Source organism: Nitrosomonas sp. JL21 (assembly GCF_009833095.1).
Lineage (GTDB): Bacteria > Pseudomonadota > Gammaproteobacteria > Burkholderiales > Nitrosomonadaceae > Nitrosomonas.
Window position 1 is genome coordinate 1 of sequence record NZ_QRCB01000060.1, and the last position, 41,587, is coordinate 41,587.

32 protein-coding genes and 1 other RNA gene are annotated in these 41,587 nt (G+C 49.3%); 8 read left to right on the forward strand and 25 right to left on the reverse strand.

Translation table 11 applies throughout. From position 1 onward, the window contains the following. The 6 genes from ABF87_RS14045 to tadA all read right to left on the reverse strand — a co-directional run. Positions 1–1,897 (reverse strand): glycoside hydrolase (locus ABF87_RS14045; RefSeq protein WP_160829748.1); only part of this gene is annotated, 1,897 nt, incomplete at its 3' end. Between the two features lie 158 nt (positions 1,898–2,055). After that, entirely contained in the window at positions 2,056–3,135 is a 1,080-nt protein-coding gene (prfA, locus tag ABF87_RS14050) for a peptide chain release factor 1 (RefSeq protein WP_160829749.1), read from the reverse strand. After that, a complete protein-coding gene (gene hemA / locus ABF87_RS14055) occupies positions 3,132–4,388 on the reverse strand; it encodes a glutamyl-tRNA reductase (RefSeq protein ID WP_160829750.1) in 1,257 nt (418 codons plus the stop codon). The genes prfA and hemA overlap by 4 nt, the downstream gene beginning before the upstream one ends. A gap of 127 nt (positions 4,389–4,515) precedes the next feature. Beyond that, positions 4,516–4,977, reverse strand: a complete 462-nt coding sequence (locus ABF87_RS14060) for a CreA family protein (protein ID WP_160829775.1) — start codon at positions 4,975–4,977, stop codon at positions 4,516–4,518. A gap of 108 nt (positions 4,978–5,085) precedes the next feature. Then, a complete protein-coding gene (locus ABF87_RS14065; protein WP_160829751.1) occupies positions 5,086–5,565 on the reverse strand; it encodes a L,D-transpeptidase in 480 nt (159 codons plus the stop codon). After that, positions 5,549–6,043 (reverse strand): tRNA adenosine(34) deaminase TadA, encoded by a 495-nt coding sequence (gene tadA / locus ABF87_RS14070; RefSeq protein WP_160829752.1) that lies wholly within the window; start codon positions 6,041–6,043, stop codon positions 5,549–5,551. The genes ABF87_RS14065 and tadA overlap by 17 nt, the downstream gene beginning before the upstream one ends. 155 nt (positions 6,044–6,198) lie before the next feature. Between tadA and prmB the strand changes: the two genes are divergently transcribed. Further along, positions 6,199–7,095, forward strand: a complete 897-nt coding sequence (gene prmB, locus ABF87_RS14075) for a 50S ribosomal protein L3 N(5)-glutamine methyltransferase (protein ID WP_160829753.1) — start codon at positions 6,199–6,201, stop codon at positions 7,093–7,095. Between the two features lie 141 nt (positions 7,096–7,236). Here prmB and rluB read toward each other — a convergent pair whose 3' ends face one another. Beyond that, positions 7,237–8,058 carry a 23S rRNA pseudouridine(2605) synthase RluB gene (gene rluB, locus ABF87_RS14080; protein WP_160829754.1) on the reverse strand — a complete coding sequence of 274 codons (822 nt, stop codon included), beginning with the start codon at positions 8,056–8,058 and terminating at the stop codon, positions 7,237–7,239. A 239-nt stretch (positions 8,059–8,297) separates the two neighbouring features. Between rluB and ABF87_RS14085 the strand changes: the two genes are divergently transcribed. Continuing rightward, positions 8,298–9,296, forward strand: a complete 999-nt coding sequence (locus ABF87_RS14085) for an alpha/beta fold hydrolase (RefSeq protein ID WP_160829755.1) — start codon at positions 8,298–8,300, stop codon at positions 9,294–9,296. Between the two features lie 6 nt (positions 9,297–9,302). Here ABF87_RS14085 and yegQ read toward each other — a convergent pair whose 3' ends face one another. Then, positions 9,303–10,670, reverse strand: coding sequence for a tRNA 5-hydroxyuridine modification protein YegQ (gene yegQ / locus ABF87_RS14090; protein WP_160829756.1), 1,368 nt, complete (start codon positions 10,668–10,670; stop codon positions 9,303–9,305). 195 nt (positions 10,671–10,865) lie between these two features. Between yegQ and dnaE the strand changes: the two genes are divergently transcribed. Both dnaE and ABF87_RS14100 read left to right on the forward strand, forming a co-directional pair. After that, the gene (gene dnaE, locus ABF87_RS14095; protein WP_160829757.1) at positions 10,866–14,387 is read left to right on the forward strand and encodes a DNA polymerase III subunit alpha; all 3,522 of its coding nucleotides are present in this window, start codon (positions 10,866–10,868) and stop codon (positions 14,385–14,387) included. A gap of 376 nt (positions 14,388–14,763) precedes the next feature. Further along, on the forward strand, positions 14,764–15,615 hold the full coding sequence (locus tag ABF87_RS14100; RefSeq protein ID WP_160829758.1) for a sulfotransferase family 2 domain-containing protein: 852 nt from the start codon (positions 14,764–14,766) through the stop codon (positions 15,613–15,615). Between the two features lie 84 nt (positions 15,616–15,699). Here the strand turns inward: ABF87_RS14100 and ABF87_RS14105 are convergent, their stop codons facing one another. After that, on the reverse strand, positions 15,700–16,344 hold the full coding sequence (locus ABF87_RS14105) for a potassium channel family protein (RefSeq protein ID WP_160829759.1): 645 nt from the start codon (positions 16,342–16,344) through the stop codon (positions 15,700–15,702). Positions 16,345–16,790: 446 nt separating this feature from the next. Between ABF87_RS14105 and ABF87_RS14110 the strand changes: the two genes are divergently transcribed. Beyond that, on the forward strand, positions 16,791–17,513 hold the full coding sequence (locus ABF87_RS14110; protein WP_160829760.1) for a septal ring lytic transglycosylase RlpA family protein: 723 nt from the start codon (positions 16,791–16,793) through the stop codon (positions 17,511–17,513). A gap of 55 nt (positions 17,514–17,568) precedes the next feature. Here the strand turns inward: ABF87_RS14110 and odhB are convergent, their stop codons facing one another. From odhB to ABF87_RS14135, 5 genes are all read right to left on the reverse strand, one after another. Further along, a complete protein-coding gene (gene odhB / locus ABF87_RS14115; RefSeq protein WP_160829761.1) occupies positions 17,569–18,819 on the reverse strand; it encodes a 2-oxoglutarate dehydrogenase complex dihydrolipoyllysine-residue succinyltransferase in 1,251 nt (416 codons plus the stop codon). An 11-nt stretch (positions 18,820–18,830) separates the two neighbouring features. Then, a complete protein-coding gene (locus ABF87_RS14120; protein ID WP_160829762.1) occupies positions 18,831–21,671 on the reverse strand; it encodes a 2-oxoglutarate dehydrogenase E1 component in 2,841 nt (946 codons plus the stop codon). 34 nt (positions 21,672–21,705) lie between these two features. Next, positions 21,706–23,007, reverse strand: a complete 1,302-nt coding sequence (gene gltA, locus ABF87_RS14125; protein WP_160829763.1) for a citrate synthase — start codon at positions 23,005–23,007, stop codon at positions 21,706–21,708. A gap of 81 nt (positions 23,008–23,088) precedes the next feature. Next, entirely contained in the window at positions 23,089–23,322 is a 234-nt protein-coding gene (locus ABF87_RS14130) for a succinate dehydrogenase assembly factor 2 (RefSeq protein ID WP_160829764.1), read from the reverse strand. Next, a complete protein-coding gene (locus ABF87_RS14135; protein ID WP_160829765.1) occupies positions 23,319–24,014 on the reverse strand; it encodes a succinate dehydrogenase iron-sulfur subunit in 696 nt (231 codons plus the stop codon). The genes ABF87_RS14130 and ABF87_RS14135 overlap by 4 nt, the downstream gene beginning before the upstream one ends. A 270-nt stretch (positions 24,015–24,284) precedes the next feature. Between ABF87_RS14135 and trbK the strand changes: the two genes are divergently transcribed. Continuing rightward, the gene (trbK, locus tag ABF87_RS14140) at positions 24,285–24,509 is read left to right on the forward strand and encodes an entry exclusion lipoprotein TrbK (protein ID WP_240143703.1); all 225 of its coding nucleotides are present in this window, start codon (positions 24,285–24,287) and stop codon (positions 24,507–24,509) included. 194 nt (positions 24,510–24,703) lie between these two features. Here the strand turns inward: trbK and ABF87_RS14145 are convergent, their stop codons facing one another. From ABF87_RS14145 to ABF87_RS14175, 7 genes are all read right to left on the reverse strand, one after another. After that, positions 24,704–25,423, reverse strand: coding sequence for a DUF2971 domain-containing protein (locus tag ABF87_RS14145; protein ID WP_160829766.1), 720 nt, complete (start codon positions 25,421–25,423; stop codon positions 24,704–24,706). After that, positions 25,420–26,592: a class I SAM-dependent methyltransferase gene (locus ABF87_RS14150; RefSeq protein ID WP_160829767.1), complete on the reverse strand. Its 1,173-nt coding sequence runs from the start codon at positions 26,590–26,592 to the stop codon at positions 25,420–25,422. The genes ABF87_RS14145 and ABF87_RS14150 overlap by 4 nt, the downstream gene beginning before the upstream one ends. Positions 26,593–26,741: 149 nt before the next feature. Beyond that, positions 26,742–28,157 (reverse strand): threonine synthase, encoded by a 1,416-nt coding sequence (gene thrC, locus ABF87_RS14155; protein ID WP_160829777.1) that lies wholly within the window; start codon positions 28,155–28,157, stop codon positions 26,742–26,744. Positions 28,158–28,244: 87 nt separating this feature from the next. Further along, entirely contained in the window at positions 28,245–29,558 is a 1,314-nt protein-coding gene (locus ABF87_RS14160) for a homoserine dehydrogenase (protein WP_160829768.1), read from the reverse strand. Between the two features lie 93 nt (positions 29,559–29,651). Beyond that, on the reverse strand, positions 29,652–30,878 hold the full coding sequence (locus ABF87_RS14165) for a pyridoxal phosphate-dependent aminotransferase (protein WP_160829769.1): 1,227 nt from the start codon (positions 30,876–30,878) through the stop codon (positions 29,652–29,654). Between the two features lie 564 nt (positions 30,879–31,442). Further along, the gene (locus tag ABF87_RS14170) at positions 31,443–32,912 is read right to left on the reverse strand and encodes an endo alpha-1,4 polygalactosaminidase (protein ID WP_160829770.1); all 1,470 of its coding nucleotides are present in this window, start codon (positions 32,910–32,912) and stop codon (positions 31,443–31,445) included. A 263-nt stretch (positions 32,913–33,175) separates the two neighbouring features. Beyond that, positions 33,176–35,686 (reverse strand): ATP-binding protein, encoded by a 2,511-nt coding sequence (locus ABF87_RS14175; RefSeq protein WP_345789924.1) that lies wholly within the window; start codon positions 35,684–35,686, stop codon positions 33,176–33,178. Between the two features lie 354 nt (positions 35,687–36,040). On the opposite strand from ABF87_RS14175, the gene ABF87_RS14180 reads away from it, so the two are divergent. Continuing rightward, entirely contained in the window at positions 36,041–36,748 is a 708-nt protein-coding gene (locus tag ABF87_RS14180; RefSeq protein ID WP_160829771.1) for a LamG domain-containing protein, read from the forward strand. A gap of 114 nt (positions 36,749–36,862) precedes the next feature. On the opposite strand, the gene ABF87_RS14185 is transcribed toward ABF87_RS14180, so the two are convergent. From ABF87_RS14185 to ABF87_RS14705, 4 genes are all read right to left on the reverse strand, one after another. Beyond that, a complete protein-coding gene (locus ABF87_RS14185) occupies positions 36,863–37,186 on the reverse strand; it encodes a YbaB/EbfC family nucleoid-associated protein (protein ID WP_160829772.1) in 324 nt (107 codons plus the stop codon). A 14-nt stretch (positions 37,187–37,200) separates the two neighbouring features. Beyond that, positions 37,201–38,796, reverse strand: coding sequence for a DNA polymerase III subunit gamma/tau (gene dnaX / locus ABF87_RS14190; protein WP_160829773.1), 1,596 nt, complete (start codon positions 38,794–38,796; stop codon positions 37,201–37,203). A 78-nt stretch (positions 38,797–38,874) separates the two neighbouring features. Further along, positions 38,875–38,973, reverse strand: an RNA gene (gene ffs, locus ABF87_RS14195) — signal recognition particle sRNA small type. A 333-nt stretch (positions 38,974–39,306) separates the two neighbouring features. Next, positions 39,307–39,480, reverse strand: coding sequence for a hypothetical protein (locus ABF87_RS14705; RefSeq protein WP_164503252.1), 174 nt, complete (start codon positions 39,478–39,480; stop codon positions 39,307–39,309). A gap of 479 nt (positions 39,481–39,959) precedes the next feature. On the opposite strand from ABF87_RS14705, the gene ABF87_RS14200 reads away from it, so the two are divergent. Then, complete coding sequence (locus tag ABF87_RS14200; RefSeq protein ID WP_160829774.1) at positions 39,960–41,510, forward strand: HDOD domain-containing protein; 1,551 nt, start codon at positions 39,960–39,962, stop codon at positions 41,508–41,510. Positions 41,511–41,587: the final 77 nt, after the last annotated feature.

The following is a 41,587-nucleotide window of genomic DNA, read 5'->3' on the forward strand; positions in this document are numbered from 1 at the left end:
GCAGTAATTTGGCGCGGATGACAGCGCCGACTTCTTCATGCCAGATATCCGGCGAATTGATGTTGAATGAATAATTCCAGCTCAGCACATCACTGAAATTCTGCGTGATGGTATTGCTGATATCGATGCGGTTCGAGCCCCGCAGTAACGTAATAAAGGTAGTATGCCGCAATGGATCTTCAGAGACTGACTTGAGTGTCACACTGACGGCTCCTATATTCTCAATCATCACAATTCCCTGCCGTCCTCCGAGATCATTGAGAGTTTTCCCATCAATTGCACGCACGAATTCCCGATCACCGCGCTTCTTGTCAAGAAGGCTCGTGATGGCGCCAGTGTTTGACACGGTGATGCGGTAGAAATCGTTTTCCAAGGTATTGTCGTCGACGGTCGCGGCATGTGCAAAGACTGCACCCGCACCATTTCGGATTTCAAATACTTTATAACCGACCGGCGGCACGTCCTTGGCAAGAATCCTCAGATGAAGCACTCCATTCACGGTGACATATTGCGACGGCACTTCTTCACCAATGGAAATATCGACCACGTGCACAGCGTTTTCAGTGGCAATAGGAAAGTCGGCGTAATCGGTGCGCGCCCAGCTCAGGCTATTGAATACATAGAACCGCGGGTTGACGCCTTTTTTGGCGATCATACCGCCAAGCTGATTGCTGGCATCGTCGTACAATGTATCGACGTAGGAAGTAATTTCGCCTTCGATCTTGCGCTGCCATTCTGCCCGCGCACCACGTGCGACCTGGCCATCGGCAGTCCAATTGTGTTCATAATACAGGCCGAAATTGAGCATGGCCTTATTGCGCGCCTCGCTGCGGCTGTCCATGAACGTCGGATCCTGCAGCGCAACCAGCGTCGCCATCGCATCTGCGCTGCGTAGCTTTTCGACAGCACGTTTGATGCGTGCGGAGACTTCGGACATCGATGCGGAATAGAGTTCCCATTCATTGCCATAGCTGGCTGCAAAAGTTTCCAGATCGGCGCCATGATGGGTTTCAAAATCCTTGAAAAAATCCAATTGATTGGATACGACAATCTTGCGTTTTGAAGTGGTCAGGTCTTTGGCGGTAGTCACAAATACATTATCAGTAGTGAGTAGATCATCTTCGCCTTTTCCGAAAACGCCAATCACTGGGAAAGGATAGAGCGACTTGAACTTCGCATCATTGTCGATAAAATCGACGGCTGCATAAGCATCGCGTCCTTCGGCATAACTCCCAATCGCCGCATCTTCGTTATTGTTGATCAATTGATAGGAATACCATTTCATCAGAACACGGCTGCCATCTGGACCACCCATGTAATAAATTTCACGGTCGCGGTTGCTCAGGTGCGGAACATGCGACGCGCAATTACACACCCCTTTCCATGAATATTTAGCACCTGATCCCGCCCACAACGAAGACAGGCCGTACGGCAGGGTCTGATTTTCCATCGCGATCGCAATCGGAAAATCGACATCATACGCGCGCTGTATCTGGCCGGGATAATACATGCCGCGCAGCACCGCTTCTGCCGGCGTGCCGCCATTGGACAGCACCAGCGCATTCAACGGCATGCTGAAATGACCGCTCTTGATCCGATTGATCAATCGTTGAAATTGAGCCGAGGTACGGTTCTTCTGATAAACCCACATCCAGAAGCTGCCATCCGCATTCCAACGGGCTTGATGATGCGAGGGATCGTTCCCGCTGGCATCCATCTGGTCGAGGTAATAATCGATCATTGTCAAAAAAGCATTTTCATACCCGGCTTCATCGGCGGTCCACATGTAGTCAGTATGATCATCCGGGGCGAGATAAATCCGCTTCTGAGCGACAGCTGTTTGCGCATTGGTCAATAGAAATAGAAAAATCCAGCTTATGAAAAGCAAAAGCTTCATGATAGATTCCAGAGATCGAGCAGGTGAATGTACGGCATTTATCAGGAATGATAATGTCACCGAGGGGGCAGCGCTAAGAGGTTTACTTCCCAATCACCAGAATTCGCTCAGGGATTGGCGCTAGGAGGCATAAGATGCCACAAAGGGGGAATGATTGATTATTCCGCCACCGAAGCTGCCAATAGCTCAGCCTGATGTTCGGCCATCAATGCCGAGCAAAGTTCATCGATATCGCCATCCATAATCTGATCCATTTTATAGAGCGTGAGATTGATACGATGATCAGTTACCCGGCCTTGCGGGAAATTATAAGTACGAATGCGTTCTGAACGCTCGCCCGTGCCAACCAGTGATTTGCGCGTAGCAGCCTGTTCAGCGTGATGCGCGCGCATTTGCTTGTCATGGATACGCGCCGCCAGAACACTGAGCGCCTGCGCTTTATTCTTATGCTGGGAGCGTCCATCCTGGCATTCCACGACGATACCGGTTGGCAAATGCGTCACCCGCACAGCCGAGTCGGTTTTATTGATATGCTGACCACCCGCGCCGGAGGCACGGAAAGTATCGATTCGCAGCTCGGCAGGGTTCAGAATGACTTCGCTCACTTCATCGGCTTCCGGCATCACCGCGACCGTACACGTTGAAGTATGGACACGTCCTTGTGTTTCGGTCACAGGAACCCGTTGAACGCGATGACCTCCGGACTCGAATTTAAGGCGTGAATAGGCGCCCTGCCCGATAATTTTCGCAATGATCTCTTTATAGCCGCCGATATCCGACAAGCTTTGTGAAATAATTTCGACTTGCCAACCGCGTCGTTCCGCATAGCGCGAATACATCCGGAATAAATTGCCGGCAAACAGCGCAGATTCATCTCCACCTGTTCCAGCACGGATTTCCAGAAAAATATTACGCTCGTCATTCGGATCTTTCGGAAGCAATTGCTTTTGGATTTCTGATTCGATCTTGAGCAGTCTTTCCTTGCCTGCTTGAATCTCGGTTTCGGCGAAAGCGCGCATTTCGAGATCGGCATGCATTTCACGTGCAGTTTGTATATCTTGCTCACTTTGTTGGTAAGCACGATACAGTTCGACGATGGGAATGATTTCGGCATGTTCGCGCGTGAGCTTGCGGTAATTATCGAGATCAGAAGTTGCCGATTCGCTGCTCAAAAAATGGTTTAATTCTTCGAGACGCACACTCAAACGAGTGAGCCTATCCGTGATGTTTTTGTTCATTGTGGGCGGTGCAATTGATAAAGTCGATTGATTAACTCGACTAATTCCTCGCGTTCATCAACTGCTGCCTGATTCAATGTGCTGGACGGCATATGCAAGAATTTATTGGTGAGGCCGTTGCTCAGTGCTTCGATGACTTTTTGCGGATCCTCACCCTTTTCCAGCAATTTACTCGCTCGCGCGAGTTCGTGACGACGGTAGCGTTCTCCTTGATCGCGCAGTGCGCGTATGGTGGGAACCATCTCGCGAGTCGCCAGCCAGCGCATGAAATCGATGACATTGGAATCTATGATGGTTTCCGCCTGAGCTACCGCATTCTGGCGGGAGTCTAATCCTTCTTTTACAATTTCTGCCAAATCGTCGACATAATAGAGAAAAACGTCATCCAATTCGGCCACTTCGGATTCAACGTCGCGCGGTACTGCCAAATCGACGATGAAAATCGGCCGGTGCTTGCGGATTTTGATGGCACGTTCAACCATGCCTTTACCCAAGATTGGCAACGGACTGGCCGTGCAGGTCACGACAATATCATGCATTGCCAGTTGCTCGGGCAGATCACTCAAGGTAATCGCCTGGGCATTGCTAAACCGTTTAGCGAGGGCCTCAGCACGTTCGGTGGTACGGTTGGCAACGGTGATCTTTTTCGGATTACGGGCAGCAAAATGATTCGCGCATAACTCGATCATTTCTCCGGCACCGATGAACAATACTCGCTGTTCCCCGATATCGCCAAAAATCCGCTCAGCCAAGCGCGCAGCCGCAGCGGCCATCGAAACCGAACTGGCGCCAATTTCGGTCGAGGTGCGGACTTCTTTGGCGACGTAGAAGGTGCGTTGAAACAGCTTATGTAATAGTAAACCCAATGTGCCTGCATGTTCTGCTGATTTTACGGCACTTTTCAATTGTCCGAGTATCTGCGGTTCCCCCAACACCATGGAATCCAATCCGCTGGCGACGCGAAAAGCGTGCTTAACGGCTTTTTCGCGCGGCAATTTGTACAAATAGGGATCAAGCTGGCGCGTCGGCAGATGATGAAAATCCGCTAACCACGTCATGGCGTCTTCAGGACGATCAGTACAGCAATAAATTTCCGTGCGGTTGCAAGTCGACACAATGGCAGCTTCTTTGATTGGATTTCGTCCTACCAAGTCATGCAAAGCATGTTCCATCGTATTTTCAGGAAATGTAACCTGCTCACGCACGTCCAGAGGCGCAGTATTATGATTGATGCCGAAAGCGAATAACTGCATGAAAAATAATGCCAATCAATATGAAAATACAAGCAACGGTGATACTCAATAGTCGGCTATTATAGTATTAGCTTTTATTAAATGCCATCAGTCGAAAAATTTATTTTTTATTTTTCCAATCAACTTATTAATGCCACGGTGTCACTGGAATGATAGAGATGCTGTTTTTGGGCGAACCTTCGATGATTCTGTCGCTATAGGACAGATAAATCAGTACATTGCGTTTCGCATCATAAAATCGAACCACTTGTAAGGACTTGAACAGCAATGATGTGCTCTTCTTGAAGACTTCCTCGCCGTCTTCCTTGCCATTCTTGACTTTCTCCGGCAAGGCAATGGGGCCGATCTGACGACAGGCAATGGAAGCATCCGAGGTATCTTCAGCCACGCCAACCGCGCCGCTCACTCCACCTTTTTTTGCACGGCTCAAATAACACGTCGCACCTGGAATATCGGGATCATCAAAAGCTTCAATCACGATTTTGTCATTGGCTCCGACTAATTTGAATACCGTTGAAACACTGCCGATGGTTTCCGCCAATACCGCAGTCGGCAGCAATGCAACTAAAAAGTACATCACGCTGATCATGAGGCGGTTAAATTTCACTGGATATCTCATGGATTTTCTCCTGTTGAAAAAATGATTAAATGCATTTTGACATGAATATTACCTAATTTCCTACCTATCAGGAATGAATTAAGCATTAATATCCACCGATGTTCCTACATTGACCGAATCAAAAAGCTCTATGAGGTCGTTATTTCGCATTCTAATACATCCGATTGATCCCGGTTTGCCCATTTCTACGCTATCAGGGCTGCCGTGGATATAAATATAACGGCGCATGGTATCGACCCGACCCAGACGATTAAATCCGGGTTCACAACCCGATAACCATAGAATCCGGGTCAATATCCAATCTCGTTGAGGATATTTCCGACCGAGTTCAGGGCTATAAATTTCACCCGTCGGCCGGCGTTTGATAAAAACGGTGTTGACCACTCGACCGCTACCGATTTTTGCTCGAATGACATGTTTACCCAGCGGCGTACGAAAGCTGCCATACTCTTGGCCCGTGCCTTTCCTCGCAGAAGAAATCAAGAATTCTTTCTTAAGCCAGCCTCGGTCATCAATTAATTCAAGTTTCTGATTAGAAATATTAATATTTATTTTCATTATGTCGAAGCCCGGAGTTTTTGCGTCTTTGCGCAAAAAATTGTTTTAACAATGCACTCGACTCTGGTGCTAGAATACCTCCCGACACTTGCAAGTGATGATTGAGTCGTATTTCTGCGGGTAGATCGATAACACTACCGCACGCTCCTGTCTTAGGATCAGAAGCCGCATACACCAGCCGTTTGACACGTGCATGAAAAATAGCTCCCACGCACATGGCACAAGGCTCCAAGGTGACATACAAAGTGCAATCCAGCAAACGATAGTTTGACAAGTTAGCACCCGCATTCCGCATAGCCATCACTTCTGCATGCGCAGTCGGATCGGCGGTTGTAATTGAGGAATTATAACCACGCCCCACCACTCTGCCATTTTGCACGATGACGGCACCGACCGGCACTTCATCGCGATGTTGTGCTTGATGCGCCAACTCCAATGCAATGTGCATAAAATTGATATCATCATGATTCAGCGTCATTTTTTATTGCACTCTGGCGAATAGCTCACGGAAGTAGATCAATTTTTGAAGAATATTTCTCGACAAGATTAATGTGACAGCCAACGTCTTAGCAAGCGATTTTTCAATCAGCCAGTCAGCGCTTTTTTAACATCAAAGCTTTTAATTACCAGACCATGATTACTCAAAACCCTTCTCAATTACAAACCATACGCGATCTGTTCCGTTTCGCAGTCAGCCAGTTCAATAAAGCCGGCATTCATTTCGGCCATGGCTCATCGAATGCCTATGACGAAGCCGCCTATCTTATTCTGAAAACCCTGCACTTGCCGTTGGATCAACTGGAACCTTTTCTGGATGCGCGAGTGGTCAAGGAAGAACGCGAACAATTATTGACCATCATCGAACGCCGCGTCACCGAGCGTATTCCCGCTGCCTATCTGACTCATGAAGCTTGGCTTGGCGATTATAGTTTTTATGTGGACGAGCGCGTCATCGTTCCCCGTTCCTTCATCGCAGAGTTATTACAAACCCAATTGTCCCCATGGATTACCGCTCCCGACAATATCGCGTCGGCGCTAGATCTCTGCACGGGCTCCGGATGCCTCGCGATTCTGATGGCACACAGTTTTGAGAATGCCGATATCGATGCCGTCGACATCTCCAATCCAGCACTCGCCGTGGCGCATAAGAATGTGCAGGATTATGGCCTCACCGACAGAATCCGTCTGGTCGAGTCCGATCTGTTTTCAAATTTGTTAGGAAAACAGTATGACCTGATCATCAGCAATCCACCTTATGTCAATGCCGAATCCATGGCGCAATTACCCAAAGAATATTGCCACGAGCCTCAGAATGCGCTCGCGAGCGGCTTGGATGGCTTGGACGCGACACATCAGATTTTGCAGCATGCGGCTCAGCATCTGACCTACTCAGGCGTGCTGGTGGTAGAGATTGGCCATAATCGCAATGTGCTCGAGCAAGTCTATCCGCATTTACCCTTCACTTGGCTCGAAACGAGTGCAGGCGATGGATTTGTCTTTTTACTGCGACGCGATCAGTTGCTGTCGTGATCACTATATCTCGGCTGAATTATGCACCGATCGCTCGCCTTCAAAAGCGAACAATTGGGATACAAAAAACCAATCCCTATGACGTAAATCTCGTGAATCATTGATGCACTGCCTAAGTTAACCCGCGTATCAGCAGGCTCCTCACCGCGCGATCAAACTGAGCAAGCGGCGAACTTCCTTGTCATTCAATTCCAGCCATTGTCCGCGTTTGATCCGCGGCGGCAGATTGATCGGACCGAAACGCACGCGCATCAAGCGGCTGACCGTCAGCCCGATCGCCTCAAACATGCGCCGCACTTCCCGGTTCTTACCTTCTTTCAGGATCACGCGATACCACTGATTGACGCCCTCACCGCCCTGCTCAGCCAAATAGGAAAACGCCGCCGTTCCGTCTTCCAACTCAATGCCGGTCGTCAATTGGGTCATCTGCTCAGCAGTCAATTTGCCTAATAACCGCACGGCATATTCACGTTCCATTTCAAAGCGCGGATGCATGAGCTGGTTTGCCAATGCACCATCGGTGGTAAACACCAGCAGACCACTGGTATTGATATCCAAGCGTCCAATCGCAATCCATTTCGATGATCGCAAATGCGGTAATTTATCGAATACCGATGCGCGGTCTTGCGGATCATGCCGGCTGACGATTTCACCTTCAGGTTTATGGTACAGCAATACCTTGGGCAAGCTCTCCTTCAGGTTCGACCGCACAATGCGTTTCCCGATGCGCACCACATCATCGGTTCCTACGCGATCGCCCACGACAGCAATTTCGCCGTTCACGCTTACCCCGCCTGCAGCAATCAAAGCTTCCATTTCGCGCCGGGAACCCAAGCCTTTCTGCGCCAGGAATTTTTGTAATTTGATAGTGTCCGTTGGAGCGGTTGCTGCAGGTATACGTTGTGGAACGGCTTTGGGTTGACGATCAGAGGCTTTATTTTTTGCCGGTTTGATGATTTTCATAGCCTTCTTGATATGCATCTTACAATTGAATGACACTCGTCCTTGACACTGATCGGACAAAGCACTGGAAATCGATTTTAAATCATTTGGAGATTTCTCTTTGCATTTATCTTGCGCAAACCCATAGCGGCAGAGAAATCCGTTCCATCCCGAAACCATTAGGTAATCTGAGTCACTCCAGGCATAATCGCTTACCTCTTACTGCTGAGGAATCCACACTCATTATTAACGAACTCATCATGCCTGCATCTTCAATTCCACGTCACACCGCACCCTATGTCGCACCCGCTTGGCTCCCCGGCGGAAATCTGCAAACGCTCTATCCGTATTTTTACAAACCCGCGCCCCGTTTCGATTACCGTCGTGAGCGATGGGAGCTCGATGATGGTGATTTTGTCGATGTCGACTGGACTCATGGATCTTTGGATGCACCATTAGTGATTTTTTTTCATGGTTTGGAAGGTGGGTCGTCGAGTCATTATATCTTGAGCATCATCAACGACCTGAGCCATTATCGATGGCGCAGCGCCGTGATTCATTTCCGTGGCTGCTCCGGCCTGCCTAACCGCTTGTCGCGCGCCTATCATGCCGGAGATTCTGCTGAAATCGACTGGATGCTGCAGCGCATCCGCAGCCAAGCCCAATCCCATACGAAACCGCAACCGATCTATGTCATTGGTGTTTCCCTTGGAGGCAATGCCTTATTGAAATGGCTGGGAGAAAAAGGTAGGGATGCTCAAAAATTGATCTCCGGCGCAGCCGCTATTTCCGTGCCCCTTGATTTAGCAGCAGCCGGCGCAGCACTGGATGTGGGCTTCAATCAAGTATACACGCGGCATTTCCTCAATACCCTCAAAGTCAAAGCACTCGACAAGCTCGAGCAATTCCCCGACTTATTCGATGCCTCGGCGCTGAAGAAATGCACATCCATTTACGACTTTGATAACCTGGTGACCGCGCCGCTGCATGGTTTTCGCGGTACCGATGATTATTGGCACCAGTCCAGCAGCAAGCAATGGCTGGAACACATTCAAGTCCCGACGCTAGTGATCAATGCGCAGAATGACCCTTTCATGCCTGCTTCGGTATTACCCACGTCCGAACAAGTATCGCCCGCGGTTACGTTGGAGTTTCCGGCAGAAGGCGGCCACGCCGGTTTCTTGCAAGGACCTTTTCCGGGAAAACTGAGCTGGTTGCCGAAACGGATCCTCAGCTTCTTTCACTATCAATGCATGTGATTTCGCTTAAAAGAAACGAGCGATAAATGCATTTTCAACCTGTCTGTCCAGCGGTATTTTCACGCGGTGGCCGCTGCCGGGTGCGAGCGACACTGCTTGTCCTCTGGCATCCAGCATTTGAGACAACTCGATCGTGTAATTTCCGGTCGGGTGTATGATCTCCAAGCGATCGCCCACCTGAAACCGGTTCTTGACCAGGATTTCAGCCATACCATTGGCAGCATCGAAGCCAGTCACATCACCGACATATTGACTCCGATTGGATTCGGAATGCCCGCGCAGATAGTTCTGCGTCTCCTGCGTGCTATGGCGTTGATAAAAACCACTGGTATAGCCGCGATTGGCCAATCCCTCCAATTCACTCAGCAGCGCTGGATCGAAAGGTCTATGTGCTACCGCATCATCGATGGCCTGGCGGTAAACTTGAGCGGTGCGGGCGACATAATACATGGACTTGGTGCGCCCTTCGATTTTCAAAGAATCAATACCGAGCTTGACCAACCGCTCCACATGCTCAACTGCGCGCAGATCCTTCGAGTTCATGATATATGTGCCATGCTCATCTTCCATGATCGGCATCAATTGCCCCGGACGCTCTTTTTCTTCGATCAGATAGACCTGGTCTGCTGCAGGATGGCGAGCAACCGTGCCACAACCGCTTGACAGGTTGGATTCATTGGATTGTTTCATCGCTTCACCAAAATTGAAATCAATCGTCTTGATTTCCTGAATATCGCCGCTGGGGTTTTCCTCAGCAGATTTCACGCTGTAATCCCAGCGGCATGAATTGGTACACGTGCCCTGATTAGGATCGCGATGATTGAAATATCCCGATAATAAACACCGACCGGAGTATGCAATGCACAGTGCCCCATGCACGAACACTTCCAGTTCCATGTCCGGACACTGATCGCGAATTTCGGCAACCTCATCCAAAGATAATTCGCGCGACAGAATCACGCGCGTCAGACCGATCTTCTGCCAGAACTTCACGCCCATGTAATTCACAGTATTCGCTTGCACCGACAGGTGAATGGGAATATCGGGCCATTTTTCCCGCACCATCATGATCAAGCCAGGGTCTGCCATGATCAGAGCATCCGGTTGCATCTCGATGACCGGCGCCATATCCTGCAAATAGGTCTTGATTTTGGCGTTATGCGGCATCAGATTGCTCGCCACGAATAATTTTTTCCCCAAGGCATGCGCTTCGGAAATCCCTGTTTTGAGCTGCTCCAACGCAAACTCATTGTTACGCGCTCGCAAGGAGTAACGCGGCTGTCCCGCATACACCGCATCAGCGCCGAAAGCATAGGCGCAACGCATTTTTTCTAACGAGCCTGCAGGAAGTAAAAGTTCTGGAGGTTTCAACATAATGTAAAATAAAGTCCGAGGTGATCAATAATGAGCGATGGATATGGATCAGCTTCTGTATCCACGCGCTCAGCTTGGGAAATTCAGGAAAACGACTGCATTGCGTTTTTTTTGAGCTTCCCTGGAAGTAAGGTTTTCTACTGGCATTTCATTCCACTGAACAAACAGGTTATTCCAGCATTGAATTGTAACACTATGACCACTGGCCCTGCTTTTATTCACTTACGCTTGCATAGCGAATTCTCCATCCTGGACAGCACCATCCGCATTCCGGATGTGATTGCAAAAGCTGTGGCTGATCAGATGCCGGCGCTGGCGCTGACCGACCTATCCAACCTGTTCGGTCTGGTCAAATTTTATCAGTCTGCTTATAAAAAAGGTATTAAACCGATACTGGGCTGCGATGTGTGGATCACCAATGAAACCGACCGCAGCAAACCCGGCCGATTGCTACTGCTGTGCCAAAATCATGGGGGTTATCTGCGTCTATCACGGTTGCTGTCACGGGCTTACCGGGAAAATCAATACCAAGGCAGAGCCGAAATCCGGTCGGCATGGCTGGAACCCGATGAATCAGGCACTGACGGGTTGATTGCATTATCCGGCGCCCGCTTTGGCGACATCGGCTTATCCATTGCTCTGGGCAACATACGCCAGGCCGAGACCCAGGCGCAACAATGGACGCGAATGTTTCCAGATCGTTTCTACATTGAAATTCAGCGTGATGGCCATGCCAACGACGCGATGCTGGTGCAACAGTCGCTGTTGCTGGCACGGCAATTCGATTTGCCGGTCGTGGCCACCCAGGCGGTGCAGTTCTTGAATGCCGAAGACTACCGCGCGCACGAAGCGCGCGTGTGCATCGCTGAAGGCTACATTTTGGAAGATAAGCGCCGTCCCAAAGAATTCACTGCACAACAATTTTTCAAGACACAGGCTGAAATTACTCAACTGTTTGCGGACATTCCCAGCGCGCTCGCGAATACGCTGGAAATCGCCAAACGTTGCAATCTAACGCTGGAGCTGGGCGTGAATCGGCTGCCGGTATTTCCGACCCCGAACAATGAAAGCCTTGATCTATATTTACGCAGCCAGGCTGAAACCGGTCTGCAAATCCGCATGGAAAGTTTGTTCCCAGATGCCGAGTTGCGTAACGGTAAATTGCCGCAATACCTGGCTCGCTTGGATTTTGAAGTCAATACCATCATTCAGATGGGATTTGCCGGTTATTTCCTGATCGTGGCCGACTTCATCAACTGGGCCAAGCACAACAACGTTCCGGTCGGGCCCGGGCGCGGCTCCGGAGCTGGCTCATTAGTGGCCTATTCGCTGGGCATCACTGACCTCGATCCATTGCGCTATGATTTGCTGTTTGAGCGTTTTCTCAATCCCGAGCGCGTCTCGATGCCCGATTTCGATATCGATTTTTGCCAGGATCGGCGCGAATTAGTGATCGAATACGTCAAGCAGCGCTATGGCACCGGCAAAGTATCTCAAATCGCCACGTTTGGCACCATGGCCGCCAAAGCTGTCATCCGCGATATCGGCCGGGTATTGGATTTACCGTACAACTTTGTCGACCAGCTCGCCAAATTGGTGCCGTTTGAGATCGGCATGACACTGAAAAAAGCCCGCCAACTGGAACCCCAGCTTAATTTGCGCGCCGAGGCCGAAGAAGATGTCCACAATCTGCTGGAACTGGCCGAAAGCCTGGAGGGTATCACACGCAATATTGGCATGCATGCCGGCGGCGTGCTGATCGCCTCGAGCGAAATCACCGACTTTTGTCCCATTTATTGCACCGAATCGGGCGATTCGGTCGTCAGCCAACTGGATAAGGACGACGTCGAAAAAATTGGATTGGTCAAATTCGATTTTCTGGGATTACGCACCCTCACCACGCTGGATCGCGCCGTCAGTTATATACGCCAGTTGCATGCAAGCACCAGTTCTTTCGCCGAGCCAAAAACCGATCAGTCAGCCTCGCTTTTTTCGCTGACCACCTTGCCACTGGAAGACGAACTGACTTATGCGCTGATGCGAAAAGGCAACGCAGTCGGTATTTTCCAGTTTGAATCGCGCGGCATGGTCGATTTATTGCAGAAGGCAAAACCGGATCGGTTCGAGGACATCATCGCATTGGTCGCGTTATACCGTCCGGGGCCAATGGATTTGATTCCCGAGTTCATTGATCGCAAGCATGGCAGGAAAACCATCGAATATCTCGATCCCCGGCTTGAATCGATACTCGGGCCGACCTACGGCATCATGATTTATCAGGAACAGGTCATGCAGATCGCGCAGGTGATCGGTGGTTACAGCCTGGGCAGCGCCGATCTGCTGCGCCGCGCGATGGGCAAGAAAAAAGTCGAGGAAATGGCGCAGCAACGCGATATTTTCGTGGCGGGCGCAGTCGGCAACGGTTTGAGCGAAGATAAGGCAACCGAATTGTTCGGCCTGATGGAGAAATTCGCCGGCTATGGTTTCAATAAATCGCATGCCGCCGCGTATGCGCTGATCGCATTCCAGACCGCCTATCTGAAGGCGCACTATCCAGCAGAGTTCATGGCTGCTTGCTTGTCTGCGGATATGGATGACACCGATAAAGTGCATATCTTCGTCGAAGACAGTCTCGCCAATGGATTGACCATCCTGCCTCCGGACATCAACCAATCCGAATACCGCTTCATCCCGATCGACAGCAAAACCATCCGCTTTGGTCTCGGTGCAGTGAAAGGCACCGGTGAATCGGCGATCGGCTCGATCATTGCAGTACGCGAACAAAGCGGTGCATTCACTGATTTGTTTGATTTCTGCCATCGCGTCGACCGCAGAATTGCGAATCGCCGCGTGATGGAATCATTGATTCGCGTCGGCGCGTTCGATACCCTCAATCCGAACCGCGCCAGCCTGATGGCGTCAGTCGGCCTGGCGATCGAAGCAGCCGAACAGAAGAGTGAAGCCGTCAGTCAAACGGCCCTTTTTGCTGAATCATCCGAGCAATCCCCTTTGCATACGCAACTCCTATCCACAGAAGCCTGGTCTGAGCGGGAAAAATTGCATCAGGAAAAAATCAGCCTGGGCTATTATTTCAGCGGCCATCCTTTCAATACCTACGCTCATGAACTGAAACGCTTCATCCGCACCCGCTTGGATCGGCTGATGCCTCAGCGCGAGCCTCAACTGCTGGCCGGCATCATCCATTCAATCCGCGTGCAAATGACCCGCCGCGGCAGAATGTGCGTGATCAATCTGGATGATGGCAAAGCGCGCGTCGAAGTCGTGGTCTTCAGTGAAGTGTTCGATGCACATCGCGCCTGGTTGAAGGAAGATCAGTTGTTGATCGTCGAAGCCAAAGTGGGCATGCGCGGATATGGCGGCGATGACGGCGATGAGCTGCGCATCACCGCCGAGCAGCTGTACGACTTGGCGGGCATCCGTTCGCGTTTTGCCAAACAAATCAGAATTCATTGCAATCCGTCGACACTCAGCCAGGTATCCAGCCTGAAAGCATTGCTGGCTCCTTTTTCCAGTCAGGCGCAATCATCCGCTATCGCGACCAGCGGGTCCTCATGTCCGGTTGCCATCGTGTATCGCACGGATTGCGCCAGCGGCGAACTCGAATTGGGCAACGACTGGCGAGTGAATTTGCACGAGGATTTACTCCAATCGTTGACAACACATTTCAAGACAGGCAATGTTGAAATTGTTTATTGAATGAAAAAAATGAAAGAAATTGCTCTTTTTTTATTTCTTTCTCAGTCATTAGGAAAACTACAACCTTCTGATTCACAATGACTTCCCACTTCCAGTACTATTATTGACGAAACGATGTGAATTCTTTGAATGCGCAATCGTCAAAATAAATGAAGTACAAAGCGCTGGACAATGATGTTTAAAGAATAATCGGTTGAGATTGCCTTGCACGGCGTAGGATTACCGTCCCTAACCCTCATCAAAATTAATTGCACCCCACGATTAACAAGACATGTTTTATTTGCATCAGTACAGTAACGATAACGAGGACTATGTGCTCCACATTGACAAATGTCACCAGTCTATAAGCGGGTGGATTGTCGGAAAGTGCTGTTCAGTGAAGGAATTAATTGTTCGTTATCAATATGTAGAAGAAAAAATCCCCTTGAATCAAGAGCGTTTTGACGTTGTAGAGTCACTGCGATATCTTGACGTCAATCCATGTTGCGGATTTTCATTTACACCGCAAAGGAAAGAAAGTCTTACGCTCTGCCTCCAGCGTAACCACTCGGTGATAGAAATCGCAAGCATCGCTTATTTTAAGGAAAAAACGGACAATCGCCCCATCATTTTTATTCATATTCCAAAAACGGCAGGTACATCGTTTAGAAATGCCGCCAATGAAATAGAACTTCGAACGCTCTATGATTATGGCGAAAACAACCCCGAAACCTCCGACATCATCAAAAACTCCATTTATGCAAATGATAGACACTTATTATTTGATTATGTCATGACGAATGAAATACAGTTTTTGGGCGGACATGAGATATCCGATTATTCTGCTATGTTCAATGAGATTGGACTTTTTTGCACTTTCTTCAGGGAGCCGATCCAGAGGGTAATCTCTGAATATCAGCATGTTGTCAAACATTATGACTATCCACATTCGCTGGAGATTTTTTGCACCGACCCAGCTTTTTGCAACCGCCAAACACGACTCGTCAATCATCTGGATCTTGAATCATTCTTTTTTTTCGGACTTACGGAAGATTACAAGGCATCGTTATCATTGTTCAATACATCAACAGGCCTAATCTTTCCCTATATCGAAACAAATTTGGGGCGTGAAAAATGTGAAGACGAATGGTCTATTGATACAGATATCATTGACTTGATCAGATCACACAACCAGGAGGATTTGTTGTTGTACGAAAAAGCCAAAGAAATATTTTATAACCGAATTTGAGCAAATAGTGGTTCAGATTTCTTTAATAATAAGTCAGCTATCCATCTGTGGTCTACAACAATTTCATCAATACCCATCTACAAACTACACTTTTCTCTGCATCGTCAGCAAACGTGAAATCAATATCGCCAGGTAGAGCACGCCGGTAGTTTGCTCGATCATCACGATCGAACGCGCAGAATCCGAGACGGGTGTTATTTCGCCAAAACCCACGCTGGTCAAGCACGTGAAGCTGAAATACAGTAAATCCCACCACGACGTCGTATTGTCCGGATTATTGGGGCTATTGATATAGAAACTGCCAGGCTGTACATGTTCGACCAATGCATAGCAATAGCCGAACACGAAACCAGCCAACACATACAGCGCCGCTGCCGCGAATAGCTCGTCGAAAGTCATGACATTGTCATGCAACATGTAGCGCAGCAAGCAAACCACCACGAAACCATGAAACATGATTTGCGCGAGCATGTGTGCTGCGATCAGTTCTGCATGATCAAATAACGCCACCGCGGCATACAGCACCATCGCCGGAACGGCAAATGCGTAGCCCAGCCAAGGCTGATACCAAGCTTTGCGCGACGCCCGCAACGCCAGAAACAGAATCACCCAATCGTACAACGCCAGAAAAGCCCGTCCTCCGGCGGACTGATCGGCGGCGGGATAGATCGCAATCAGGGTTACCAACGCCAACAGCAACCAGAAATTGGGAAATGACGTTATTCGCATGACAAATCGGTACTAAACATGGCTTTCATGGAAATCATTGGCTGAAAATTCAGTGTACAGCAATTTTGATTTCATCAACCTGCGAAGGCAAATTTCTGAGAGAATAAACTGTAGGAATTTTGGAAGAAAGCCCAAGAAAACGCGAAATAACCAGAAAAGAAAACTTAGTCGAAGTGCAAGCAATAGCGTAGGATTTGACTGCAATATCTGTCGAAAATGATCAGCCTTACATGGATCACTCATCGGCATCTCATGGTGTGTCACTCTGATCGCATAACCAGCATGCGATCACCGCCTCAAAGCTTTCTCATCGACTGGCATCGCCAAGTCATTCATTGATGGTCGTGGCCGATTATTTTAAAGCGGGTTCTCGCTTGAGCATTTTCCTGAATATCCGAATTGCTGATTTTGACTCTATAACCACAACTGGGAATCTAATTAAAATAATGAACCATTCCTTAATTTTTTGCGCCTGCCTCATAGTGATAAGCGGTTGCGCTGCAATAGAGCAACCCCATGACACTAGCGGCAAAACACCGCCAACCCTGGAATCGGCGGACAACCCCACTCCAGCAGAACCAATTCCGATTGTTAAATCCGCACCGTCAAGCGCATCCATTCAGAAAGCAAAGCCGCTAGGGTCCCCACCGAGTCTTTCTCAGACTGCTGACAATTCAACACCCGATCCATCCTGGCCCACTGAAACAGGTTATGCAACATATTACGCCGCTGAGATGGAAGGCCGGTTGACTGCCAGCGGAGAACCCTACGACGCCGGGCAATTGACCGCCGCGCATAAAACCATACCGATCGGCAGCCTGGTTCGCATCACTAACCCTAAAACGAAGCGGCAAGTCGTGGTGCGCATCAATGACCGATGGGGAGGCGGCGGCGACCGCATCATCAATCTATCGAAACATGCGGCTGAACAACTTGAATTCGGCAAATCCGGACTGGTTTTCGTGCACGTCGACGTAGAATCCGTTCCCGCTAAAAGCGTCACGGCATCAACCGGCCCGCGGCCTGCGCCCCTGCCCGAGCGGATCGAGGAGACTGAATCGGTGAACCACTCAAAGCTGAGCATTTGCCAGAATGAAGCGGATATTCTCGGACTTACGGGAGAATTCTTTCGCAATCACGTCGCGGGGTGTTTAGCGCGCGGAAAATGAGTTTTCAAAGCAGCAACGCAGCCATCCAAGACGGGATTTACTATTGATTGCCTTGTCACGCTTCCAACAGTGGACTCATCGGATATTCCAGCGCTTCTTTCATTGCCACCAATGATAACACCGCTTCGCGGCCGTCGATGATGCGATGGTCGTAAGACAGCGCCAGATAATTCATCGGACGGATCACGATTTGCCCGTTTTCAACGACCGGGCGTTCCTTGGTTGCATGAATGCCCAGGATGGCGCTCTGCGGCGGATTAATGATCGGTGTCGATAACATGGAACCGAACACGCCGCCGTTGGTAATCGAAAACGTGCCGCCGCTGAGTTCTTCAAGGGTTAGTTTGCCATCCTGCGCGCGCTTGGCAAAATCGGCTATTTGCAACTCGATTTCGGCCAAGGTCAACCGGTCGGCATCACGAATGACCGGCACCACGAGTCCTCGCGGGCTTCCGACTGCAATGCCGATATCGTAGTAGTCGTGGTAAACGATCTCGTTTCCTTCTACCGATGCGTTAACAATTGGGTATTTCTTCAGCGCAGCGATGACCGCTTTAACAAAGAACGACATGAAACCGAGCTTGACGCCGTATTCTTTCTCGAATTCAACTTTATAGCGCGTGCGCAAATCGATGACGGCCTGCATATTGACTTCGTTGAACGTCGTCAGAATGGCAGCGGTCGACTGGGATTCAACCAGGCGTTCAGCAATTCGCTGCCGCAGCCGGGACATTGCAATCCGGCGATCGACACGCGTTCCTTTTGCTTGGAAGTCGGGTGCTGCCGCAGGCTCATCGGCAGGCGCTGCTGCAGCGACCGACGATTTATTGGCGATGTACGTCTGCACATCTTCCTTGGTAATGCGGCCACCCAGTCCTGTGCCTTTGATCGCGCTGGTCTCCATGGTTTTCAGATTATTTTCTTCGACTAACTTGCGCGCGGCCGGCATCAGCATCGGAATCGCTGCATCGGAAGCCTCGGCCTTGGCGGTTACCGTGCTTTTAGGTTCATCGGCCGGTTTCTCCGGCGCAGAAGGTTTTTTAGCCTGATCATCCGGTTTCGGTGATGCATTGGTTTCGATCATCGCAATTACCTCTCCACTGACCACCGTGGCGCCGTCTTTTTTCAGAATTTCAGCCAGCACGCCCGCGCTCGGGGCAGGTAATTCGAGGACAACCTTATCGGTTTCGATATCGATCAAATTTTCCGACCGTTCGACAGAATCTCCCGGCTTCTTGTGCCAGGTTACCAGCGTAGCCTCAGCTACGGATTCCGATAACATGGGAACTTTGACTTCAACACGCATGAGTGCCCCCTTTAAATTTTTTCTCTGAAAGCTGCCACAATTAATTCATTCTGCGTAAATTTATGGCGGGCCGTATAGCCCACTGCGGGTGACGCGGATGATGCCCGCAACGCATACCCCAGAATCTGATCGCGCCGCATGTGGCGCAGTAAATAATGCTGAATGCGGTGCCATGCGCCTTGGTTACCGGGTTCTTCCTGGCACCAGATCACTTCCTTGGCGTTCTCATAGCGATCGATCTCGGCTTGAAATTCGTCGTGCGGAAATGGATACAGTTGTTCCAGGCGTATGATCGCCATATTCATGATCTGCTGCTCTTTGCGGTAGGCCATCAGTTCGTAATAGATTTTGCCGCTGCATGCGATGATGCGCCTGACTTTGCTCGGATCCAGATTCTCAGCCTCCGGAATTACCGGTTGAAAATATCCCTGCGACAAATCCCGCAGACTGGATACCGATTCCTTGTGCCGCAGCATGCTTTTCGGACTCATGATGATCAACGGCTTGCGTATCTGGCGGATCATCTGTCGGCGCAATAAATGAAACATCTGAGCAGGCGTCGAAGGCACGCACACTTGAATATTGTAATCCGCGCACAACTGCAGATAACGCTCGAGACGGGCTGAGGAATGTTCCGGGCCTTGACCCTCATAGCCATGCGGCAGCATCATCACCAGGCCGCACAAGCGGCCCCACTTGGCTTCTCCGGAGGCAATGAACTGGTCGATCACGACTTGCGCGCCATTGGCAAAATCTCCGAACTGCGCTTCCCAAACCACCAATTCATTCGGTTGCGTGGTTGCGTAGCCGTATTCGAACCCGAGCACAGCTTCTTCCGACAGCATCGAATCAATGACGACGAAATCCGGCTGTTCAGGATAGATATGCCGCAACGGTACGTACAGGCGCTCATTTTCATCGGCCGCCACTTGGTCATGCAATACCGCATGGCGATGAAAGAAAGTCCCGCGCCCTGAATCCTGGCCGGATAATCTCACCGGATATCCTTCCTTCAACAACGATGCATAGGCGAGATTCTCAGCCATCCCCCAATCCAGAGCCAGTTCGCCGTTACCCATCAAGCGTCGGTCGGAAATGATTTTTTCAACCCGGGGATGGAGCTTGAAACCCTCGGGAATATCGGTCAAGCGGGCAGCCAATTGTTTCAGCGTCTGGATGGCAACACCCGTTTTGACAGGCTTGTTCCATTTGATCGGTTTGAGGAACGGCTCCCAATTGATGGCATACGGAGATTTGAATTCGTAGCAAATATTCTTGTTGGGATTGACGCCTTCGTCCATTGCCTCACGATAGGCATGCACTAAATCATCCGCATCCTTTGGGGTTATCACACCTTCTGCAACCAGTTGATCGACATAGCATCGGCGCGTGCCCGGATGGCGATTGATGATCTGATACATTTTCGGTTGCGTGACCATCGGCTCGTCCTGTTCGTTATGGCCAAGTTTTCGAAAACAAACCATATCGATTACCACATCCTTATGGAACCGCATGCGCAAATCAAACGCCAGCTCTGCCACCATGACGACAGCTTCGGGATCGTCGCCATTGACGTGAAATATCGGCGCTTCGATCATTTTGGCGACATCGGTGCAATACAACGTCGAGCGGCTATCGCGTGGATCCGACGTGGTAAACCCGATCTGATTGTTGATGATGATATGCACCGTTCCACCGGTACCGTAACCACGAGTTTGCGATAAATTCAATGTTTCCATCACCACGCCCTGCCCGGCAAAGGCCGCATCGCCATGGATCAAGACCGGCAAGACTTTGTCGCCGAGTTTGTCGTTGAGCAAATGCTGACGGGCGCGAACCGATCCTTCCACCACTGGATTGACGATCTCCAGGTGCGACGGATTGAATGCCAACGCCAGGCGCACGACGCCATCGGGAGTTTTGATGGCAGAAGAAAAACCCTGATGATATTTGACATCCCCCGAGGGGAGATCCTGCGGTTGTTTTTCTTCGAACTCGCGAAACAGATCCGAGGGCATTTTTCCGAGCGTATTCACCAACACGTTGAGCCGGGCGCGATGCGCCATGCCCATCACGATTTGTTGCACTCCGGCTTTGCCAGCCTTTTGAATCAAGCAGTCGAGCAATGGAATCAGGCTTTCGTTTCCTTCGCCGGAAAAACGCTTCTGCCCGACATAGCGCGTATGCAGATATTTCTCCAACCCTTCTGCGGCATTCAACCGCTCCAGGATATGCCGCTTATAGTCTGCAGAATAATTCGGGTTCGATCGCTGGCCTTCCAAACGCGCCTGGATCCAGCGTTTCTGCTCAACCGATGAAATATACATATATTCAGCGCCGACCGATCCGCAATAGGTTTCGCGCAGAATCTGCAAAATTTCACGCAACGTCGCATGCTCCGGCCCGACCAGTGAGCCGGTGTGAAACACCTTTTCCATGTCCGCCTCGGTAAACCCAAAACGGGCCGGATCTAATTCCGGCACGTCAAGCTGCTGCTTGATGCGCAGAGGATCAAGCTTGGCCTGGCTCAATCCCAGGTAGCGGTACATGTTGATCAATTGCAAAACAGCCACCTGCTGGCGGTCATCCGAGCCGCCGGCAGTTACGTCAGGAATCGCACCTTGGCCTTCGGTCACAAGCGGCTTTGCAGATGTGGCGATCGCAGCAGGACTGACTACAGGCCGAGGTTGAATATGAACGATGCTATCCGGCTGCTTGGCCAATTGATCGAAGTATTCGCGCCATGCGAGCTCGACCGAGTTTGGATTATGCAGATATTCGTCATACACCGCTTCGATAAACGAAGCATTCGAACCAAATAGATGAGAATCACCCAGCAACTGCTTGTTCATACCATGGCGGCCTTAAAAAGAATAGAAAGAGGAACTATTTTCTGGAATAGGAAGCCGGAACATCTCGAACGGTTGTTCCGGTATACAGTTGCCGTGGCCGTCCGATCTTGTATGCTGGATCTGAGACCATTTCATTCCATTGCGCAACCCATCCGACTGTTCGGGCCATCGCGAAAATGGCGGTAAACATTTTGGTAGGTATGCCGAGCGCGCGCTGCACGATGCCCGAATAAAAATCGACGTTCGGATACAGTTTCCGGGAAATGAAATAATCGTCTTCCAGCGCAATCTTTTCGAGCTGCAAGGCCAATTTGAATAAGCGATCGTTCTGCAGACCCAGTTCGTTGAGCACTTCATGACAGGTTTCGCGCATCAATTTGGCCCGCGGATCAAAGTTTTTATAGACCCGATGACCAAAACCCATCAGCCGGTAATTGCTGTCCTTGTCCTTGGCGCGCTTGATGTATTCATCGATGCGTGACACGTCGCCGATTTCTTCGAGCATGTTGAGGCACGCTTCATTGGCGCCGCCGTGCGCCGGTCCCCACAGGCATGAAATGCCCGAAGACACACAGGCAAACGGATTGGCACCGCTGGATCCCACCAGCCGCACCGTCGAAGTGGACGCATTCTGCTCATGATCGGCATGCAGAATCAGGATACGATCCAGCGCCCGCACGATGACCGGATTGGCCACATATTCTTCAGTTGGCACCGCAAACATCATATTCAGAAAATTTTCGGCATAACTGAGCCGGTTCTGCGGGTAGATGAATGGCTGTCCGATATTGTACTTATACGCCATCGCTGCGATGGTCGGCAATTTGGCAACCAAACGATAAGCGGATTGTTCACGATCCTCCGGATCGGTGATGTCTAGGGCTTCATGATAAAACGCCGACAATGCGCCCACGACGCCGACCATGACCGCCATTGGATGCGCATCCCGTCTGAAACCGCTATAAAACCTGACCAATTGCTCATGCAGCATCGAATGGCTTTTGATCGCCTGGTCAAAATGGGTTTTCTGTTCGGGAGTCGGCAACTCGCCTTTCATCAGCAAATGGCACACATCAATGAAATCACAATGCGTGGCCAATTGCTCGATCGGATAGCCGCGATACAGCAGCACGCCTTTGTCACCATCGATGAAGGTGATCTTGGAACTGTTGCTGGCGGTCGATAGATACCCCGGGTCGTACGTAAATAAGCCACTTTTTGCATGCAGAGCGCGAATATCCACGACATCGGGCCCCATCGTCCCGGATAGGATGGGTAACTCGATCGGAGCACTGCCATCGTTGAGATTTAAAGTCGCCATGCGTTGTTGCGTCATAATACTTCTCCACTTATTACGTACGATTGTTGAGTATGCACGATCAGAAAGCTTCGGAATCGCCGGAATACCAGCAAAAAGCTAACTCTTTTGCAGTAATGTCAAAACGTGTTGCATGTTTTCGTCGTTGGTAACTTGCCGCTTTGCGATCAATTCCCACAGGTCATTGTCCGGCAAGTCTAGCAGGCGCTCAAATTGCGCCAATCCTTGATCATCCAATTGAGCGTAGTACCGATCCATGAAACGCTGCAAAATGATATCCAGCTCCAGCAAGCCGCGCCGGCAACGCCAGCGCGCGCGCTCGAATTCCTTCATACCATTCTTTTTACCATCATATCCTTGATTTTGCCAATGGCGCTGGTAGGGTTGAGACCCTTGGGACAGACATCGGCGCAATTCATGATGGAATGACAGCGGAACAGCCGGTAAGGATCTTCCAGATTGTCCAATCGCTCGGCCGTAGCCTGATCGCGGCTATCGGCGAGAAAACGGTAGGCTTGCAATAATCCCGCCGGCCCGACGAACTTATCCGGATTCCACCAAAAGGACGGACACGCTGTCGAACAGCAGGCGCATAGTATGCATTCGTACGCCCCATCCAGTGCCGCTCGTTCTTCCGGTGATTGTAACCGTTCAGTCTCCGGCGGGGGATCGTTATTGATCAAATACGGTTTTATCGAGTGATATTGCTGAAAAAACTGCGTCATGTCGACGATCAGATCACGAATAACCGGCAATCCCGGCAATGGGCGTATTTCTATGGGTTCCGTGAGGCTCTTGATCGGCGTGATGCATGCCAATCCATTGCGGCCATTGATATTCATCGCATCCGAACCGCATACGCCCTCGCGGCAGGATCTGCGCAGGCTCAAACTGTCATCGATCGATTTGATGCGCAGTAACGCATCCAGCAGCATTTTGTCGGTAGCTGCCAATTGAACGTCATAGTCCTGCATGTACGGCTTTTCATGTTTATCGGGATCATAGCGGTAAATCGAAAACTTCATTGGCTGGCTCCAAATGGTTTGAAAATACTGCTTAACGTCGACAAAGATATCGATGAAGGTAACAAAGTATACAGATTCAAAGCGAGATTAGCATATATCAGCCGGTTTTTTCCATGCGTATCCACACATATATTCACCATCACCGAACGGTAGAATGGCAAAAACACTGTTGAATGACATAGATTGTAAGAAATCGGGTAAAATTTACCTATTGGTTCGTGTGGCTGAGCCAACGTCAAGCACTCGCGAAACGGGTATCATCATCAAGCCATGGTCAATATTTATAAAGGAAAATTTCAGATGAATCTCAAATATAGCGCGGTAGGTATCGTTATGCTCAGCAGTGTTTTGATCGGTTGTGATTCGGTTCCGGAAGCGGATGCGGTTAACTGTGCGGGCAGAGGCATGGAAAAAGCCTTGACAGCGTTTAAAAACGATGAAGCCAAACGGCAGGAATTTATCAATAAATGCGAAGAAATAAACAAGGCTAACTAGATAGAGCATTACTGAACACCCCGATTCAACCCTGAGAATCCAGCTTGATTTTTGGGGTTGAAGCGTTCTACTCCAGAGCATCAACTCCATAAACCCGCACGATACTCTAATTCACTGTATGTGATCTTGCAGCGATGACATCCTGAATCAGAGAACTGTTTAACAAAACATCAGAATTTCCATAAATTGAACGGTCAAACGCGAAAGCAGCATGCAGTGAAAGAGCGTTCCCCGCTCACCGGATAGGATTCTCTAGCAACGATTTGAAACGATGATCTTTCCAGCCGGGTATCCTGAACCTGCAAAGTATCGACCGCCAGCAATTCACTCGCGATATCGGCCGGGCTCAAATCACATCGCGCGCCGCGAATCAAACCGACCAGTCTCAATGCATCCACGCCATACGGTTCCAGACGCAACGATTCGAAATATACTTTCTTGCCTTTCGAATCGATCTGACAGAAATGATCGCTCAAGCGGCACATCATTCGTATCTCTTTCTCATAGTTCCAGCTTGAGAATTTTGTCGATATTAATTGATTCAACTCGAATCCTTGAAAACTGCCGCGCTGGATAGCAGCATCGACATCCAATGTAAAGCGTTCGGGTTGATAACTGATACGAATCGCCGTGTCATCGGGAATTTCAAAAACCAAAGCAACTCCACGATGATGATCGGCATAATGACTCCACAATACCGGATCATCATAGCGTTCAGAAAAACAAACGATGCCATACTGCTCGTTCACCTCATTTTTGAATTCTTCCAGCTTGATTTGGGTATTGTTATCCGTACAATCCGCTGCAAAAAATTCAAATGGATCATTCAATTCATTGAGACGGGCAATTTTCAATCGGCGATCACGCAGCGCTCGCAATCCAAATTCAGCAGCTAAAAAATGGTAAACGATCATGAGCCGGTATATTGCAGAACATACACATCCTGCGATTGTGCGATCTGAAACAGTGTATTGTGCTGAGGATCATTGCCGTTTGGAAAATAACCTCTGATTTCGAAGCCCGTAAACAAATCACGAACAAAATCATGGCGATGAAAACTGCGGTAACGGTTTCCTCCTTCCACGCTGGCTTGCCCTTCTTCGACATAGCCAGCACGCATGAAAACATGAAAATGTTCGTCCTTTTGATCAAAGGTATTTCGCACATATAGTTCGCCGTGCAGCGTCACCAGCAAATATCCCCCTCTGCGCAGAATGCGTTTGAACTCCTGAATCCAGAGTTTTTGCGTCTCCAGTGACAGATGAGTAAAGACTGAAATCAAATAGATCATGTCGAATTGCTGATCGGGGTAAGGCAAAGGCGGATTCAAGCTGCTCATGCGGCAATCGATAGCTTGTGATACGTGCTGTTGCGCCCACTCGATCAATTGCGGATTCAAGTCGCAGCCGTGGAGTTGAATGTGCGGCTTGATAATGTGCCAGCCGACCAGCAAACGTCCTGAACCGCAACCAAAATCGAGTAAATATCTTATCTGATCGACATCGATGCCGGATTTTTGTAAATACGATTGCATCGTCAGCACAGCGGGAATGATGCCATTCTGATACTCGTCGGTTTGCGTATGTCCTTGCGTCAGGAACACCAATTCTGCGCTGGGTACCGGAATTTCCTGCAATTGCCGTTGGTACTCGGTTAGCTTGGACGCAAGCTGCCGCACGCTGTCGATATCGTAAATCAAGAAAGGTACGCGTGTGCCATCGGCGTAGATTACATCGAGGTGAATGTTATGGATGTCGCGCGATGGCACCGGCAATTTGAAATGAAAGCCGCAGGTCTGTGCGGCAGGAATGAAAGGTACGTGTATACCGATATCCGGACGCGGCATGTTGACCGGAAAATTTCCGACAACAGCTTCATCTGCTGTCACTGCCAGTTCAGTGATGACTTTCTCGCCAAAATAAAAAACCCAGCCGGTCATCCAATTTTCACCGTGGAGATCGAATAAGTGATATTTTGGCGATTCCAACCGATAAACCAACGGCGAGAAAGATCCCGTAAATATCTTTTCGGGAACATTTTTAGCGGAGAAAAGGGATTTAAATCGGTTGATCAAAGATGCCATGGACATTGATTCTTGGATTGAGAATTTCGAAGTAATTGATTGGTAGAGAATCAGAGATCTGTGTCGGAGAATTGATTCAGAAAACGTCCGAAAGCCACAGGTATCGTTTAAGACTCAATACTACAGATTTGCTTGATTCGCCTGCCCCATTAACCGGCGTTGCATTGCTCATCAATATACATTTTGACCGCCTCAGCATCCGCATCCTTGACCACGAAACGCTGCGGCAGATCTTCCAGATGCTCGAAACCTGCCGGGCGCTCGGGTTCACGGCCGATGGCCTCCTGTATGCTTTCAGCGAATTTCACCGGCAAGGCGGTTTCGAGGCAAATCAACGGAACACCTGTTTCACGATGCGCCTGACCGACCTTGAGGCCATCGGCGGTGTGTGTATCCACCAGCACATGATAGCGCTGATGGAGGTCTCGAATGGTGGCGATGCGCGCGGCGTGATTGCTGCTGCCTGAGATGAAGCCATAATCCTGGATTTTGGTGAATAGCGGCGTTTTAGATAAATCGAAAGCATTGCCTTGGTCGACTCCTGACCAAAGTTTCTTCACCTGCTGCGCATTCCGACCAGTCAGGTCGAAAATAAAGCGCTCGAAATTGGACGCTTTCGAGATATCCATCGACGGACTGCTAGTATGCCGAGTCTCGGCAGTAGTGCGCGGACGATACACGCCGGTGCGGAAGAATTCATCCAGCACATCATTTTCATTGGTCGCGAGAATCAGATGCTTGATCGGCAATCCCATCATACGCGCAACATGACCGGCGCAGATATTGCCAAAATTGCCGGATGGCACAGCAAACGACACCTGTTCATCGTTGCTTCTGGTTGCCGCGAAATAGCCTTTGAAGTAATACACCACCTGCGCGACGATACGTGCCCAGTTGATCGAATTAACGGTACCGATGCGATACGCTTGCTTGAAAGCATGATCGTTGCTGACCGCCTTGACGATATCCTGGCAATCGTCGAACACGCCGCGAATGGCGATGTTGAAAATATTCTTGTCCTGCAGCGAAAACATTTGCGCGGTCTGAAAACGGCTCATCTTGCCCAGCGGCGACAGCATGAACACGCGGATACCGCGCTTGCCGCGCATGGCGTATTCCGCGCTGGAGCCGGTATCACCCGAAGTCGCGCCGAGTATGTTCAATTCATCGCCGGTTTTGTCCAGTTGATATTGGAATAGATTACCCAGCAACTGCATCGCAATATCCTTGAATGCCAAAGTCGGGCCGTTCGACAATCCCAGGATATGCAATCCAGGTTCCAATGTTTTCAGCGGCGTGATGTCCGGCGAGCCGAATACTTCGGCAGTGTAGGTCTGATTGATGATATGGCGCAGATCGTCTGCCGGAATGTCATCGATGAAGCGCGATAGGATTTCGAATGCCAGTGCAGGATAGCTCAATGCCCGCCAAGCGGTAAGCTCCGCAGCAGTGATTTTGGGATAAACTTCCGGTATCGCCAATCCGCCGTCTGGCGACAAGCCGCTCAGCAGGATTTCCGAAAACGGTTTGGGCGGCATGCCGCCACGGGTAGAAATATAGCGCATGGTGGGTTTCAGTAAATTGTCAAACAACGCAAGATCGGGTCTGCGGCAAACGCCTTCTCCGCAATCGGCGCTGCTATGATCCGTCATTTAGTTATTCAGTTCCTCGATGCGCAGCCGAAAGACTTCTCCAGCCACAACCGGCAATGCTTCGATGCGAGCAATGGCCGCATTGATATTTTTCTCGACCGTCTTATGCGTCAGCATAATGATACTGACTTGCTCGGACTCATCGCTCGCTTCCTTCTGAATCATGGCACTGATGGAAATAGCACAATCCGCGACAATGCGCGTAATGTCCGCCATCACACCGGGTTGGTCAACGACTTGCAGACGCAGATAATACGACGTTTCCACCTCCTCCATCGGTATAACCGGCGTATCCGACAGCAGATCCGGTTGAAACGACAAAGTCGGCACACGATGCATCGGGTCGGCAGTCTGCATGCGCGTGACATCGACCAAATCAGCAATGACCGCACTGGCGGTGGGCTCTGCCCCGGCACCGGCGCCATAATATAACGTTGCCCCAACGGCATCGCCCTTGACGACAACTGCATTCATTACGCCTTCGACATTGGCAATCAGGCGCCGCACCGGAATCAGCGTCGGATGCACGCGCAGTTCGATGCCTTTTTCAACGCGTTTCGTGATGCCCAGCAATTTGATGCGGTAACCAAGCTCTTCGGCATAGCGAATATCTTCACCGGTCAGTTTGGTGATGCCTTCGGTATACACTTTGCTGAACTGCACCGGAATGCCAAAGGCGATTGCCGACATCAGTGTGATCTTGTGCGCCGCATCGATGCCTTCAATATCGTAGGTGGGATCGGCTTCGGCATAACCCAGTTTTTGCGCTTGTTGCAGCACTTCGGCGAACGATAGACCCTTTTCTCGCATCTCGGACAAAATAAAGTTTGCTGTGCCGTTGATGATGCCAGCGATCCAGGTGATGCGATTCGCGGTCAATCCTTCCCGTAGCGCCTTGATGATCGGAATACCGCCAGCCACCGCCGCTTCGAACGCAACGATTGCACCTTTGGCGCGCGCCACCGCAAAAATTTCGGTGCCATGATTGGCCAGCAACGCTTTGTTCGCAGTAACCACATGCTTGCCGTGCGCAATCGCTTCAAGGATCAGATCCTTGGCGATCGTTTGACCGCCGATCAACTCGACTACGATGTCGATATCAGGGTGAGTCGTAATGTCGTGCGCGTTGTCGGTGACGATGACGCCTGGATCAGCCAATTTCCGCGCCTTGTCCAGATCCTTGTCGGCGATCATCGTGATGACGATATCGCGGCCGGCGCGGCGCGCGATTTCCTCATGATTGCGTTTCAGAACAGTGTATGTGCCACCGCCAACGGTGCCAATGCCAATTAAGCCGATATGAATGGGTTTCATAATATTCAATAAAAGAATGGACGGGACAAGCTACCGGATTATAGGAGCCGGGACAGAATAAATAAATAGAGAAGTCCAGAGCCGACGTTGCGATCAAGTGCCATGGCGTTTACGGTAGCGCTGAAGAAAGTGACCAATGCGCCCGATGGCTTCGGTCAGATCATCGACATTCGGCAGAAATACGACACGAAAGTGATCCGGATGTTTCCAGTTGAAACCGCTGCCTTGCACCAGCAGCACCTTTTCTTCGAGCAGCAGATCCAGCACAAATTTCTGGTCATTCTCGATCGGATAAATCTCCGGATCCAGGCGAGGAAACAGATATAACGCGGATTGCGGTTTGAAGCAGCTCACGCCCGGAATATCCGTCAGTAGCTTCCACGCGACGTCGCGCTGACGCATCAGCCGACCGGTTGGCAGCGTCAGATCATAAATACTCTGGTAACCGCCGAGAGCGGTTTGGATGCCAAACTGCGATGGCACATTGGCGCACAACCGCATCGATGCCAGCATGTTCAGGCCAGCAATATAATCGCGCGCGTGAACTTTTTCGCCGGATACCACCGCCCAGCCCGAGCGGAAACCGGCGGCACGATAATTTTTGGATAGACCGTTGAACGTGATGAACAGCACATCATCCGCCAATGATGCAATCGACGTATGAGTGGCATGCTCGTATAAGATTTTGTCGTAAATCTCATCGGCATAGATGATCAATTGGTGCTGGCGCGCAATTTCGATCAGTTCCAGCAATGTTTCCTGCGGATATAATGCGCCGGTTGGATTATTCGGGTTGATGATCACGATTGCACGCGTCCGCGGCGTGATACTGGCGCGGATATGATCCAGATCGGGCAACCAGCCAGTGGTTTCATCACAGATGTAATGCCGGGCTTTACCTCCTGATAGCACCACCGCCGCAGTCCACAACGGATAATCGGGCATCGGAATCAGCACCTCATCGCCATTATCCAGCAATGCCTGCATGGTCAGCACGACCAGCTCGGACACGCCATTGCCGATGAAGATATCGTCCAACTGCACATTCTTGATCTGCTTTTCCTGCGTGTAGTGCATGATCGCCTTGCGCGCCGCGAACAACCCTTTGGAATCGCAATACCCTGATGCATCCGATAAATTACGGATGACATCCTGCAGGATCTCTTCCGGCACATCGAAACCGAATGTCGCCGGATTGCCGATATTCAGCTTGATGATGTGGTGGCCCTCTTCCTCCATTTGCTTGGCGCGTTCCATCACCGGACCGCGAATGTCATAACACACATTGTTCAGCTTGCTGGATTTCAGGATTGGACGCATGTTCACAGAATCATTAGAAATGAGTGTTTAGATAAACTTCGCAAACAGAGTGAAACCGTCGAGGCGCTCTGCAAAGTAACGCATTATATACGTAATCTCGTTGATTTCGTTATCAAGCATACAGGGAAAACCAGCGTATTTTGCCTGATAAATTTCTGAACGAGGTATCAAACAGGTTTTTTTAGAGCTTTCGTCGGCATTACTGAATATCGCAGCATATCTGAATGACTACTCGCAGTCATAACGAATGCTTCAATACATTGAGACAAGAAATCTCCAATCAACAATCACTTAAACGATCAGGTTGGGGATGAACGGAGAGATAAGTCGGCATTTTCATGTCAGCGACTCAGCGATTGATGATCAATTAAAATGAAATTACCGACAGATCGAAAAACTCATCAGTAACTATATAGTTTCATTTTTAATACGTAATCAATAGCACTTTACAGTGCAACCACCGGTTTACTTATCTTCACCGGTGGTTGACTGTATCCTACCTCCCTTTAGGAAAACGCAGGGAAACTCTGAAAATTTTGGCCTTTCGAAAGCTTCCCGAGATCATTAATTGCACGACACCCGATACGAGTTCAGGTCAACTTTTTTATACAGCGTGGAAAATTGAAGGCTATTTGCTCGGGCGCAGACATTATTGCTTGCGCTATAAGCCTTATATTCAACCTCGAAAACAGGCTTACCGGCTTCGATGAACATGTCGTAGCCGTATTGCCCATCGGTATTCGGATCGGTTCTCGTGCACTCTTTGTATGCAAAGCACTCCTCCACGACAGCGAAGTCAACATAATTCAACACGGCTGGTATCTGCTCCACGTTGGATTTGAGCGCCATCGTCAAGCCCAGATCATGAGCCGAATTCGCCAAGTAAACGATGAATGCAACTTCATCCTCAAACGTGATGTTCAGCCCCGTTTTGTTGGCAGTTTGCCAGCCATCGACATTGTCGAATTCAATGGCATCAAAACCTTTATCCTTGCACATCTGCATTTTTCTCTTGAGCCATGGATCCACCTTCGAGATTTGACGAACATCGATCCAGCGTTCATCGGCGAAACCGGAATAAGGATTGCCGAGAACCTGGGGATTGAGATCTTCCGAATCAGCGCGCCAATTTTCCAAAGTACCCGCCGTGATGTAACAGGTCACATTGCGATTGGCGACAGAAGTACCGGGTAGATTCTTGAGCTGATCAACGATGGATGCATCGTTGGCATATCCATCGATGTCATACATATCCGCTACAATCGCTGTATTGATCGCAGTCTGACCGTTATCGGGATTCAATTGCCATTGCCACGTCGCGCCGACGGATGGATGATAACAAGCCGAGCCATCAGCTTTCACGCAGGGAACAGGAGCAGGCAGCGGAACCACCGTCCAGGTATGGCTGGCCACCTGCGTTCCATAACTGTTGGTCGCGGTCACTTTCATTGTATGACTGCCTGGTGCAATATTGCCATAGGTTATCTTGTTGCTGGCTGGACATACCGTAGCTGCTCTGTTATCCAATTGACAGGTCAGAGATACGCCCGTGCCTGTGGGTTGAAACTGAAAAATGGTTTTGCTGCTGTACGATCCGTTTTCTGGCAATCCATTGATAAACTCAACGAGCGGTGCTGCTGAGCTTGGATAGGCTGCCACGACATCTGTCAGCGCAGCAGTCGCATTTTTTTTACCGCTGGGATTGGTCGCGGTGACGATCACCTTGATCCGTTTGCCGGCGGTACCTGCAACCAGCAGCAATGTTGGCCGAGGCCCATTGGGAAGCAAGCCGGGCGCAGCCGCACAGTTGGTGCCGGTCGCTGAACAAATTTGATATTTATAAGCAAACGTCATGGGGCGGTCTCCGTTCCATGTTCCCGGATTGACCGTGATCGTCGAGCCAACTTTGAGCGTGCCGCTCACCGTAGGTAGTTGGGTGTTAGTTGGCACTACGGCTGATGCAACATTGGCGAGACTTGCGGTGAGCAACAAGCCGGCCAGTTTAACCAGTATTTTTAAAAAATCATTTCTCATAGATAATTGCTCCGTTCTATTTTTATATGGGGCGGTGGGATAGGAATCGCTCTCTTCTGCAGAACGGCATTCATTACCGTGCTGAAAGATAGGCAAATTTCAGCAAAGATTGTAGGACTGCGATATGGGCAAGTAAATAAGCCGTTGTTTAAATTTACATAGGTATTTACTTAGGCGGCGTTAAAAGGCCGCGCAATAGTTTTCAGAACGTTCCGGCTATTTTCAATCAGTGGAAGTTTCGGTCAGGGAATGCTATTGCACCGTCATTTTTCCGAGCGTGACGGTAACCGCCGGTGCTCTGTTTTGGGATGCTGCATCACTTGGCATGCACGCCGGAAAACCAGCAATGTTCTCTGGACGCTTCCCAGCACGGTATCCGAAGGATAACCCGCGATCCGCCCCGTATCCTGAATTCCCACCGGCAACCCGGTCAGCAATTCCAATCCCTGCAGAACGTGTTCCATTGTGTAAATCGCGAACAAGCCTTTCTCGACTGCTTCGATGATGTGATAGCCCAGCATCAGATGCCGCCGGTTTGCATACGGAATCAGAACGCCCTGCTGACCTGTCAGACCGATCATCTCGCATAGCCTGAAGTAACCTTCGATCTTGTCATTGATTCCGCCAATCGGCAGCACGTCGCCATGCTGATTCAATGCACCCGTTACTGCAATACCTTGATGCAGCGGTATTTCCGCCAATGATGACATGAGTGCATAAAACTCTGCGCAGGATGCCGAATCACCTTCGATACCGTTATATTCCTGCTCGAAAACGATCGAGGCACTGAATGTCAGCGGCGCCAAATGGGTAAACAAACCGGACAAATAATTCTGTAATATCAGCACGCCTTTATCATGCAGCGGGCCGGTCATATCCACTTCACGAGCAATATTCAGCAATCCATCTTCACCTGCAAAAGCTCGCGCTGTCACCCGCACCGGCGTACCGAAACAATGATCACCGAGGTCGATCTGCGTCAATGCGTTGATCTGCCCCACCTGCTCTCCTTGCACAGCAATCGCAATTTCGCCTTCGATAATCGCCTCCTGCAGGCTGGCATCGGGATAATTATGGCGGAACAGCCGCGCTTGCATAGCTGCTTCGATATCGATCACCTCCACCACGTTGCCCCGGCGTGCCGTACAAAGCGCCGCACTCTCAAACACCAGCATTTCAGTGCGCCCAAAAATTGCACTCTGGCGCTGTTGATCCTCGATTTCCCGATGAGATTCTTCCAGCAGGCGTGCAACGGCTCGTGAGGAAAAATGCGGAAGTCCTGAGGCATTGCATATCTGCGCCACCAATACCGCAGACGCGTGATAGGTTGCTGCGCTAGCCAGGAAACTTTCGGCAAAATCCACCTTGACGCGGAATCGCCGCATGAATTCGGGATCAATCTCCTGCAGATCATAATAGGCTTCGCGCGATCCGATCAGAATGATTTTAACGTTCACTTCGATAGCTTCCGGTTCAAGCGCGATCGGAACGGGCAAAGTCAATGCCGAACCGGATTCTTCGATTTGTATCCGCTTACTGCGTAAAAATCGATGCAATTTTTCCCAAAGCTGATGGTCGGTCAACACATCATCCAGGTGCAGCATCAGGAAACCGCCATGCGCCTTGAGCAAACTGCCGGCCCGTATGCGCATGAAATCGGTTTTCGTCTTGCCGTTTTCCAATTGATAATCGATAGCGCCAAATAACGCGCTTATTGACGGATTGTCTTCAATGATGACCGGCGCTCCCTGCAATTCAGCGTTATCGACCACAAGATTGATTTGATACCGCGCCAGAACCTGATCCAGATCCGATCTACGCTTGGCGTCATCGCTGGCGTTGACATCGAACACAACCAGATTACCGAGAAGATCAGATTCGATCTGGTCAAAAAAATCGTTCAACCGGGGATTGTGCTTGGATCCCTTGTGCAATCCTTGCTGAATCTTCTTCAAGGCAGTATTCAGCAAAGGTTGTACGATACGACGCTGCAATACCGTCACGGCGCTGTTTTTTTCTTTGTCGATCTGTTTCAGGGTTTCGAAATACTGAATGATCGCTTCGTGCAATTGCTGTTCCGCGAGTTGTTCCTCGATGCGCCGGCTCTTGGGCAGTTTTAGCACATTTTCCTCGGTGACGATCTCGCCTTTCTCGTCAAGCAGCGTAAATACGATTTGCTCATTTTCACGACGCAGCGAAAAATGCAGCGATTCAGCCATCTTTACCAGTTTGGCATAGGCTTTCCCAGCTTCAGTATTGAATTTCTTCTCGATGCGAGCGCTTTTGAGCTTAAAATCCTGTCCAGTCAAGCAGCGCGCAATCTCATCGGGAAGCGATTTGACCAGTTGCGATAAGGATTGCCGCAACCGGCGACCCAGTCCGGCTGGCACATGCAATACCAGCGGTTGCTCGGGAGCAGCAAAATTGTGCAGATAACACACATCGGGCGGAACCGACCGATCAGCCGCCACAGCCGCCATAACTTGCTGCAATAACGATGAGCGGCCCGAGCCTGCTTCTCCCAATACAAACAAATGATAATCCGGTTGCAACATATTCAGACCGAAACGTGCCGCCACTTCCGCTCGTTCCTGACCGATCCAAGACAGTGACTGATGTGACAACTCCGAAGTATCTGAAAATCCGAATGATTGCGAGTCAATGACGCGGCGTAATTGTGAGGGAAGTAAAGGTAAAGTCGGCATATTCGAAGCAGGGATAAATTGCGGGTATTGTACCGATTTAGATGCCTCCAGGTAATTAATGATTGTCATGCAAAACTCCAGTCGCTAGAGAAGATCGAGAAACTTCCACGCGCGTTGAACGCAATTTCGCCTTGCGCGATTGGCGCGTACCCCTTTTCGGAGTTTCCCCAGATGTTGATAAAACATCGCCGGCAAATGCTATGCTAGCCATCAAACAGCTAAGCGGTTTAATTGATGTAATTTTTCAAGCCATCAATTATTTTGTCGCTGTTCAAAGAACGGTCGTGGGTGAGAACAAGTGCTTATCGATAGGCGATACTGATTTCCTTACTCAATGATCACTTTTCAACCTTAGCCGCCCTATTGCTCAATAGTCAGTCGATCTGAGATCAATGCGGTGCCCTTTTTCCAAAGGATTTTATTATGTTACGAAAACTTCTTGCATTCACTATGGTGTTCATGCCCCTCATGGCGCAAGCCGCCGAGTCACTGATTCTGGAATACAAATTCACTACCGACAGCGGAAAGTCAGTCATGGATTCCAGCGGCAATAACTTGGACGGCACGGTCATGGGAAGTGGCGCCAATCACTTTGGCGCAGGCTTTTCTGGTCGAGGGCTCAAATTAAATGGTATAAATAATCATGTCCTAGTGCCGGACAATCCGATTTTCGATTTACATCGCTATACATTGATGGCTTGGATTAAATTCAAACCGAATCAATGGGATCGGGAAGAAGTCATGGAGAAAGCCGGCGCATTCTGGATGAATATCCGCCAGGACACGCGGCGCGTGAGAGTAGGCGGCTTTTATGGTGGTTGCGCCAATGACATGTATTATTTCAAATTCGATAGCACCAAACCCGTGCCCGTGGATACCTGGACCCATGTGGCTACCAGCTACGACGGCACTACCTTGAGAATTTTCATCAATGGCGTATTGGCCGGCAAATCAGCGGTGCCTGTGCCCGGCCCCGTTTGCGTCAACATCGAGCCTTTGTCGATCGGATCCAAGCATCGCACTATTTCCCCTCCTGAAGACGCCGCATTTTTCTTAGGAAACATGGATTCCGTAAGAATTTTTGAGGGTGTATTGCCACCTGCTCGCATCAAGCAAGAAATGCAGAAATAGAGAGATATAATTAAAAAGTGAGGATGTAAAATTGAAAATGATCAGCGATTCGCTCAACATTTTTGAGCGAATCGCTGATCATCGAATTTCCTCTGCGGTAGTTTAAAAGCTTCCTCAGAACGGTAATTTGAATCCGGCGGGTAATCCCAATCCGCTGGTCAATTCCGCCATCTTCTCCTGTGTGGTGGTTTCAACGCGTCGAACAGCATCATTAAAAGCTGCAGCGACAAGATCTTCGAGCATTTCCTTATCATCCGTCACCAGACTCTGATCGATGCTGACTCGTTTGACATCGTGCCGGCAGGTCATCACGACCTTCACCATGCCGGCGCCGGCCTGGCCTTCAACTTCAATGGTGGCAAGTTTTTCCTGCATCTGGCGCATGTTTTCCTGCACCATTTGCGCCTGTTTCATCATGTTTCCAATGTTACCTCTCACGTCACTGTCTCCTTTTATTTTTGAATCGGTTTTATTGAAGAAACGATCAATTTCGCATCAAACTGTTCAATCAATTCCTGCACAATGGGGTCTTTCTCAATCGTTGCAATGGCCTGGGCCTGTTTCTCGGTTTCTTCGCGTTGTTTCAACACCGCCGGGGTCATCCCGGTAATACTGCCGACTGAAAAGCTAATTGTGATGGGCTTACCGAAATAAGCTTGCATTGCAGTCTGAATTTTATCCTGGTATTTCTTTTCCAAAAGGTGCTTATGCACGTCCGGTATACACAATTCGATTTGATCCACTGAAACTGCCTTGGCTTCACTATATTGCGCCAGCATCTTGGCCATCCCCGTCAATTTCAATTGCTGCACCAGTTCCGGCCAATTGAAATTCGACAATGCGCCGGCTGAGCCTTGGGGCAGTTGATCGATGACAGGCTGAGAATGACGAATCGCTGACGCATCAGGCGATTGAGTCTTCGGTGCCGCTGTGGACGCGGCTTGATGATTCTCAGAAAAGTCATCCGGCATAAACGCCAGCATGCGCAGCAAAGTCATCGTGAAACCGGCATATTCATCAGGCGCCAAACTGAGATCGCTACGTCCGTGCAATGCAATCTGATAAAACAATTGCACATCTTCGGGTGGCAATCTCTGCGCCAGTGCGAGGATACGCGCTGAATCCAGCGTATCCTCGCTGATTGCCTCAGGCACAGCCTGCGCCAGCGCAAGCCGGTGCAGCAGAGCGGCCAATTCCTGCAAGACAGTGTCGAAGGACAAGCATTGCGCCTCCATTTCACCCGCCAAGGACAGCAGCGTCAGTCCATCCTTTTGTGCCAGCGCCTCGAGCATATCGAACAGATAGCCTTGATCGATGATGCCCAGCATGTCTCTTACACCGGCTTCGTCAATTTTACCTTCACCGAAAGCAATTGCCTGATCCAATAAGCTCAATGCATCCCGCATGCTGCCCTGCGCAGCGCGCGCGATGAATTGGATCGAAGGAATATCATTAGGAATACTTTCTTTCGACAATACCTGCTGAAGATGATGAGCAATTTGCACCGGAGGAATCTGTTTCAGATTGAATTGCAGGCATCGCGATAAAACGGTGATGGGGATTTTTTGTGGGTCCGTGGTGGCCAAAATAAATTTGACGTGCTCGGGTGGTTCTTCCAAAGTTTTCAACATCGCATTGAAAGCCGATTTGGAAAGCATATGCACTTCATCGATGATATAAATTTTAAAGCGTGCGCAAGTCGGTGCATACAATGCATTTTCGAGCAGCTCGCGCATGTTGTCGACTTGAGTGTTGGATGCGGCGTCCAATTCGATAAGATCAATGAAACTGCCGGAGTCGATCTGCACGCAGGCTTGGCAAGTCCCGCATGGCGCTGAGGTGATACCTGCCTCACAATTGAGTGATTTGGCCAGAATTCGCGCAATGGTCGTCTTGCCTACGCCGCGTGTGCCGGTAAACAGATAAGCATGATGCAACCTATTTTGTTCAAGCGCATTTCCCAGCGCTCTCACCACATGTTCTTGCCCAGTCAATTCTGAGAAATTTTTGGGACGCCATTTACGTGCAAGAACTTGTGTTTGCGACACGGTGTTGGGATTGAGTTAGAAAAGATAATTCAGAACAGACTTATCAAATCAAATTTTATTAATGATAGCTATCAGATAGGAGGCGAGCCAAACCCCCGGCACTCGCAATAAACGGCTGTGGCTGCTTCCTTCCGGACCTGACCAGATTCACCATCTTGCAATGCGGGGAGGCCCGCCATGAAAACTTTTTAAAAAGTGCCGGAAGTATACCAGCAGACGATCAATTACTCCAATGCAGCGGGTAAAAATGGAGCATATCAAGAATCTTCCAAACTGATTAGTACACTCGGTAGCCGCACAAATCCGATAAACAGGTGCTCTTAGATGATAGAAATGATGGAACAATGGCATAGCTGCTTGACGCAGCATTCATAAAAGATGCACTGACTGATGATTGAGCTTATAAAAAACTACGGCCCTGAACAGGGCCGTAGAGTAAGCAAGTTTTTTTCATATGTCTGACTCATTTTAATTAATCACACTGCTGAGCAGATATATGCGATCTTGAAATTATTGATTTGTTTGACCTGCTGCTTCTTTTTTATTTTTTTCAAGTTCGGCATCAGACAATTGACTTTCTCTTTCTTTGTAGAGGCTTGGTGGATATTGACCCGGTTTTCCTTCACCTTTGCATGCGGTCAACATAATGGCAAGTAATGCAGCAGCTAAAATTGAATATTTCATTAATAATCTCCTTATTAACAATATCAAATGTTGTGGGCATCCTAAGATGTCACCTTAACATCTCGTCAGCTTAACCCATATAGGTCATTCGCATTTTTGTCTCAAATTAAGCTTAATTTCAGAAAAAATACTTTCAGGAAGCTAATGGCGATTCATTATTAGCCTTCTGTAAATGACGAAATACAAGTTTTATTATAGTTATGAATAAGCAAAGAACGCTTATCCTTTTTAAGGATAGCACTAAAAAAACGAGTTTGGAATTTAAAATGTAAGCAAAAAGAAAAAAAGCAAGCCTTTTATGAACCTAATTGCATATTTTTTATAAGAAAATGAATACCATGCACAGATCAGGGTATATTTTGGCAGTTCATATCGATCTTTAACCTGCGTGATTGCTGAAGAAAAGTAGCTCTATGCCGATAGATGATGTCAATTGATTGATTACAAGCAAGACCTGTGAATCTACCTAACTAGCATCCATGAATACTCAAGTTAATCCCAGAAATGACACGATTGCATCTGCCGATCAGGAAAGTCTATCCGTCAAGGATAAAATCATCGAAATGATCTGCACCAATCCGGATTTGCCTACTTTGGGCGCATCCATATCTAATATCGTGCAGCTATCTTCCGCAGAAGAAGATTCTGCCGATCAACTTACCAGCATGATACTGGCGGATGTCGCCCTCACGCAGAAAATCATACGGCTGGCAAACTCCGTTACATTCCGCGGCGCGTCGAATCAAGTTGTCACCAACATTTCCAGAGCGATACAATTATTAGGATTGGACACGATAAAATCCTGTGCATTGGCGATGATTCTGGTGGATGGCATGCCAGGAAAACAGACTCAATATGTCAAAAAGGAATTAAAATTTGCGTTGACTGCCAGCTTGGCAGCTCGCCAGATGGCGAAGCGCAGCGCTTTTCCCAATGCTGAAGAGGTCGCCATCGCAGCATTATTCAAAAATATGGGTCGTCTGTTAGTAGCCGCCTTTGACCATACCCTTTACAAAGAAACGATGGATCTCGTCAAGCAGCGCACACACACCCAAACACAAGCCTCATTGAAAGTCATCGGTTGCAGTTTCGATGACCTGACAGAGTTCGCGCTGCAAACCTGGCATATCCCCGAATTCATCATCAGTGCAATGAAATTGATCACTGCCAAGCGTTTAACCCCGCCGAAGAACCGCCAGGAATGGATGCGGCAAGTCACCGAATTCAGCGAAATATCTGCGCAATTGATTTGCCATTCCGAAGAATCATCAGAAAGCGAGTTGAACGAACTCATCCTTCAGCGATTTGGCAGTTCTTTGAACATTGATGAAGCAAAATTTGCGGAACTGATCGCGCAGATCACTGAAGAAGCCAGCGCTGTCAGCAATCAAATCAACTTGCAGTTATCTGCTGCTTCTTCATCGACCACCTCCGCTGAATCGGATTCAATCAATCGTCATGGCACGACTGAGGAGTCATCGGCATCGACACCGCATCATGCCAGCGGAAAACCTCATGATGCAGCCGATCAATTGAATTCCGGCGTCAATACCATCACCACAATGACGGCCAGTAAACAGTACAAGATCAATGAACTCATTCTGTTGGTACTCAAAACCCTGCATAGCAGCCTGGGGTTCAGTTTCGGAACCTTCTGCCTGAAAGATGCGGCGAATAGCCAATACCGAGCGCGTTTCTCATTGGGTGATTACAGTGAAGAACATCAACGGCAATTCATTTTTTCTGAGTCTTCACCCGACATTTTCAGTTTATCCATCAAAAAAAATGTCGACTTATCCATTGCTGATTCCCGCGATGACAAAGTACAACATATGCTACCGTCGTGGCATCGAACACTGTTCACACACACCCGCAGCTTCATCATTCTCCCGTTGGTGGTAAATGACAAGCCCATCGGAATTTATTATCTCGATCGCGCACAACCCGCGCCGGAAGGTATATCTTCGGAAGAAATGAAAATCATCAAGACACTCAAAAACAAAGTACTAACTGCGTTATTAGCCCACTAATCGGCAATTAATTGATCTTTTCCGGTCATTGTGCCATTCAAAGATTTTCATCACTGTGACCTGTCTGGAAATTTCCT

What these genes read in the sequence shown, in the direction of transcription:
- prfA (WP_160829749.1), bottom strand. Translation starts at nt 3,135, where the DNA reads ATGAACAAAAACATCACGGATAGGCTCACTCGTTTGAGTGTGCGTCTC.
- hemA (WP_160829750.1), bottom strand. Translation starts at nt 4,388, where the DNA reads ATGCAGTTATTCGCTTTCGGCATCAATCATAATACTGCGCCTCTGGAC.
- ABF87_RS14060 (WP_160829775.1), bottom strand. Translation starts at nt 4,977, where the DNA reads ATGATCAGCGTGATGTACTTTTTAGTTGCATTGCTGCCGACTGCGGTA.
- ABF87_RS14065 (WP_160829751.1), bottom strand. Translation starts at nt 5,565, where the DNA reads ATGAAAATAAATATTAATATTTCTAATCAGAAACTTGAATTAATTGAT.
- tadA (WP_160829752.1), bottom strand. Translation starts at nt 6,043, where the DNA reads ATGACGCTGAATCATGATGATATCAATTTTATGCACATTGCATTGGAG.
- prmB (WP_160829753.1), top strand. Translation starts at nt 6,199, where the DNA reads ATGATTACTCAAAACCCTTCTCAATTACAAACCATACGCGATCTGTTC.
- rluB (WP_160829754.1), bottom strand. Translation starts at nt 8,058, where the DNA reads ATGAAAATCATCAAACCGGCAAAAAATAAAGCCTCTGATCGTCAACCC.
- ABF87_RS14085 (WP_160829755.1), top strand. Translation starts at nt 8,298, where the DNA reads ATGCCTGCATCTTCAATTCCACGTCACACCGCACCCTATGTCGCACCC.
- yegQ (WP_160829756.1), bottom strand. Translation starts at nt 10,670, where the DNA reads ATGTTGAAACCTCCAGAACTTTTACTTCCTGCAGGCTCGTTAGAAAAA.
- dnaE (WP_160829757.1), top strand. Translation starts at nt 10,866, where the DNA reads ATGACCACTGGCCCTGCTTTTATTCACTTACGCTTGCATAGCGAATTC.
- ABF87_RS14105 (WP_160829759.1), bottom strand. Translation starts at nt 16,344, where the DNA reads ATGCGAATAACGTCATTTCCCAATTTCTGGTTGCTGTTGGCGTTGGTA.
- ABF87_RS14110 (WP_160829760.1), top strand. Translation starts at nt 16,791, where the DNA reads ATGAACCATTCCTTAATTTTTTGCGCCTGCCTCATAGTGATAAGCGGT.
- odhB (WP_160829761.1), bottom strand. Translation starts at nt 18,819, where the DNA reads ATGCGTGTTGAAGTCAAAGTTCCCATGTTATCGGAATCCGTAGCTGAG.
- ABF87_RS14120 (WP_160829762.1), bottom strand. Translation starts at nt 21,671, where the DNA reads ATGAACAAGCAGTTGCTGGGTGATTCTCATCTATTTGGTTCGAATGCT.
- gltA (WP_160829763.1), bottom strand. Translation starts at nt 23,007, where the DNA reads ATGACGCAACAACGCATGGCGACTTTAAATCTCAACGATGGCAGTGCT.
- ABF87_RS14130 (WP_160829764.1), bottom strand. Translation starts at nt 23,322, where the DNA reads ATGAAGGAATTCGAGCGCGCGCGCTGGCGTTGCCGGCGCGGCTTGCTG.
- ABF87_RS14135 (WP_160829765.1), bottom strand. Translation starts at nt 24,014, where the DNA reads ATGAAGTTTTCGATTTACCGCTATGATCCCGATAAACATGAAAAGCCG.
- trbK (WP_240143703.1), top strand. Translation starts at nt 24,285, where the DNA reads ATGGTCAATATTTATAAAGGAAAATTTCAGATGAATCTCAAATATAGC.
- ABF87_RS14145 (WP_160829766.1), bottom strand. Translation starts at nt 25,423, where the DNA reads ATGATCGTTTACCATTTTTTAGCTGCTGAATTTGGATTGCGAGCGCTG.
- ABF87_RS14150 (WP_160829767.1), bottom strand. Translation starts at nt 26,592, where the DNA reads ATGGCATCTTTGATCAACCGATTTAAATCCCTTTTCTCCGCTAAAAAT.
- thrC (WP_160829777.1), bottom strand. Translation starts at nt 28,157, where the DNA reads ATGCGCTATATTTCTACCCGTGGCGGCATGCCGCCCAAACCGTTTTCG.
- ABF87_RS14160 (WP_160829768.1), bottom strand. Translation starts at nt 29,558, where the DNA reads ATGAAACCCATTCATATCGGCTTAATTGGCATTGGCACCGTTGGCGGT.
- ABF87_RS14165 (WP_160829769.1), bottom strand. Translation starts at nt 30,878, where the DNA reads ATGCGTCCAATCCTGAAATCCAGCAAGCTGAACAATGTGTGTTATGAC.
- ABF87_RS14170 (WP_160829770.1), bottom strand. Translation starts at nt 32,912, where the DNA reads ATGAGAAATGATTTTTTAAAAATACTGGTTAAACTGGCCGGCTTGTTG.
- ABF87_RS14175 (WP_345789924.1), bottom strand. Translation starts at nt 35,686, where the DNA reads ATGACAATCATTAATTACCTGGAGGCATCTAAATCGGTACAATACCCG.
- ABF87_RS14180 (WP_160829771.1), top strand. Translation starts at nt 36,041, where the DNA reads ATGTTACGAAAACTTCTTGCATTCACTATGGTGTTCATGCCCCTCATG.
- ABF87_RS14705 (WP_164503252.1), bottom strand. Translation starts at nt 39,480, where the DNA reads ATGAAATATTCAATTTTAGCTGCTGCATTACTTGCCATTATGTTGACC.
- ABF87_RS14200 (WP_160829774.1), top strand. Translation starts at nt 39,960, where the DNA reads ATGAATACTCAAGTTAATCCCAGAAATGACACGATTGCATCTGCCGAT.